The 54022-nt window shown below is 49.9% G+C and carries 52 protein-coding genes and 1 tRNA gene (1 of these 53 only partly in view); 34 read left to right on the top strand and 19 right to left on the bottom strand.

The annotated features are described in order from the left end of the window. Positions 1 to 46: 46 nt before the first annotated feature. Positions 47 to 1570: an aldehyde dehydrogenase family protein gene (locus tag IPG80_RS02545; RefSeq protein ID WP_345102340.1), complete on the top strand. Its 1524-nt coding sequence runs from the start codon at positions 47 to 49 to the stop codon at positions 1568 to 1570. A 56-nt stretch (positions 1571 to 1626) separates the two neighbouring features. Here IPG80_RS02545 and IPG80_RS02540 read toward each other — a convergent pair whose 3' ends face one another. Then, positions 1627 to 2721 (bottom strand): substrate-binding domain-containing protein, encoded by a 1095-nt coding sequence (locus IPG80_RS02540; RefSeq protein ID WP_345102338.1) that lies wholly within the window; start codon positions 2719 to 2721, stop codon positions 1627 to 1629. A 79-nt stretch (positions 2722 to 2800) separates the two neighbouring features. Here IPG80_RS02540 and IPG80_RS02535 point away from each other — a divergent pair, with 79 nt between their 5' ends. The 5 genes from IPG80_RS02535 (at position 2801) to IPG80_RS02515 (ending at position 7323) form a co-directional block, all read left to right on the top strand. Beyond that, complete coding sequence (locus IPG80_RS02535) at positions 2801 to 3349, top strand: PadR family transcriptional regulator (protein ID WP_345102335.1); 549 nt, start codon at positions 2801 to 2803, stop codon at positions 3347 to 3349. A gap of 34 nt (positions 3350 to 3383) precedes the next feature. Beyond that, on the top strand, positions 3384 to 3812 hold the full coding sequence (locus IPG80_RS02530; protein WP_345102333.1) for a TrmO family methyltransferase: 429 nt from the start codon (positions 3384 to 3386) through the stop codon (positions 3810 to 3812). Positions 3813 to 3920: 108 nt separating this feature from the next. Next, on the top strand, positions 3921 to 4775 hold the full coding sequence (gene modA, locus IPG80_RS02525; RefSeq protein WP_345102331.1) for a molybdate ABC transporter substrate-binding protein: 855 nt from the start codon (positions 3921 to 3923) through the stop codon (positions 4773 to 4775). 52 nt (positions 4776 to 4827) lie between these two features. Next, a complete protein-coding gene (locus tag IPG80_RS02520; RefSeq protein ID WP_345102329.1) occupies positions 4828 to 5643 on the top strand; it encodes an ABC transporter permease in 816 nt (271 codons plus the stop codon). 156 nt (positions 5644 to 5799) lie between these two features. Then, positions 5800 to 7323, top strand: a complete 1524-nt coding sequence (locus IPG80_RS02515) for an aldehyde dehydrogenase family protein (RefSeq protein ID WP_345102327.1) — start codon at positions 5800 to 5802, stop codon at positions 7321 to 7323. A gap of 84 nt (positions 7324 to 7407) precedes the next feature. Here the strand turns inward: IPG80_RS02515 and IPG80_RS02510 are convergent, their stop codons facing one another. Continuing rightward, a complete protein-coding gene (locus IPG80_RS02510) occupies positions 7408 to 8847 on the bottom strand; it encodes a gamma-aminobutyraldehyde dehydrogenase (RefSeq protein WP_345102325.1) in 1440 nt (479 codons plus the stop codon). Between the two features lie 29 nt (positions 8848 to 8876). After that, positions 8877 to 10301, bottom strand: a complete 1425-nt coding sequence (locus IPG80_RS02505) for an aldehyde dehydrogenase family protein (protein WP_345102323.1) — start codon at positions 10299 to 10301, stop codon at positions 8877 to 8879. Between the two features lie 77 nt (positions 10302 to 10378). Here IPG80_RS02505 and yqeC point away from each other — a divergent pair, with 77 nt between their 5' ends. Together yqeC and IPG80_RS02495 are read left to right on the top strand one after the other, a co-directional pair. After that, positions 10379 to 11137, top strand: a complete 759-nt coding sequence (yqeC, locus tag IPG80_RS02500) for a selenium cofactor biosynthesis protein YqeC (protein ID WP_345102321.1) — start codon at positions 10379 to 10381, stop codon at positions 11135 to 11137. 83 nt (positions 11138 to 11220) lie between these two features. Then, a complete protein-coding gene (locus IPG80_RS02495; protein ID WP_345102319.1) occupies positions 11221 to 12444 on the top strand; it encodes an FAD-dependent oxidoreductase in 1224 nt (407 codons plus the stop codon). 9 nt (positions 12445 to 12453) lie between these two features. On the opposite strand, the gene IPG80_RS02490 is transcribed toward IPG80_RS02495, so the two are convergent. After that, positions 12454 to 13215 (bottom strand): SDR family oxidoreductase, encoded by a 762-nt coding sequence (locus IPG80_RS02490; RefSeq protein WP_345102316.1) that lies wholly within the window; start codon positions 13213 to 13215, stop codon positions 12454 to 12456. Positions 13216 to 13362: 147 nt separating this feature from the next. Between IPG80_RS02490 and IPG80_RS02485 the strand changes: the two genes are divergently transcribed. The 4 genes from IPG80_RS02485 (at position 13363) to IPG80_RS02470 (ending at position 16356) form a co-directional block, all read left to right on the top strand. Continuing rightward, entirely contained in the window at positions 13363 to 13614 is a 252-nt protein-coding gene (locus IPG80_RS02485) for a glutaredoxin domain-containing protein (RefSeq protein ID WP_345102314.1), read from the top strand. A 117-nt stretch (positions 13615 to 13731) separates the two neighbouring features. Continuing rightward, positions 13732 to 14985, top strand: a complete 1254-nt coding sequence (locus tag IPG80_RS02480) for an MFS transporter (protein WP_345102312.1) — start codon at positions 13732 to 13734, stop codon at positions 14983 to 14985. 30 nt (positions 14986 to 15015) lie between these two features. Further along, positions 15016 to 15477, top strand: coding sequence for an SsrA-binding protein SmpB (smpB, locus tag IPG80_RS02475; RefSeq protein ID WP_345102310.1), 462 nt, complete (start codon positions 15016 to 15018; stop codon positions 15475 to 15477). Positions 15478 to 15573: 96 nt separating this feature from the next. Then, entirely contained in the window at positions 15574 to 16356 is a 783-nt protein-coding gene (locus IPG80_RS02470) for a hypothetical protein (protein ID WP_345102308.1), read from the top strand. A gap of 66 nt (positions 16357 to 16422) precedes the next feature. On the opposite strand, the gene IPG80_RS02465 is transcribed toward IPG80_RS02470, so the two are convergent. Together IPG80_RS02465 and IPG80_RS02460 are read right to left on the bottom strand one after the other, a co-directional pair. Next, the gene (locus IPG80_RS02465; protein WP_345102306.1) at positions 16423 to 17739 is read right to left on the bottom strand and encodes a M20/M25/M40 family metallo-hydrolase; all 1317 of its coding nucleotides are present in this window, start codon (positions 17737 to 17739) and stop codon (positions 16423 to 16425) included. A gap of 125 nt (positions 17740 to 17864) precedes the next feature. After that, a tRNA-Met gene (locus tag IPG80_RS02460) sits at positions 17865 to 17936 on the bottom strand. A gap of 230 nt (positions 17937 to 18166) precedes the next feature. Between IPG80_RS02460 and IPG80_RS02455 the strand changes: the two genes are divergently transcribed. From IPG80_RS02455 to sucD, 3 genes are all read left to right on the top strand, one after another. Further along, positions 18167 to 21751 (top strand): flippase activity-associated protein Agl23, encoded by a 3585-nt coding sequence (locus IPG80_RS02455; protein ID WP_345102304.1) that lies wholly within the window; start codon positions 18167 to 18169, stop codon positions 21749 to 21751. A 136-nt stretch (positions 21752 to 21887) separates the two neighbouring features. Next, positions 21888 to 23021 (top strand): ADP-forming succinate--CoA ligase subunit beta, encoded by a 1134-nt coding sequence (gene sucC, locus IPG80_RS02450; RefSeq protein ID WP_345102302.1) that lies wholly within the window; start codon positions 21888 to 21890, stop codon positions 23019 to 23021. Between the two features lie 4 nt (positions 23022 to 23025). Beyond that, positions 23026 to 23889, top strand: a complete 864-nt coding sequence (gene sucD, locus IPG80_RS02445; protein WP_345102300.1) for a succinate--CoA ligase subunit alpha — start codon at positions 23026 to 23028, stop codon at positions 23887 to 23889. Between the two features lie 148 nt (positions 23890 to 24037). On the opposite strand, the gene acpP is transcribed toward sucD, so the two are convergent. Next, positions 24038 to 24274 (bottom strand): acyl carrier protein, encoded by a 237-nt coding sequence (acpP, locus tag IPG80_RS02440; RefSeq protein WP_345102298.1) that lies wholly within the window; start codon positions 24272 to 24274, stop codon positions 24038 to 24040. 87 nt (positions 24275 to 24361) lie between these two features. On the opposite strand from acpP, the gene fni reads away from it, so the two are divergent. The 15 genes from fni (at position 24362) to IPG80_RS02365 (ending at position 38703) form a co-directional block, all read left to right on the top strand. Further along, on the top strand, positions 24362 to 25390 hold the full coding sequence (gene fni / locus IPG80_RS02435; protein WP_345102296.1) for a type 2 isopentenyl-diphosphate Delta-isomerase: 1029 nt from the start codon (positions 24362 to 24364) through the stop codon (positions 25388 to 25390). 94 nt (positions 25391 to 25484) lie between these two features. Then, positions 25485 to 25778 (top strand): hypothetical protein, encoded by a 294-nt coding sequence (locus tag IPG80_RS02430; protein WP_345102294.1) that lies wholly within the window; start codon positions 25485 to 25487, stop codon positions 25776 to 25778. Positions 25779 to 25782: 4 nt separating this feature from the next. Beyond that, entirely contained in the window at positions 25783 to 26685 is a 903-nt protein-coding gene (locus IPG80_RS02425; RefSeq protein ID WP_345102292.1) for a CoA-transferase, read from the top strand. A gap of 1 nt (position 26686) precedes the next feature. Further along, positions 26687 to 27532: an alpha/beta hydrolase gene (locus IPG80_RS02420; protein WP_345102290.1), complete on the top strand. Its 846-nt coding sequence runs from the start codon at positions 26687 to 26689 to the stop codon at positions 27530 to 27532. Between the two features lie 9 nt (positions 27533 to 27541). Next, complete coding sequence (locus IPG80_RS02415) at positions 27542 to 28318, top strand: CoA-transferase (protein WP_345102288.1); 777 nt, start codon at positions 27542 to 27544, stop codon at positions 28316 to 28318. 28 nt (positions 28319 to 28346) lie between these two features. Then, positions 28347 to 28982 carry a hypothetical protein gene (locus IPG80_RS02410; protein WP_345102286.1) on the top strand — a complete coding sequence of 212 codons (636 nt, stop codon included), beginning with the start codon at positions 28347 to 28349 and terminating at the stop codon, positions 28980 to 28982. Continuing rightward, on the top strand, positions 28979 to 30667 hold the full coding sequence (locus IPG80_RS02405; RefSeq protein ID WP_345102284.1) for a tetratricopeptide repeat protein: 1689 nt from the start codon (positions 28979 to 28981) through the stop codon (positions 30665 to 30667). The genes IPG80_RS02410 and IPG80_RS02405 overlap by 4 nt, the downstream gene beginning before the upstream one ends. Positions 30668 to 30741: 74 nt before the next feature. Beyond that, positions 30742 to 31482, top strand: coding sequence for an HAD family hydrolase (locus IPG80_RS02400; RefSeq protein ID WP_345102282.1), 741 nt, complete (start codon positions 30742 to 30744; stop codon positions 31480 to 31482). A gap of 90 nt (positions 31483 to 31572) precedes the next feature. After that, positions 31573 to 31974, top strand: coding sequence for an STAS domain-containing protein (locus IPG80_RS02395; protein WP_345102280.1), 402 nt, complete (start codon positions 31573 to 31575; stop codon positions 31972 to 31974). 23 nt (positions 31975 to 31997) lie between these two features. Continuing rightward, positions 31998 to 33404: an AAA family ATPase gene (locus IPG80_RS02390; protein WP_345102278.1), complete on the top strand. Its 1407-nt coding sequence runs from the start codon at positions 31998 to 32000 to the stop codon at positions 33402 to 33404. Between the two features lie 26 nt (positions 33405 to 33430). After that, the gene (locus IPG80_RS02385; protein ID WP_345102276.1) at positions 33431 to 35407 is read left to right on the top strand and encodes an acyltransferase family protein; all 1977 of its coding nucleotides are present in this window, start codon (positions 33431 to 33433) and stop codon (positions 35405 to 35407) included. 84 nt (positions 35408 to 35491) lie between these two features. Beyond that, a complete protein-coding gene (locus IPG80_RS02380) occupies positions 35492 to 37474 on the top strand; it encodes an acyltransferase family protein (protein ID WP_345102273.1) in 1983 nt (660 codons plus the stop codon). Positions 37475 to 37499: 25 nt separating this feature from the next. Further along, positions 37500 to 38126: a histidine phosphatase family protein gene (locus tag IPG80_RS02375; protein ID WP_345102271.1), complete on the top strand. Its 627-nt coding sequence runs from the start codon at positions 37500 to 37502 to the stop codon at positions 38124 to 38126. A gap of 1 nt (position 38127) precedes the next feature. Beyond that, complete coding sequence (locus IPG80_RS02370; protein ID WP_345102269.1) at positions 38128 to 38373, top strand: hypothetical protein; 246 nt, start codon at positions 38128 to 38130, stop codon at positions 38371 to 38373. 45 nt (positions 38374 to 38418) lie between these two features. Then, positions 38419 to 38703 carry a peroxidase gene (locus IPG80_RS02365; protein WP_345102267.1) on the top strand — a complete coding sequence of 95 codons (285 nt, stop codon included), beginning with the start codon at positions 38419 to 38421 and terminating at the stop codon, positions 38701 to 38703. Between the two features lie 41 nt (positions 38704 to 38744). Here IPG80_RS02365 and IPG80_RS02360 read toward each other — a convergent pair whose 3' ends face one another. From IPG80_RS02360 to IPG80_RS02310, 11 genes are all read right to left on the bottom strand, one after another. Further along, positions 38745 to 39065, bottom strand: coding sequence for a hypothetical protein (locus tag IPG80_RS02360; RefSeq protein WP_345102265.1), 321 nt, complete (start codon positions 39063 to 39065; stop codon positions 38745 to 38747). Beyond that, positions 39062 to 41539 (bottom strand): M20/M25/M40 family metallo-hydrolase, encoded by a 2478-nt coding sequence (locus tag IPG80_RS02355; protein WP_345102263.1) that lies wholly within the window; start codon positions 41537 to 41539, stop codon positions 39062 to 39064. The genes IPG80_RS02360 and IPG80_RS02355 overlap by 4 nt, the downstream gene beginning before the upstream one ends. 104 nt (positions 41540 to 41643) lie before the next feature. Next, positions 41644 to 42948: an aminotransferase class I/II-fold pyridoxal phosphate-dependent enzyme gene (locus tag IPG80_RS02350; RefSeq protein WP_345102261.1), complete on the bottom strand. Its 1305-nt coding sequence runs from the start codon at positions 42946 to 42948 to the stop codon at positions 41644 to 41646. A gap of 249 nt (positions 42949 to 43197) precedes the next feature. Further along, positions 43198 to 43494: an antibiotic biosynthesis monooxygenase family protein gene (locus IPG80_RS02345; RefSeq protein WP_345102259.1), complete on the bottom strand. Its 297-nt coding sequence runs from the start codon at positions 43492 to 43494 to the stop codon at positions 43198 to 43200. Positions 43495 to 43511: 17 nt separating this feature from the next. Further along, positions 43512 to 43814 (bottom strand): YciI family protein, encoded by a 303-nt coding sequence (locus IPG80_RS02340; RefSeq protein WP_345102257.1) that lies wholly within the window; start codon positions 43812 to 43814, stop codon positions 43512 to 43514. 6 nt (positions 43815 to 43820) lie between these two features. Continuing rightward, a complete protein-coding gene (locus IPG80_RS02335; protein WP_345102255.1) occupies positions 43821 to 44180 on the bottom strand; it encodes a VOC family protein in 360 nt (119 codons plus the stop codon). A gap of 348 nt (positions 44181 to 44528) precedes the next feature. After that, a complete protein-coding gene (locus IPG80_RS02330; RefSeq protein ID WP_345102253.1) occupies positions 44529 to 44801 on the bottom strand; it encodes a hypothetical protein in 273 nt (90 codons plus the stop codon). A 209-nt stretch (positions 44802 to 45010) separates the two neighbouring features. After that, the gene (locus IPG80_RS02325) at positions 45011 to 46624 is read right to left on the bottom strand and encodes an SUMF1/EgtB/PvdO family nonheme iron enzyme (RefSeq protein ID WP_345102251.1); all 1614 of its coding nucleotides are present in this window, start codon (positions 46622 to 46624) and stop codon (positions 45011 to 45013) included. Positions 46625 to 46847: 223 nt separating this feature from the next. Continuing rightward, positions 46848 to 48620 (bottom strand): SUMF1/EgtB/PvdO family nonheme iron enzyme, encoded by a 1773-nt coding sequence (locus IPG80_RS02320; RefSeq protein ID WP_345102249.1) that lies wholly within the window; start codon positions 48618 to 48620, stop codon positions 46848 to 46850. Positions 48621 to 48774: 154 nt separating this feature from the next. After that, positions 48775 to 49143 carry a hypothetical protein gene (locus IPG80_RS02315; RefSeq protein ID WP_345102247.1) on the bottom strand — a complete coding sequence of 123 codons (369 nt, stop codon included), beginning with the start codon at positions 49141 to 49143 and terminating at the stop codon, positions 48775 to 48777. Between the two features lie 129 nt (positions 49144 to 49272). Next, entirely contained in the window at positions 49273 to 51234 is a 1962-nt protein-coding gene (locus tag IPG80_RS02310; protein WP_345102245.1) for an AMP-binding protein, read from the bottom strand. An 82-nt stretch (positions 51235 to 51316) separates the two neighbouring features. Between IPG80_RS02310 and IPG80_RS02305 the strand changes: the two genes are divergently transcribed. Continuing rightward, positions 51317 to 51676, top strand: coding sequence for a hypothetical protein (locus IPG80_RS02305; protein ID WP_345102243.1), 360 nt, complete (start codon positions 51317 to 51319; stop codon positions 51674 to 51676). Here the strand turns inward: IPG80_RS02305 and IPG80_RS02300 are convergent. Further along, the gene (locus IPG80_RS02300; protein ID WP_345102241.1) at positions 51665 to 52087 is read right to left on the bottom strand and encodes a nitroreductase/quinone reductase family protein; all 423 of its coding nucleotides are present in this window, start codon (positions 52085 to 52087) and stop codon (positions 51665 to 51667) included. The genes IPG80_RS02305 and IPG80_RS02300 overlap by 12 nt on opposite strands. 103 nt (positions 52088 to 52190) lie before the next feature. On the opposite strand from IPG80_RS02300, the gene upp reads away from it, so the two are divergent. The 3 genes in view from upp to IPG80_RS02285 are tightly spaced (at most 45 nt apart) and all read left to right on the top strand, a layout consistent with a single transcriptional unit that may run on beyond the window. Beyond that, positions 52191 to 52817 carry a uracil phosphoribosyltransferase gene (upp, locus tag IPG80_RS02295; RefSeq protein WP_345102239.1) on the top strand — a complete coding sequence of 209 codons (627 nt, stop codon included), beginning with the start codon at positions 52191 to 52193 and terminating at the stop codon, positions 52815 to 52817. A gap of 6 nt (positions 52818 to 52823) precedes the next feature. Further along, complete coding sequence (locus tag IPG80_RS02290; protein ID WP_345102237.1) at positions 52824 to 53156, top strand: TfoX/Sxy family protein; 333 nt, start codon at positions 52824 to 52826, stop codon at positions 53154 to 53156. A gap of 45 nt (positions 53157 to 53201) precedes the next feature. Continuing rightward, positions 53202 to 54022, top strand: the start of a protein-coding gene (locus IPG80_RS02285) for an amidase (RefSeq protein WP_345102235.1). Its footprint extends 862 nt past the window's final position; the window shows 821 of its 1683 coding nt (coding positions 1-821); it begins with the start codon at positions 53202 to 53204; the stop codon falls past the right edge of the window.

Raw genomic sequence — 54022 nt, 5'->3', positions numbered from 1 at the left:
TTACAATGTGTTTTACATGTAATAAATCTTAAACGATGGAGCATATATGAAAAAACTGCTGGAAAAACTGAATATTCAACCGGTCAATGCTGGTGCGTGTACCGGCGTGGATGGCTGGTTGATGGACCCCAGGGGCAAGGAATTGGTTTCTTACAACCCAACAACTGGCGAAGCCATTGCCAAGATCATTCAAGCCACACCTGAGTCGTATGAAAAAGTTGCTTCCTATGCTCAAAAAACTTTTTTGAATTGGCGCACCGTGCCCGCGCCCAAACGAGGTGAAGTAGTGCGTGACTTGGGGAATGCCCTGCGCGAATTCAAGGAACCGCTTGGCGATCTTGTGACCGTGGAGATGGGCAAAATCCGCGCCGAGGGACATGGCGAGGTACAGGAAATGATCGACATCTGCGACTTCGCTGTCGGTCAGTCACGCATGTTGTATGGATTGACCATGCACTCCGAACGCCCGTCACACCGCATGTATGAACAATGGCACCCGCTCGGAATTCTCGGTTTGGTGACCGCCTTCAATTTCCCAGTGGCGGTTTGGTCGTGGAACTCTGCCCTGGCAGCAATCTGCGGCGACACCATCATTTGGAAGCCTTCCTCCTACACCCCGCTGACCGCCATCGCTGTAACACATATCGCCAACAAAGTAATGGCAGACCATAGATTGAGTGGTATTTTCAACCTTGCCATTGGATCAGGACGTGAAGTTGGTGAGTTGATGCTCAATGACAAACGCCTCCCGCTTATCTCGTTCACTGGTTCAACTTCGGTGGGCATTCATGTCTCTGAGGCAGTTGCCCGCCGCTTCGGTCACACCATCCTCGAGTTGGGCGGCAATAACGGCATTATCGTCTCTGAAAAAGCGGATATGGATATGGCTACTCGCGCCATTCTGTTCGGCGCAGTTGGCACAGCGGGACAGCGCTGCACCTCCACCCGCCGTATTATTATGCAGAAGTCCATTGCCAAAAACCTGACAACACGCCTGGTTAATGCATACAAACAAGTCCGTATCGGCGATCCGCTTGAAGCTGACACGTTGATGGGTCCACTTGTTGATCGTTCAGTGACCGAAGAAATGATGGATGCTATCAAGAGCGCAGTTGCGGACGGGGGTGAAATTGTCGCTGGTGGACGCATGCTTTCCGATCTGGGACCCGCCTTTGTTGAACCGACCATCATCAAGATGCCAGCTCAGACTGAGATCGTTAAGACCGAAACATTTGCCCCCATCCTTTATCTGCTTGAATACGAAACCATCGAAGATGCTGTTCGTATCCACAATGATGTACCACAGGGACTTTCGAGTGCCATGTTCACCGACTCGCTTCGGGAAGCGGAGGCTTTCCTCTCGGCTGCTGGTTCCGATTGCGGGATCGCCAACATCAACATCGGCACATCCGGCGCAGAGATCGGCGGCGCCTTTGGCGGTGAAAAGGAAACCGGCGGCGGGCGCGAATCCGGTTCGGATGCATGGAAGACGTACATGCGTCGTCAGACAAATACCATCAACTGGTCGAAAGACCTGCCTTTAGCTCAGGGAATCAAGTTCGGGGATTAATCTCGTATCTGTAAATAAAAAGGGGTGTCTGCGGACACCTCTTTTTTGAATCACATCTAAGCGACCCAAGTGACCGCGCCCGTTTGAGACGTGTCATATCCGCCAAGGTTATTGATGGCGGATTTTGTTTGCTTGGCACTTAACCATTTCTTGAGCGCCTGCACGGATTCGTTTTCCCATTTTTCGGAGGGAATGATAAGGTCGTAGCGTTCGGTAGTCAAAGGCTTGAAATCGAGTCCAAAAGACATTGCAGCAGTTTCCACACCGATGCCTGCGTTGGCTTGTCCCTTGCTGATGGCGCGGGCGACTTCGGAGTGAGTCATCTTTTCTTCGTCATAACCAGAGATGCTGGATGGGTTGATTTTCAGGCTGCGTAATTGCGCGTCCAGCCAGACACGCGTGCCAGAACCCTGCTGACGATTTGCAAAATGCACGCCTGATTTGGTCAGGTCTTTCAGGCTTTTGATGCCGAGTGGATTTCCTTCTGGAAGAATTAGTCCCACACGGCGATGAGCGAGGGTGAGCATTGCCACTTTTTGACCAGGCAATAATTTACGGATGAATGGTTCGTTGTAGGTGTCGGTGTTTTCGTCCCAGAGATGACAGCCTGCCAAGTCAGCTTTTTTCTCGGCGAGTGCAATGAGTCCGCCGAGGCTGCCAGTGAACGATAAATGCAATGAGAGTTTCGGATTGTTCTCGTGATACTGCGAAGCAATCAACGCGAGAGATGGGTCATGGCTGCCGACGAAGCGTAGAATGTTCGGCGGTGTCTCTTCGGGCGCGCTGGAGAATGTCCGCCAGCGGTCGAGAGCGACGCGCAGGGACTGCTCCACTTCGTCGGGTGAATAGCCAGCCGTCATGATTTCCAGCAGGAAAGCTTCCATGCGATTGAACAACGCCGCGCGGCGCATGGGATTTTGAGTCTGTTCGGGAATCTGCTCGACAACTTTCGTCCCCTTCCCCACATGGCTGACAACCAATCCCTGATGCGCCAGTTCCTGATAGGCACGCATAATGGTTCCAGTCGTGCAGCCCCACTGCTCGGTCATCTTGCGCATGGGCGGCAATGAAGCACCAGGTTTTATAACACCCGAAAGAATATCATCACGAATGGATGAAACGATTTGCTGGTAGAGGTGGCTTGATTCCATAATATGAGTATAGTGGGATGGGGTACATTTTGCAAGTTGCGATATACTGACCTTATAAAAATATTTGCTTGGTGAGAATATGGCAGACAAAAAACCACATCACATTGGGACGCTCTCTCCAGAAATGGCATTGCTCGGCTTGCTCTACAAAGAAGCGGGGCATGGCTACGACCTGCACCGCACCGTCAACGCGGACTTGGGTCAGGTCTGGCATTTGAGCCAGAGTCAGGCGTACGCTATTTTGAAACGGTTGGAAGCGCAGGGCGATATTTCAGTGGAAAAAATCCCACAGGAAAAACTTCCCAGCCGTCAGTTATTGAAAATGACCGAGCAGGGTCGCCAAAACTTTTTGGACTGGCTGAACACTCCCAGTGGCGGCAGCACCCGCGCCATCCGCATGGAATTCATCACGCGTTTGTATTTTCTCAAAATGTACTTCCCTAAAAAAATCACAAAGGCGTTCGAACAGCAGCGCACCGAAGCGGACACGCACATTCAGCGTCTGGAAGCCACGCTCGCAGAGCTGCCCGCCGAGCAGATATACAATCGCATGAGTCTCGAAATGCGCCTGAAACAATTGAAGTTCGTTCTTGAGTGGCTCGATGAAAGCCAGAAATATTTCAAGTGAGTCTGACAGAAAAATGGCGGATATTATTTTTCAAATGAAGCCAATTGGCGTAATCCACACGCCGTTCAAGGAAAAGTCGGAGACGCCCATTCAGTTTTCGCGTTCCACTGCGTTTGGAGAAATCGAAATCTATTCTGAATTTGAAGAGGGTCTGACAAGTATCGAAGGATTATCGCACCTCATCTTGGTTTACGTTTTTCACGAAGCGCTTGAAAGCAAATCCTTATTGGTTAAACCGTTTCTGGATGAAAACAGCACGGATTTTCGCAACCGCACTACACCCGCCGAATCCCATTGGCTTTTCAGTTGTGCGGCTTGTCAAGCGAATGGATCGCGTTTAAAAATACAATGGGTGGACATGCTGGACGGAACCCCACTATTGGACATCAAACCCTATGTGCCCGAGTTCGATGTTCACAAAGTGGATAAGTTGGGGTGGTACGAAACAAGGTCACATCAGTAGCAAAATCATTGAATAAATTCTCCTGAAAACTACTTGTCGCTACGAAGATTTTTGCGATATACTCACTTAGTGAGTACCCACCAAGACAAATTTCACTAAGGAGAATCCATGAAACGCCTGCTATCTCTAACCCTTTTGCTTTCCATCTTTTTGACAGCCTGCGGCGCCTCAGCCACACCGACACCTGCTCCTGCCACCGAAGCGCCAACCCTTGCGCCGACAGAAGTTCCGTCAACCGCCACACCTGAGCCTGAGCCTCAGACCCTGACAGTATTCGCTGCCGCTTCATTAACCGATGCCTTCACCGAAATTGGCGCCGCCTTTGATGCCGCCAACCCTGGCGTCACCACCACCTTCAACTTTGCAGGCTCCCAAGCCCTGCGGACTCAAATTGAAGAAGGCGCACCTGCGGATGTATTCGCCTCCGCCAGCGGCAAAGAAATGGAAACGCTCGTTACAGGCACTTTCGTTGGCGCAGATGTTTCGCAAGTATTTCTATCCAATAAGCTGGTCGTTATCTTGCCCGCAGATAACCCCGCTGCTCTCGAAAAATTGGAAGACCTCGCCAACCCTGGAATCAAAATTGTTTTAGCAGCGGAAGAAGTTCCCGTTGGGAAATATGCTCGTCAGGCGCTTGACCTGATGGATGCTTCCTTTGGAACAGGGTACAAAGACAAGGTTTTGGCAAACGTCGTTTCCAACGAAGACAATGTCAAACAGGTGGTTGCCAAAGTCCAGCTTGGCGAAGCGGATGCGGGTATCGTCTATGTCTCAGATGTAGTCGCCGCGCCCGAATTGAAGCCCATTGAAATCCCCGCAGACTTGAATGTCATCGCCAAGTACCCCATTGCGCCGCTCGTCAAATCTGAGAATGCCGACCTCGCCGCGAAATTCATTGAATATGTTCTTTCGGCTGAGGGACAGGCAGTACTCGCCAAATGGGGATTCACCCCAGCCAAATAGTTTTTAGTAAAATGAAGGTCGCGGGAAGTTTTCCGCGACCTTTTTATATTGTATGACTAAACTTCGAGAATTTTCCCGTCAGTTTTTCGGAGAAGGAACCTCCAAATGGATATTCCTTCTCCCCAGTTTGATTCTGCTCGCCTTCTTTGCATTGCCGTTGATTGCGTTGATGTATCGTTCCATTGCGCCCGATTTCTTTGCAAACGCGCTTTCAAAGCAGGCGTTTCAGGCGCTTAAACTGAGTCTGGTCACAAGTTCCATCACCACACTGATTACAGTTGTATTGGGGACGCCGCTGGCGTATCTTTTGGCGCGTTGGAAATTTAGATTCAAAGCATGGCTGGAGTTGATCCTTGATTTGCCCATTGTCCTGCCGCCTTCCGTGGCAGGACTCGCGCTATTGATCGCTTTCGGGCGTAGGGGATTGATTGGCGCGTTTTTAAATGAAATCGGATTCAGCATTCCGTTCACAACAACCGCGGTCATCATGGCGCAATTGTTTGTCGCTGCACCTTTGTATATCCGTTCGGCGCGGATCGGATTCGCGCACGTGGATAAGCAACTTGAAGAGTCCGCGTATGTGGAGGGGGCAAATCAGTTACAGCTTTTTTATGAAATCATGATTCCCATTGCCATTCGCGCCCTTGCCAGTGGAGCCATCCTCACATGGACGCGTGCGCTCGGTGAATTTGGCGCAACAATTTTATTCGCGGGAAATCTGGAAGGCATTACCCAAACCATGCCGATCGCCATTTACATCGGCTTCGAGCGTAATCTCGGCGTGGCGATGGCACTGTCTGTTGTTTTGATTTTAGTTTCGGTGATTCTACTGATGATAACCAAGCAATTGGATAAGGAAGAGGAATAAGTATCAGTACATTACTGAGCCTCTTCAAAAAAAGAATCTCAGGTGGGATTTAGCCATCTTTCCATTTTTATAATTTCTCCATACGTATAAATTATAATTATCCATTCACGTAAATACCAAAAAAGCGAAAAGTCGGCGGAACAAAGGAAACGATTTATGACCGAAACTTTGATTTTTACAAATCCAGCTACTGGAGATGTGTTTGGCGAAGTTGAGATGAGCACTCCTGAGACAGTGCAAAAAGCTGTCGATGATATGCGCAAAGCTTTTCCTGACTGGAGTAAAAAATCCGTTAGTGAAAGAAGCCGCATTTTACGGAAATTCCAACAGGTTCTGATCGAAGAGCGTGACGAAATCTCAAGAGTCTTAAATCAGGATTGCGGAAAAAGCCGTCAGGATGGATTGATCGAATTGTTCGTTGCCGTGGACATGCTTGCTCAATATCGTTGGAATGCAGCCAAATGGTTGAAGAGAAAACGCGTTTCCTCGGGTCTTTACCTTTTCAAACGATGCTACGTGGAACATCGTTCGCATGGTGTGGTGGCGATCGTTTCACCGTGGAACTATCCATTGACCCTGTCACTCCCCCCAATGCTCGCGGCATTATTGGCAGGGAATACCGTTGTATTGAAACCCTCCGAGGTGACACCGGCAACCGGTGTTCTGGTTGAAAAATTATTTACAAAAGTCCCTGAGCTTGCCAAATTTGTGCGCGTGGTTCATGGAGATGGAAAGGTTGGCGCGGCTCTGGTTAATGCACGGCCAGATTATATTTTCATGACCGGCTCAACAGCCACAGGAAAAAAGATAATGAAAGCCGCCGCCGAAAACCTGACGCCAGTTGCGCTCGAATTGGGCGGTAAAGACGCCATGATCGTATTGGATGACGCCGACCTGCATGCCGCTGCACGCTGGGGAGCGTGGGGGGCGTTCTTCAACACGGGGCAAACCTGCATGTCGGTAGAGCGCGTCTATGTAGTCGAGTCAAAATATGATGAATTTGTGAAGCTCGCGGTTCAACAAGCCAATGAGTTTAAAAGTGGCTATTCCACCGAGTTGGACAGCCCCTATTTTATGGGGCCTGTGACCGATCCACGCCAGGTGAATGTGATCGAGGGTCATTTGGAGGACGCTCTTGCCAAAGGCGCCCGCGTTTTAACCGGCAAAAAAGAGCAAGGTTTGTTCTACAGCCCAATGGTGGTCGTGGATGTAGATCATTCAATGAAACTGATGCGAGACGAAACATTTGGCCCCATCATGCCCATTATGAAAGTGCGGGATGAAGAGGAAGCCATCCAATTGGCTAACGATAGCGCATACGGACTGGGCGCTTCCATTTGGAGTTCAGACGCCAAACGCGCCTGGCAGGTTGCCGGACGCGTCGAAGCGGCGTCTGTCATCATCAACGACAGCATTGCACAATTTGGCGTGCCGATGCTTCCGTTTGGCGGAACCAAGGATTCCGGGTTTGGACGCACACACGGCGAGGATGGACTGATGCAATTCACACGTCCATATAGCTATGCAACCGGAGGCGCTCCAGTTAAGTGGGATATTGCCACCATTCTGCGTGAGAACGGTCATTACAACCTTGCTACAGCAATCATGGGCGTGGTTTATGGAACTACCCTGCGCCAAAAATGGGAAACGCTTTCACAATTCCTGCAAAAGAAAAACTAGTTGCTAGTTTCCATTGCCAGTATAAGTTTGTACCCATCCAGAAAACAAACACCCGACTTCCGCCGGGTGTTTGTTTTCACTTTTCTACTGCGCGATCATCACATGCTTGGTGACTTGATAATCGCCAATCGCTTCGGCGGACAAGTCCTTGCCGAAACCTGATTGTTTGAAACCACCGTGCGGGGTTTCAGAGGTTAAGGGGAGATGATCGTTGATCCAAACGGTACCAAATTCCAGCGCGGAAGAGAGGCGCATGGCGCGTCCGATATCTTTGGTGAAGACAGAGGCGGCGAGTCCGTATTGGATATCGTTCGCCAAGTGGATCGCAGCGGCTTCTTCATCAAATTCCTGAACGGTAATGACGGGTCCGAAGACTTCGTTCTGCACGATCTCCCAATCCTGCTGGACGTTGGTGATGACGGTAGGCTCAAAGTAGTAGCCACCCGAGAAAGCCTTGGGGATGCCGCCGCCTGTCAGGATCTTTGCGCCCTGTGCCTTGGCACGATCCACAAAGCCCGTCACGCGTTCGCGCTGAATGCCAGAGATCAAGGGTCCCATCTGCACGCCATCTTCAAAGGGCAAGCCGATCTTGATGCCCTTCATCGCTTCGGCGACGGCTTCCTGAATTTCCTTGGTGCGTCCCTTGGCGACATAAAGACGGGTTGCAGCGGTGCAGTCCTGACCTGTGTTCATGGTGGCGGCAATGGATGCCTTCGCCGCGATCAAATCAACATCCGCGTCGTCAAAGACAATGAACGGAGCCTTGCCGCCGAGTTCAAGATGAACACGCTTCAAGGTGTCGGCTGCGGTCTTCATGATCTTCTTGCCTGTGCCTGTGGAACCTGTCAGGCTGATCATGCGGACATCGGGATGCTCGACCAGTGCCTGACCTGTGTCATTGCCGCCAGTGATGATGTTGACTACACCGTCGGGGATGCCAGATTCTTTGATGAGGTCCGCAAGCAGAAGCGTAGTGAGAGGCGTGCCTGGGGCGGGTTTCAGCACAATGGTGCAGCCTGCCGCAAGGGCGGGGCCGATCTTCCAGACTGCCATCATGAATGGATAATTCCACGGGGCGATCTGCCCGACCACGCCGACAGGTTCGCGGCGATACATGGAGGTGTAGCCCGGCATGAATTCGCCCGCATGTGAGCCGCTGGTGTCACGTGCTGCGCCTGCGAAGAAGCGCAAGTTATCCACGGCAAAGGGAATGTCACCGCCGAGGCTGACGAAAGCATACGGCTTGCCTGTGTTTTCAGATTCGAGTTTTGCGATCTCTTCGGATCTGGCTTCGATCAGATCGGCGAGTTTCCACATGAGCTTTGAGCGTTCGCCGGGAGATTTCTTCGACCAGCGTCCATCATAGAATGCGATCTTTGCGGCTCGCACGGCGCGATCGACATCGGCGCGGCTGGCGTCGATCACTTCTGCGATGATCTTTCCAGTCGTGGGATCTTCGATCTTCATCATGCTTCCGCCTTGCGTGTCCTGCCATTGTCCATCGATCCAGAGTTTGTGTTCCATAAACGATCTCTCCTTTGGTGGTTTGAGAATTATGAATTCAATCGAATCGCAACCAACTGAATGTTGGTCATATCTTCCATTGCAAATTTGACGCCTTCGCGACCAAGTCCGCTTTGACGATTGCCGCCGTAGGGCATGTGGTCAGCGCGGAAGTTGGGCGTGTCGTTGACGATCACGCCGCCGAAGTTCAATTTTCGAACCGCTTTGAAAACACGGTTAACATCATTCGTAAAGACGCCAACCTGTAAACCAAACTTTGAGTCATTCGCCTGTTGCAGAGCGGATTCAAAATCATCGCTTGAAATCACGGATGCAACGGGTCCGAAGGTTTCTTCTGCGATCACTTTCATATCGGCGTCCACGTTTGAAAGAATGGTTGGATAGTAAACCGTTCCTTCGCGCCTGCCGCCTGTCAGCACGCTTGCGCCAGACCCTTGCGCCTCTTTGACCCAGCTCTCAATGCGATCCACTTCCTTTGAGTCGATCATCGGTCCAACATCCACGCGCTCGTCGAGCGGATCGCCGACAACCATCGCTTCAGTCGCTTTGACGAATTTTTCTGAGAAGGGCTCAAATACCTGTTTCTGGCTGTAAATGCGTTGCACAGAAATACAAACCTGCCCCGAGTTATAAAATGCGCCCAGCGCACAACGCTTGGCGACAAAGTCCAAGTCCGCGTCTGGGGCAACCACAACAGGAGAATTATTTCCAAGTTCGAGGGTAACTTTCTTGATCCCCGCCACTGCCAAAATATGGCGTCCGATCTCGGGGCTGCCAGTGAAGGTGATCTTGTCCACGCGCTCATCGGTGATGAGCCATTCGCCCACCGTTCCGCCTGAACCGACGACAAGATTGATCGCGCCCGCAGGCAGACCTGCTTCCTGCAAAATCTGGCACAACTTCACAGCCGCCAACGGAGTAGTAGTCGCTGGCTTGAGCACGAGGGTATTTCCCGCAGCGAGGGCAGGTGCCACTTTATGAGCAACCAGGTTGAGAGGAAAATTGAACGGGCTGATCGCGGCGATCACACCCACAGGACGGCGAGTCCAATAACCGAAATATCCATCTCCCGAGGGCACAGCGTCCAACGGAATGGTCTCGCCGTGAATACGCTTGGCTTCTTCAGCGGCAATCGTAAAAACACTGGCGGCGCGTTCCACTTCAGCACGCGCAAATTTGAGCGCCTTGCCAGCTTCCGCCGCGACTGTTTTGGCGAGATCATCCGCTCGTTCACGCATGAGTTCGGCGGTTCGTAACAGAATGCTGGCACGTTTGTGAGCGGGCATATCCGCCATCACATCTTCGGCACGTTCGGCAGCAGCCAGAGCCGTATCCAGATCTTCCTTTCGTGCGGTTGGCAAAACGCCAACAACCTCACCGTTGTACTTGTTCTTTACTTCGAGTTGCGCACCGCCCCCAACCCATTGACCGTCGATCAGAAGTTTGTATTCCATACTGTCATCCTTTTATGTGGCATGGATGTATTATACCAATTGTACTGAAACAAAAGGTACAATATTGAGATAAAATTATGGAAAATTTAAAGGATCTTCTTGCACTTGGTGAAACTCCACGCATCGCCTTTGTCGGCTCTGGCGGAAAAACAACTGCACTATTCAAAATTGCCACTGAATACGACTCTCCTGTCGTTGTAACTGCCACCTCGCACTTGGAATACTACCAAACCAAGCACGCTGATCAGCATTTCTACTGGGACGATTTTCAAGTTGGGTACATACATTTGCCGGAGCCAATTCCAGGTATCACTTTAATCTCAGGACCGAAAAATAGTCGCTCTGTTGAAGGACTTGGAATTGAGCCTCTCCATAAAATAGTATCTCTCACTGATAGGTTTTCCACCCCACTCTTGATCGAATCCGACGGATCTAGACGACACCCTCTAAAAGCTCCCGCAGAACATGAACCGCCCATACCAGATTTTGTAGACACTGTAGTGGTTACCGCCGGGCTATCCGCTTTAGGACAGCCTTGCACATCAAAGTGGGTTCACCGCCCTGAGATTTATTCCAATTTATCCGGCTTGCAATATGGCGACCTGATTTCACTGGAAGCCATAAAAAATGTACTTGGACACCCATATGGTGGATTAAAAAATATCCCCGCCAATGCTCGAAAAATCGCCCTTCTCAATCAGGCAGACACCCCGGAGCTTTTCGAAAAAGCAGAAATTTTGGCAAACGCCCTTTTGCCAAAATTCGACTGTATAGTTGTTGCTTCTCTAAAAAACAAACATGCCTTACATTACCAACATGTACGGCTGACTAAATAGGAAAAATGTCCCCTCACCTGTGACGTAATGAAAGCATTTTACGAAACGCCATAAGCCATAGACTAATTCTTTCCGGAGGACACATGACCGAATCGAAAATCACACTTTATGGCGCGTATTGGTGCCCAGACTGCCGCCGCTCGAAGAAATTCCTGGGAGAGCAATTCGTCCCCTTCAAATGGATTGATATCGAACAAGACAAGGAAGCGGAACAATTTGTTCTCCAAAAGAACAACGGCAAACGCATCATCCCAACCATCGTCTTTGAAGACGGCTCATTCCTGGTCGAGCCGACCAATGCAGAGTTGGCAAAAAAGCTCGGGCTGAAAACCGAAGCAAAAAAGACTTATTACGACCTCATCATCATCGGCGGCGGACCAGCTGGTTTGACTGCCGCCATTTACGGCGCACGTGAAGGCGCGGATGTGCTTCTGATCGAACGTTCAGGTCTGGGCGGGCAGGCTGGCATCACCGTCGGGCTAGACAATTTCCCCGGCTTTCCTGAAGGCATCAGTGGGCAGGAATTTTCCGAGCGGGTAACGCAACAAGCCCGCCGTTTCGGCGTGGAAATTCTACAGGCAGTGGATGTGGAAAAACTACAGCAAGAGGGTGGTTATCACGAAGTCTACACTTCGGACGGAAAACATTATCACTCGCGCGCCATCCTGCTTGCCACGGGCGCTTCGTATCGCCGCCTCGATGTTCCCGGCGAAGAGGATTACATCGGCGCAGGGGTTCATTTTTGCGCAACCTGCGATGGTCCGTTCTATAAAGGCGCAACCGAGATCGTGGTCATTGGCGGCGGCAATGCCGCTGTGGAAGAAGGCTTGCACTTAACCAACTTCGCAGAACAAGTAACTTTGCTCGTTCGCGGCGACAAATTGACCGCCAGCCAGGTCGCGATCGAAAAGGTCAATCAACCAGGATCAAAGGTTCAGGTTCGATACAACACAGCGGTGGATTCTTTCGATGGTCAGGACTCAAAGCTAAAGTCTATTAAGACGCGTGATATCAAGACGGGGAAAATCGAAGATCTGCACCCAGCTGCGGCATTTGTTTTCATAGGTCAACAACCAAATACAGAATTCATCAAAGGTTACTTAAGAACCGATGACAGCGGCTTTATCCTAACCGGACACGACCTGAAGCACATCAATGCTTTGGATGCCCTGCCATTCGAAACGAGTGTGCCCGGAATTTTTGCTGCTGGCGATGCCCGTCATGGAAGCGTCAAACAGGTGGCATCTGCAGTCGGCGAAGGCGCGGCAGCGTCCATCTCGATCCGTGAATTTTTACGAAAGGGATAATCCTCTCTCTCACCATGCCGCTCGCCCGCCATCCACGGATAAAGCAGTGCCCGTAATAAAGGAAGCGTCATCTGATGCAAGAAACACAACGGCATGGGCAACCTCTTCAGGCGTGGCGATGCGGTTCATTGGGTGCCGAGACGCAAATCTTGGCCGCTGAGTCTCGCGTCCGCCCAGGTCATCCATTTCTTTTTCCAACAAAGGTGTATCAACACTACCCGGGCACACGCAATTAACACGGATATTTTGAGGCGCATGGTCGATCGCCATGGCACGCGTCAGGTTAATGACCCCGCCTTTTGCGGCACAATATGCCGCCACCCCGCCGCCGCCATTCAGCCCAAATATAGACGCGTTATTAACAATAGCGCCGCCACGTTTTGCGATATATGGAATTGCATATTTCGACATCAAGAACGTGCCCTTCAAATTCGAATCAACTGTGGCGTCCCACTCCTCCTCAGAAGTATCCACCAGGTTTTTATTTACATAAATGATGCCTGCATTATTAAAAAGAATATCCAACCTTCCAAAAACATCCACGGTCTTTTTTACACAGCGCTGGCAATCCTCCGCAGAGGTCACATCACCTTGAATAAAGATTACCTGCCCACCACCTGATGATAGTATTTCTTCGGCTTCTTTTCCGCGTAACTTGTCGCGCGTTATCAATAGTACCCGCGCGCCTTCCTGCATTAACAACCTCGCAACGGCCAATCCGATCCCTGAAGTACCACCCGTGATTAACGCCACTTTATTTTCAAATCTCATTTTTAACCTCATTGAAACACCAAGAGTTGGTCTACTTTATTTTAACGGCTGAATTGTGTAATTTTGCTCCTCCTTCCAATGTAATTAATGGCACTAACAGAACGACCGTAGAAACTGTACACTCAATAAATTCATCTTGGAGAAAAAATGATACAACCCACACTTACTATCTATGGCGCAGATTGGTGCCCTGATTGCCGCCGCTCAAAACAATTCCTGTTCAACCAGAATATTCCCTTTACCTGGATTGATGTCGATCAGGACGAAAACGCCTCAGATCTCGTCAAACAGATGAATAATGGCAATCGCATCATCCCGACCATCATTTTTGAAGACGGGTCCTTTCTGGCAGAACCTTCAGATCGAGCTTTAGCCGACAAACTCGGCATTCCCGCATAAAAATAACTTGTCTTGATATACAAGCGGGCTTGCTCTTAATGAGCAAGCCCGCTTGTATTAAAGAAACACACCAAATCCAGAAAAACATAGTGCTGCCAGTATGTGTATAATTCTATTATGCGTTTCAACCTGTTTAAACAATCCGACATCCCTGAAAAATATCGTTCCAACTTTACAAACCTCTATTTAGATATCGCCTGGTTCGGAGTCGTCAGCGGTACCGCTGTTAATTTTTTGAATGTGTACGCCACGCGCCTCGGTGCCAGCGGTTTACAGATCGGGCTGCTCACCGCCGCCGCCGCCGTGGTCAATCTCTTCCTCGCCATCCCTGCCGGTCACTGGATCAGCAAACGCCCCACCGGGCAAGCCGTCTTTTGGTCATCCGTGCTCTTTCGCATTGGCTACTTCTTCTGGATTCCCTTACCTTGGTTCTTCAACGAACAAGGACAGATCTGGGCGCTCATCGTTCTGGCTTTTCTAATGGCAATTCCGCTCACCCCCCTGGGAGTTGGTTTCAATGCCCTCTTTGCAGAAGCCGTTCCTGACCGCTACCGTGCACGCGTGGCAGGTACGCGCAATGTTACCTTCGCCATTGCATACATGCTTACCTCACTGATTGCTGGGTATATATTAAAAAATACAGAATTCCCTGGCGGCTATCAGGTCATATTTATCATCGGAGCTTTTGGCGCTGCGATGAGCAGTTATCACATTTACCACGTCAAACCCCTGCGGGATGAAAACCCCGCGTCACCGCCCGCGCCGATACCTGTTGCTGCCTCACAATCCGTTTCTCCCCGCAGCCTTACCGCTGCCCTGCGTCTGGATGTGTGGAATTCCAAATTTAAACACGTTCTGCTGGCAATGTTCATTTTTCACTTCTCACATTATTTATCCTCCCCGCTCTACCCGATCTTTAATGTGCGAGTTTTGAACCTTAACGACAGCCATCTTGGCAACGGAACCGCGCTTTATTACCTCTCAGTCTTGCTTGCCTCCACACAACTCGGGCGCATTGTCAACCGTTTTGGCAACAAACGTATAACCGGGTGGGGTGTTGCGGGCATGGCATCATATCCACTGATGCTGGCATTTGCACAGAACGTCTGGCAATTTTATGCGCTTTCATTCCTTGGCGGCTTTCTGTTTGCATTGGTCAACGGCGCGTATGCCAACTATATGCTCGAAAACATCCCCCCCGATGACCGTCCTTCTCATCTGGCTTGGTACACCATCATGTTCAATTTTGCCATCCTCGCCAGTTCGTTGATCGGTCCTGTCACCGCAGATGCCATCGGTCTCATCAACGCGCTGATCGTCTTCGGTATCGCCCGTATTCTCGCCGGACTCTTCCTGCTTAAATGGGGATAATCCCCGCATCATTCATGTTAAAATCACACCGTGACTGACGATAATAAGATCATTGCCTCCAACCGGAAAGCCGGTTTTGAATACACCCTGCTCGAACGATTCGAGGCAGGTATTGCCCTGCAAGGCTCGGAGATCAAATCCATCCGTGCCGGGCAGATCAGCATTCAAGAAGCCTATGTGGACGTGGAAAACGGCAAGGAAGCCTGGCTGCTTGAGGCACATATTGCCCCCTACGAACAGGCTGGGAAATTCTTCAATCATGAGCCTCGCCGCAAACGCCGCCTGCTCCTGCATAAAAAGGAGATCCGCGAACTGTGGAACAACGTCCGCATAAAAGGCATGACCATCGTGCCGATAAAAGTCTACTTCAAAGACGGACGCGCCAAGCTCGAGATCGCCCTCGCCAAAGGCAAAAAAGCCTACGATAAACGTGCTACGATCGCCAAAAGAGATGAAGCACGAGATAAAGAACGTGCCATGAGAGTGAGATAGTTGCGTAGTTTGATGGTTTTTTTTAGCCTCTTCGTCAACAAATCTGGCTGATGTTGCGACGAAACGACCATTTGACGAAACGACAAGGAGACCAAAGTGCCCCCCTCTACCATAGGTGGAATTAATTTACTGCCCGACCCTGAAAAGCGCGCGATCTACGCGAAATATATTCCTCAAGAACTGCTTGAAAAATATTCCCTTCCCCCGTTGACATCTGCAACTGGATACAACCTTTTACAGTTCCGATATGCAACCGGTTCCACAGATGTGGAGATGCGTCTCTACCACAAGGGGGATTTCCCAGACCCGATCCTGTACGCCCATCTGACCGACACCATGAATGGGCAGATTCATGTCCTGCTTTACATTCTCAACGACCCGGATTCTCCGCGTTACGATGTGGACAAAATGCCGGACGGCTCACCTACCAAGTTCGGGACGCTGCGGCGAAATGTTGAGGCGGAGACAAAGGCTTGTGAGGCAGGGCTGGCACCGGGTCAGGTACGACGCGGACTTAGAATGTTAGGGCAAGCCATTGAAGCATTTGAAGGCTTCGTCACCGCACTTGGCCATGATATGTATTTCGTCGAGCCTTTGTATTATCACAACGCAGTCATCTTTGAAAGATACGGGTTTTCGTATCAAATGGGCAAACGTTTAATGGAAAGTATCCATGCAGGTTTTGCTCCCGGCGGCGACCTTTACACACAACTGGACGGCTCGAATGCCTTCCGTAAACCGGAAGCAGCAGAAAGTATTCGGAAGCGTTCATGGGCAATCCACGACGGGATTTTAGGCGAACCCTTCACTAATGTAACAATGTATAAACGCGTGGGCATTTCTGCAGGAGTTAGCACGACCAAAGATTGCAAGTGGTAAAGCCAAGAGCTAAATAAAAAGAGACGGTTTGACCGTCTCTTTTTATTTTTATACTCATCGATATCATTAACCAAAACGGCTTAATGCTGTGTAAATCGCCCGCGCGCCAAATTCGATCGCAGCTGCTGGCACACGCTCATCTGCCGCATGGATAACGTTTGCAAAATTAAAATCTTCCGGTAGTGTCATGGGCAGGTATCCGTACGTTTGAATGCCGATCTGCGAGAAGAAGCGTCCGTCTGTCACGCCGCTTAACAACAAAGGGATGGGAATCCCTTCAGGATCAGCTTCTTTTAGAATTTCAGCCAGTTTATTAAAGAGTGACATATCTGGTTCAGAGGGTCCCGGCTCGAATTGAAGTAATTCCAATTCCACATCGCTGCCTACAATGGCGCGCAATTCGCGCATCATATCTTCCGGGGTCTGCCCGGGGAGCAAACGCCCATCCAACTCGACTGAGATCTCGCTTGGGATGACATTTACTTTTGTGCTGCCCTGCAAAATGGTGGGGCTGACCGTGTTTCGGAACAGTGGGTAGAACGTCCGCCCGCGATCTCCAAGAGTTTTGAGTACAACATTTGTCAGCGCGGGGTTGGTCAATTGCCTCAGAATCAAGCCTTGAGCGCCGCCCAGAGCCGAAGCCATCGCGTCCACCATCATCTTTGCTGGAGGAGTGACATGAACCGGCAAATCATTTTCATCCAATGCTTTGAGAAAGGCAGCCAGACGTGCGGTTGCGCCGCCTTTCACAGGCATCGAACCATGACCACCTTGCCCGCGCACGGTGGCTTTTATCCAGCATATCTGCTTTTCAGCGATCATGATGGGATAAAAACGCTTCCCACCAATGGCAAGTGTAAATCCGCCGAATTCACCGATGGCATATTTTATATCTTTGAACAGGTCAGGGTGTTCTTCAACCAGAAATTTTGCGCCATAATCTCCACCTGCTTCTTCGTCGCTGACGATAGCCAGCACAATATCCCCAGGCGGACGCAACCCTTCAGCATTCGCTCGCAGGAAAGCAGCCACCATCATGGCAACGCCGCCTTTCATATCCAATGCACCACGCCCCCACACATACCCATCGATCAGTTTCCCTTCGAATGGAGGCTGCTGCCACGGCTGACTTTCAGCTGTAACCACATCCACGTGCCCATATAACAACAAGGGTGGCGCCTTGCCCTCGCCAGGCAGCCTGGCGATCAAATTAGGTCGATCCGGGTCTTTGGCAAGCAAAGTGGATTCTATACCCGCCTCTGTCAATAGATCGCGAACATACATTACACACGCCGCTTCATGCCCAGGCGGATTGGTCGTATTGAATTGGATCAAACGCTGCAAGATCTCAACCGGGTTTTCGTGCATTTGTTTCGCTGTCATTGAATAGCTCCCGACCAAAGGATGTGAAGTTGCTACAAAATATTTTTTTTCAATTATATGTCAAACCTTCACTCAGAGCTTTCCGAATTAAACAAAAAAGACCATGCTTTCGCATGGTCTTTTAGTAGCGGGGGCAGGACTTGAACCTGCGACCTTCGGGTTATGAGCCCGACGAGCTGCCACTGCTCCACCCCGCACCGGTTAATAGAGCCCGCCGATATTACCAAGTAACGAAAGAAAAGTCAAGCGGAATATGCTGGAACAAACTAAAAGTGTTCCAAACCAGAGAAGCGCATATTGCGAATCGCTGGTTTTTCGTGCCAAAACATTCGTCCTGATATAATACCTCTCACATCGTATTAAACTTTAGGGAATATCATTCGCAGGATTTTATTGCGTATATTTCACAAGAAAAGGTGATTTTTCAATGGATTCGAAACGAAATTGGCTCGAGCGTCCCATCCATCCTACACTCCCCGCCATCACGAACGAGGTTCTGGTCTTTGCTTTGGTGATCCTGCTTGCCATTGCCACACGCTTTTATCATCTCGAACCGCGTGTCATGAGCCATGATGAAAGCCTGCATACTTATTTTTCATGGCTGCTTTACCGCGGACAGGGGTACGAACATACTCCGATGATGCATGGTCCATTCCAATTCCACATCGTCGCCCTGTCCTATTTTATTTTTGGCGTAAGCGACTTCACATCCCGCATTCCCGCCGTCCTATTCAGTATTGCCACTATTGGAATGGTCTGGTACTGGCGTAAATACCTGGGCAAGTGGGGTGCCTTAATTGCCGGCTTCCTGCTCGTAATTTCACCTTACATGCTTTATTACGGGCGTTATGTGCGCAATGAATCCTTTGTAGGGTTCTCCGGAATTGTCATGCTATATGCAATTCTCCGTCACCTTGAGTCTGGCGGAAAAAAATACCTCTACATCCTTGCAGCCGTCCTCATGCTGCACTTCACAGCCAAGGAAACTTCATTTATTTACACAGCGCAAGCCCTGATCTACCTTGCGGTCTACTTTATTATTCAAGTATCGCGCACACCATGGCGCGGCGCTTCAGGTGACTATCGCGCCTTTATCATTTCTCTTTGTGTAACGATCTTACTCGCAGGGGCTACTGCCGGATACGCACTTTACAGCCGAGATGCAGCAACACTGACCGGCGCCGAAACCGCCCTGCCTGCCAACCCAGACACTCCGCTTCAGCCTTCAGCGGAACCTGCTTCAGCTTCTTTAACTTTTGCCCTCGCCGCAGCTGCACTTGCCGCCCTGATTGTCACTGGGTATTTTCTTATCCGGGGATACACATGGGAACGCCTGCGCACAAATCGAACCTTTGAATTACTTATGATCACCGGCACGATCGTTCTCCCGCAGCTCTCGCCGTTCTTGATCAAACTGACTGGTATCACCATTCCAACCACTGCCCCGGAGATCAACGCCCTTACAGGAGACATACGCTCCATCCTCATTATTGGAGCCTGTCTGTTGGTTACATTCTTGGCAGCCATTGCCATCGGATTGATCTGGAACCCCGAAAAATGGTGGAAGACTTCCCTTGTGTTTTGGGTGCCGTACACCATTCTCTACACAACCGTCTTTACAAATCCAAATGGTTTCTTTACCGGTACGATCGGTTCACTCGGTTACTGGCTTGTTCAACAAGGCGTGGAACGTGGCAGCCAGCCATGGTATTACTATCTACTCATCCAGATCCCCGTGTACGAATTCCTGCCCGCCATCGGGTTGATTCTCGCCATTATAGTAGGCTTGCGTCGTAAAGTAACCCTGCCGGTTGAGTGGGAAGAAGACATGGTTGATGGCAGCCTCGACGGAGGTTGGGCAACCGTAAACGACGATGATTTAAATATGTCGTTGGATACAGCAAAGCCGAAAATCCCTCCCACACCGGAGTTGCTGGAAAGTTTCACCCGCGAAATTAATTTTGTGAATATGTTCTCGCTGCTCGTTTGGTGGAGTATTTCCAGCTTCTTCGCCTTCACCTATGCCGGTGAAAGGATGCCCTGGCTGACATACCACATCACCATGCCGATGATTCTCATCACGGGTTGGGCACTGGGGCATATTATTGACACCACGAACTGGGAAGGACTAAAAGGGAACAAGATCCCGCTTGGCTTGGCGGCAGTAGCCACCTTTATTGCCAGCCTTGCAAATACACTTTATGCCTGGAATAAAACCCCTCTTCCATTTCAAGGGCAATCCCTGGAACAATTACAAGCGACAAATCTCTTCCTCTTGCCGCTGATTGTTTCCATCATAAGCGCAGTAGCCATAGTCTATCTTCTACGCGAATGGACATTCAAGGATGTGCGTCACATTTTCACCCTTGTAGTATTCGGTCTTCTGGCGGTATTCACCGCCCGGGCGGCATTCCGTGCCTCATACATCACCTACGATCAGGCAACCGAATTCCTTGTTTATGCGCACGGTGCATCGGGAATCAAGGAAGTAACAGAGCAGGCAAAGGAGATCTCTAAACGAACCACAGGCGGTATGGATATTGCCATCGCCTACGATGCTTCTGCGCCAGATACGGGTGTATCCTGGCCCTTTGTATGGTATTTGCGCGATTTTACCAATCAGCGTTCCTTCGACCAGCCCACGCGATCTTTACGAGAATCGGTGGTCATTATTGTCGATGAGAAAAATTTCGACAAGATCGATCCAGCCATTGGTCCCGGCTACTACCGCGTGGACTACGTCCGTATGTGGTGGCCCATGCAGGATTATTTTGGTCTCGTCAGTGACCGCGATCCAAGCATTCCCTTTGATGAGAATTATTCTTGCAAAGGACTATTAAGCTTTCTAAAATTTTCAAAAACGAAGGATTATTCCCGTTTCTGTGAAGGCTTCACAGACCCAAATATTCGTGCGGGCATCTTCCAGATATGGCTTAACCGTGATTACAGCCAATACGCTGCAGCCAAGGGGCGCAGTGACCTAACCCTTGCCACCTGGCAACCCGGTGACCAGATGCGGCTTTATATCCGAAAAGATGTTGCTTCACAAATTTGGAACTATGGCGTTGAAGGAACCAGCACAGAAGTAATAGAAGACCCAACCGAAGGCAAATACATTCAACTATTTGCAGACCGTATTGTGGATAACTCTCAAGCGGAACCCGTTGACCTTAACGGTCCACGCTCACTGTCCTTCGCACCCAACGGGACATTCTATGTGGCTGATTCCCGTAATCACCGCATCTTGCACCTTGACCCAACTGGAAAAATCCTGCATCAGTGGGGTTCCTTCGCTGATGGCGTAAACGTACAGACCGGACCCGGTACATTCAACGAACCTTGGGGCATTGCCGTTGGACCCGATGGTTCTGTGTATGTAACAGATACCTGGAATCACCGCGTCCAAAAGTTCACTCCCGATGGGAAGTACATCACCGAATGGGGTATATTCGGTCAGGGAGGCGAAAGCTCGTTCTATGGACCACGCGGACTGGCGGTTGACGCCGAAGGGCGGGTTTATGTCACAGATACAGGGAACAAGCGCATCGTTGTGTTCGATGCGGATGGAAAGTACATCACAGAATTTGGCGGCACGGGCTTCGATCCAGGCTTATTCGATGAGCCGGTCGGCGTTGCCATTGACCGCAATGGAACAGTATATGTAACCGACACCTGGAACCGCCGCGTACAAACCTTCTCCCGAGTGGAAACGGATGGTGTTCTCACCTTCCTGCCGGATAAACAATGGGATGTGTATGGCTGGTTCAGTACCTCTCTTGAAAACAAACCCTTCATTGCAGTGGATGACAATCTGCATGTCTTCATCACCGATCCGGAAGGGTATCGTGTCATCGAGTTCGACCCGAACGGAGAGATCGTACGGGTTTGGGGCGATTACAGTGATACCGCCGAAGGTTTCGGTCTCACATCCGGTATTACCATAGACTCTGATGGACATGTCTGGGTGACCGACGCGATGTTTAATCGAATATTGAGGTTTACACTGCCGTAAAGAGATGAAAACATACCCTTGAAGCTTCTCCTTCAAGGGTATGTTTTTTTATAGGCGAGTTGTAACCGGCTTGTATTTCGATGGTGGTATAATGCCGATGCTTACAAGCAAAAAAATCATCCCCCGAGGGAGAATAATGAAACTCCACGAATACCAATCCAAGAATATTTTTTCGAAATTCGGCATCCCGATCCCCAAGGGACGCGTTGCGACTACCGCTCAAGAAGCAAAACAGATTGCAGAAGAGCTTGGTGGTCGCGTTGTTGTTAAGTCTCAGGTATTGGTGGGCGGACGCGGAAAAGCCGGCGGCGTAAAGCTCGCCAAAGACCCTGCCGAAGCCGAACAACTCGCCACTCAGATCCTGGGCATGGAGATCAAAGGTCTTCCGGTGCGCAAGGTATTGGTGGATGAAGCCTCCGCCATTGACCAGGAAATCTACTTCGCCATTACCGATGACCGCGCCGCTAAAAAGCCGGTGCTGATCATCTCTGCTGCTGGCGGCGTGGATATTGAAGAAGTTGCCGCCAAAACCCCTGAGAAGATCATCAAGGTCAACATTGACCCGCTGCTTGGCTTGCGTGAATACCAGGCGCGCGACGTTGCAGTTGCCATTGACCTGCCCCGCGATTACTGGCGCGACTTCACCAAGATCGCCATGGGTTTATGGCAAGTCTATCAAAGCACCGACGCTTCTCTGGCTGAGATCAATCCATTGGTCATCACCAAAGATAAGAAAATGCTTGCCCTCGATGGCAAGATGATGATCGATGACAATGCGCTCTTCCGCCAGCCCGAGCTTGCCGAAATGCGCGACACAGACGAAGACGCCCCCGCTGAGATCGAAGCGCGCAAGTATGGTCTGTCCTTCATCAAACTGGATGGCGACATTGGCTGTATGGTCAACGGCGCCGGTCTGGCAATGACCAGCATGGACGTGATCAAACTCTTCGGCGGCGAACCCGCCAACTTCCTGGACATTGGCGGCGGCGCAGGCGCGGAAAAAGTTGCCGCCGCCATGCGCATCATCCTGACCGACCCGAACGTCAAAGCCGTGCTCTTCAACATCTTCGGCGGCATCACCCGCTGTGACGAAGTCGCCAAAGGCATTCTAGTTGCAATGGATGAAGTCAAACCGAAAGTGCCGATGGTCGTCCGTCTTGTTGGAACCAACGCGGAAGAAGGTCGCCGCCTGCTCGAAAACGCGAATATGATCACCGCTGAAACTCTCGCCGACGCCGCCAAGAAAGCCGTTGCTGCGGCAAAGGGATAAACACATGAGTATCTTAGTAGATAAAAACACCCGCCTTCTCGTACAGGGCATCACTGGTAACGAAGGCTTATTTCACACCACTCAAATGGCTGCCTACGGCACGAATATCGTTGGCGGCATCACCCCCGGCAAGGGCGGTGAATGGGTTTTGGACGGAAAGATCCCGGTTTTCGACTCGGTCAAATCTGCCAAGGATGCAACCGACGCCAATGCAACCATCATCTTTGTGCCTGCACGCTTTGCACCCGACGCCATGTTCGAAGCAGCAGATGCCGGCATTCCGCTCATCATCTGCATTACCGAAGGTGTGGTCATTCACGACATGATGCGCGTCCGCAACTATCTCGACCAAAAGAAGGTCCGCCTCATCGGTCCGAACTGCCCCGGTCTGCTTACCCCTGGTGAAGCCAAAGTTGGCATTATTCCCGGCAACATCGCCATCCCCGGCAACGTTGGCGTGGTCTCCCGTTCAGGTACTCTGACCTATGAAGTGCTCTACGCCATGAAAAACCTCGGCATGGGCGCATCTACGTGCGTAGGCATTGGCGGCGACCCGGTCAATGGCACCAACTTTACCGATGTGCTTGAGATGTTCGAACACGACCCCAAAACCGAAAAGGTCATCATGATCGGTGAGATCGGCGGCAACGAAGAAGAAAAAGCTGCCGAATTCATTCGCACCAAAATGACCAAACCCGTCGCATCCTTCATCGCCGGTCAGACGGCCCCTCCCGGAAAACGCATGGGGCACGCCGGTGCCATCATCGAAGGCGGCGCCGGAACGGCAGCCGACAAAGTCAAAGCCCTCGAAGCTGCTGGCGTCAAAGTCGCCAAGCACCCGGAAGAAATTCCGACCCTCTTGCAATAAACCCAACCTCCCCCAAATATGACGGTACTTCTGTCATATTTGGGGGAGGTGTCACGAAGTAACGGAGGGGGCGCAATCAAATCCTATCAAGAATCACGTAGAGCCGCCTGATACAGGCGGCTCTACGGTTATAATCTCAAACGATCAATTACTTCTTGTTGGCTTCGATGTACTTAACGGCTTCGCCGACAGTGGTGATCTTCTGAGCATCTTCGTCGGAGATCTCAGCGCCGAATTTGTCTTCGAACGCCATGATCAATTCGACGAGGTCAAGCGAATCAGCCTCGAGGTCTTCGCGGAAGCGGGCTTCCATCGTGATCTTCTCCTCATCGGAACCAAGCAGGTCCTTGATAATTACTTTCAATTCAGAATATGTGTCTGACATAACATCCTCCAGTTGGAATTTATTGTAAATTGTAATCGCCTGGCTTGCACTGTCAAGCCAGCATATCAAACACAGGAACACCCCCTCATGACAAAAGTTGCGCCAATCGACCAGCGAAAAGCCGATCACATTAAAATTAACTTAGAACAGGATGTCCGCTCTGCATTGACGACTGGGCTCGAGAAGGTTCATTTTATCCATGAAGCCCTGCCCGAGTTGGACCTGGACCGCATCAATACCAGTCTGAGCCTGTTCGGCAAAACCTTGTCCTCACCTACACTGGTAAGCTCCATGACAGGCGGCACAGATGAAGCTGAGGTCATCAACTTGCGCCTCGCTGAAGCCGCGCAGGAATGCGGCATTGCAATGGGCGTTGGAAGTCAACGTGCCGCAATCGAACACCCCGAACAAGCAAAGACCTTTCAAGTGCGTCGTGTAGCACCAGATATTCTATTATTTGCCAACCTGGGAGCCGTGCAATTCAATTATGGCTATGGCGTAGACCAATGCCGCAAAGCTGTCGAAATGATTGAAGCGGATGCGCTGTACCTGCACATCAACCCGCTGCAAGAAGCGGTACAAGACGCAGGCGACACGAACTGGGTCGGCATCACCAGGAAGATCGAAGAAGTCTGCAAGAAACTCGGAGTCCCCGTCATCGCAAAAGAAGTAGGCTGGGGCTTTTCTGAAAAGACCGCCAAAGTTCTTGCCGAATGCGGCGTGCAAGCCATAGACGTGGCAGGTGCAGGCGGCACCAGTTGGTCGCAGGTCGAAATGCATCGCGCACCTGATGAATTTACCCGCCGCCTTGCTGCCACATTTGTTGGGTGGGGAATTCCAACTGCCGAAGCGGTGATGAATGTTAAACGTGCTGTTCCTGAAATGACCGTCTTCGCCAGTGGCGGCATTAAAGATGGACTCGATATCGCCAAATGCATCGCTCTGGGGGCAACCCTTGGTGGGATGGCAGGGGAATTCCTCAAAGCCGCCGCCGTCTCCACTGAACGAGCTGTTGAAATGATGAAGCTCACCAAACGGCAGATCGAGGTCAGCATGTTTTCCTCCGGAGCAGGAACGCTCAAAGAACTTTCCAGCAAATTCATTATCAAAAATTAAAATATGGCGACAATACCGTCGCCATATTTTTTGTAAAACGAACGGGGGATATATCCCATAATTTTCGCTTCGCCCCTTGCGGTAAAATACAAGCATGGAAAACGATGATCCTATCGAAGTCCGTATGGGCACCTTTTTCGTTGTCATGGGCGGAGGAGTATTCCTCCTCTTCATCATGTCTGATGTTGCCGACAAGGTGGATTTTGATTATTTCTTCGTTGCCATGATCCTGTTCGCCATTGGGTATTATTTCCGCAGAAAAAAAGCCCCCCCTCCTCCATCTGGGCGTTTTACCTGGTTCAAAGGCTACTGGCAAAAAATGAGAGCCGGTAAAAAAGGCGGTGGTGGTGGCGGCGGCGAAGGAAAAGATAAAAAGGATAAGAAGTAACTCTATGTCAAAACTGATTCCCCTCAAACAAGCAATATCTGAACTCGTAAGCGACGGTGATGTTGTCTACGCCGCAGGTTTCACTCATCTCATCCCTTTTGCTGCCGGGCATGAGATCATCCGTCAAGGCAAGAAAGACCTAACCCTCGCGCGCGCTACACCTGACCTGATCTACGACCAAATGGTTGCGGCAGGCTGCGCAAAGAAGGTCATCTTTTCCTACATGGGCAACCCGGGTGTGGGTTCGTTGCGCATCGTCCGTGGTGCCATCGAACGCGGTGAATTGGAATGGGAGGAATATTCCCACTTTGGAATGATCACACGGTTACAGGCGGGCGCCTCTGGTCTTCCGTTTCTACCAATGAATCAAACCGGTGCAGAAGACCTGGAAAAGGTCAACCCACAGATCAAGCGCATTCCTGATCCGTATGGTGGCAAGGATGTTATCGTCGTCCCGGCGCTTAATCCGGACGTTGCCATCGTCCATGTACAACGCGCCGACAAAAACGGCAATGCCCATCTTTGGGGCATCATCGGCGAACAAAAAGAAGCCGCCTTTGCTGCTAAAAAAGTCATCCTCACCGCCGAAGAAATCGTGGACGAATCCGTCATCCGCTCCGACCCGAACCGCACCATGATCCCCGGCATCGTTGTCAGCGCCGTCTGTCATGTTCCGTTCGCAAGCCATCCTTCCTACTCACAGGGCTATTATGACCGCGATAACGAGTTCTACCTCGCTTGGGATAAGATCAGCGAGTCGAAAGAACTGACTCAAAAATATCTTGACGAATGGGTTTATGGTGTGAAAGACCGCAATGCCTATTGGAAAAAACTCGGCGAAAAGGCGCATAAACGCTTGAAGGTCAAAGCACAGTACAGCGAGAAAATTAATTACGGCAAGTATTAAAGTGAACAACATTCCTCATTTCGATCTTGGCGGCAACGGCGACCCGCTTCACTTCCTTCACGCCAACGGGTATCCGCCTGAATGTTACGCTCCATTGCTGGAGCACTTAAAACCCATCTCTCACGTATTTGGGATGAAGCTCCGTCCATTATGGGAAGGAGCAAATAAAAAGGATTTGCAGGACTGGCACCCTTACTCTGAGGATCTGCTGCGCTTCCTCTCGGACCGTGGAACGGATCCCGTTATCGGAGTTGGTCATTCCATCGGAGGCATTGTCACCCTGCGCGCGGCAATGCGCGACCCGCAGAAATTTCGTGCTGTTATTCTGCTTGACCCGGTCTTTTTTGTTCCGCCGATGCTGGTGGCGTGGAATATCTCCCGCGCCCTTGGGTTGGGAGAAAAAACGCACCCCCTCATCGCGGCTGCAAAAAAACGCAGACGCGAATTCAAAGACCTGGAAACAGTCTACCGCAGCTATCGTACGAAACCCGTCTTTCGTTATATGAGCGAGGAAAGTTTAAAAGGATATATTGCAGGGATCACCAAACCTAAATCAGATGGAAGCGGTTTTGAGCTTGTTTACACACCTGAATGGGAAACGCACATTTACCTGACCGGGCTACGCGATTTTGACCTCTGGAATGGCATTGGCAGTTTCGATGTGCCTACACTCATCATTCGTGGCGCAGAGACCGACACTTTTTTGCCAAATGCCGAAAGACTGGTCAAAAAGAAGAATCCAAAGATACAGATCCACACCATGGAAAAAGCCACTCACATTCTGCCTCTTGAATATCCAAAAGAAGTAGCAGAGCTCATCAAGAACTTTTTGACGACGATCCAATAAGGAGAAACCATGCCTGAATTGAAATACTCTTCCGCCGAGCTAATGATCATCAATGCCGCCCGCCTCTTACGCGATGGTGACGTGGTCTTTGTCGGCGTCGGTCAGCCCAACCTCGCCTGCAACCTTGCCAAACGTACGCACGCGCCCAATCTTGTGATGATCTATGAAGCGGGCGTGATCGGCGCCGAACCGGAACGCCTGCCCCTCTCCATTGGTGACCCAACCCTCGTGAGCGGCGCGCTTTCTGTAGTGAGCATGTATGATATCTTTGCAAACTACCTTCAGCGCGGGAATGTTGATGTAGGTTTCATGGGTGGCGCACAGATCGATAAGTATGGGAATATCAATGCTACGACGATTGGTGACTATGCGCAACCAAAAGTCCGCTTACCTGGGTCGGGCGGTTCGCAGGAAATTGCAGCCTGGGCAAACCGATGTTACATCATGACCCCCCACCAGAAACGCCGTTTTCCCGAAAAAGTAGAGTTCATGACCTCGGCAGGATTTATAGATGGCAAAGGTGCACGCCAGGCACGCGGTATGCGCGGCGGCGGAATGCTGGCAGTCGTTACAGATATCGGGATCCTCGAACCGGATGAAACGGGAGAAATGATGCTTACGGCGCTGCACACAGGTCGAACGGCGGAAGAGGCGAAATCCAACACGGGCTGGGACCTCAAAGTTGCAGATGCGCTGAAGACCACAGACGAGGTCACAAAGAAGGAATTAAAAATCCTGCGCGAAGAATTAGACCCAACAGGTATATATTTAAAAGGGGCCGCATAATTATCATTTCAGCCAAAGGAGATGAGTTATGAAGCAAGAAAGTTTCAAATCGTTGATCGCAGTCCTGACTGCAATTGTCACTGTTCTAGGTGCAACAGCGGCATGCCTGGCATCTGTGGCGGTTTCCAATGCAGGAGACGCAGATTTCGCCGGTTTAAATGCATCCATTCGCGCCCAAAAAGCCGAGATCGTTAACTACGTGTATGGGTATGAGCATTACAGAGCTTTTACCAGCTACATGCGTTATAACGAGTTTGGAAACCTGATGTATGACCCGGCAGCAGATCCAGAAACCGATGCACGCAATGGTGCCATCCAACGCGAAGTTTGGGGGCTTGCCAGCGGTATCAGTTCGGTGTTTTTCAGCCCGCGCTACATCAACCCCGATGGACAATACGACCTGGAACGCGAATTGCAGGAAGCATTTGCACAGGATGCCCAGGGTGCAGACCTGGATGCTGCTCCATATTTTGAGGAGTCAGACAAGCTACGGCGGCAATCATCCTTTCTGACCTCTACAATGATCGCGTTTGCATTTTCCTTCTGGTTCCTCACATTGGCACAAGCCACTGAAAAGAATATTAAATTTCTCTGGGCTATCCTTGGTTCGTTGATCGGTCTCGGAGGAATTGCCGGGATCATTATCGGAAGGTTCCTTTTATGAAAACCGAAAATCCAGCCGAACAACGCTTCGAGAATATGGCAACGGTCATGATCGCCACAGTGGCGATCTGGGTTGCCATCACAGCTTATTTTCAAAATTACGCAGCGAACATTTCAGATCAGGCTCGCCGCCGAGCACAACAGTATTCCATCGAAGCAACTAAACGTGAAGTAACCGGCTCGATCCAATTCAGCTACGACTGGCAGGGTGCCTTCCAGACCTGGGAGGAATTAAGTTGGCAGATCACTGCCGCCCAACAAAATGGAGATACAGCCGCCGAAGAACGCTACCGGCAATTGCAGGAAAAAATCATTCCGCTTAGCAAAATGCTGGGGGATGAATATTTCAACCCGAATGTGGGTTGGCCTGATTCATATAAATACGAATCAGATGCCTATCTAGTGGAAGCAACCCGCCTCTCGGAAACATATCTCGCTGAATCAGATCTGGGAAATTTTACTGATAATGTTGCCGACTCACTCATCGTGCAGATCACGCTGTTAACCGTGTCCTTGTCACTATACGGTCTCTCAATGGCGCTCAAAGGTCGAGTTCGCTGGCTTTTCATTATGGTGGGCTCCGGTATTGTCGCTCTGTGTGTAGTATGGTTGGGCTGGTCATTGGTGGAATTGCTCATTCGTCCCGAGGTGAATGCGGAAGCCATTCAGGCATATGCAGATGGCACGGGATTGGTCTATCAGGCAAAGCACAAAGAGGCAATTGAAAAATTCAGTCTCGCCATTCAAGAGAACCCGGAATACGCAAAAGCCTATTACGAACGTGGGCTCGCCTACTACGAACTTGGCGATATGACTACCGCCATTTCCGAAATCGAAGCTGCACGAAATGCAGGGCTGGATGATATCAGCCTAAATTGGAATCTCGGCTGGATCTACTATCTAACAGGTCAATACGATCTGGGAATACAGACAAATGAGCGCATCCTAAATGAACACCCAGAGGTGTTGGGCATGCGCATGAATCAGGCGATCAGCTATCTTGCCAAGGGAGATTTTGAAAACTCACAAATACAATATGACCTTCTAATTCAGGAAGCCCAACAGCAGGTGGATGAAGCCCATAAGAATAATACCGAACCATCCGCTTCACTTTGGTTTTACATGGATGCAGGCGCACTTGACCTTCAAAACCTGATCGACCAGTTGGACAACAATCCCAAGGGTTGGACCCAAGCACCAGATGCCGGCTTGATCCTGGGCGAACACAATGCAGTTCGCGAATTTGCCCTTAAACAGATGAAGCGAATAAAAGAATCTACAGTATCTTTGGAATATACTGGCACCCTGCCGGCAAAAGAAGCATCGATGCAGGTGACCTCCTTTGTGATCGGGCAGGTCGCCGGTACCGATGCCGATGGCTTTATCACAAGCTTCGAACCCGCTCCAAATAACATCATCCCCTACGGAGAAGATACCTTCAGTATAGAATTCAACTACGCTGGCGCTGCACCCAGCGTTATGATATGGAAGGTTTACCGTAACGGGTACGAAGATCAATCCTTGCGTATTTACACCGAGGAAGATCTTAGCGCAGGCAACACCTGGTATAAAACATTTGGATACAGCTTTACCAATCTGTTTATCCTAACTGAAGGTGAATATACCGTGGAGCTTTATGCAGATAACACTCTTGTGCAGAGAGGAACTTTTTACGTCAAGCAGTAATTCACCCATTTTGAGCATATACACGGGGCAGTCATCCATGATAAACCCTTCTGGATGACTGCCCGAATCAAACCATGACCATGCCGATCCGATATTTGATCTTTGACCTTGGCGGAACGCTGATGCACTCCGCCGCAGACTGGGCGCCCATACTGGAGAAAGCAGACGAGGCACTGGTACAGTCTCTGCGCCGCCACAACATCGAACTTGACTCGAAAGTGTTCAGGGCACATTTGCATGAATATTACGAACGGCGGGATAAGGATTTCTACGAAACGACCTATCACCTCGTCTTGCGCGAATTGCTTGAAGAGTTGGGACAAGTCGATGTTGCCGAATCTGTTCTCAGGTCTGCTTTGGATGCTTTGTATACTGTTACGCAAGCCAACTGGTTGTTAGAGTCAGATACTCTCAGCACCCTTGAAGCGCTCAAATCTCAAAATTACAAGCTGGGGATTTTTTCCAATGCAGGCGATGATAAAGATGTACAAGACATGGTGGCGGCATTTGGTATTCGTCGTTATTTCGATTTCGTACTTTCCTCCGCCGCCTGTTTTTATCGCAAGCCGCACCCACGCGCATTTGAGATCTGCCTTGCACATTGGAATGCCACTCCTGACGAAGCCGCAATGATCGGCGACAGCCTTGAAGCAGATATCCTCGGAGCAAATCAACTGGGCATTACATCGATCTGGCTCACCCGTCGCGCTCAATTCAAAAATGAGGACATGCACCGCATCAAACCGGACTTTAGCCTGCGTAAACTCAGCGAGCTGCCCCCCACTCTTGACCGTATCTCCATCTCCCGCCGCTGACAATCGGGTACAATATTGCGCCGCGCTAAAAATACACACAAGACTATCTCTGAAAACCGCCTCACTTCAATACGAAAAGGATAATTCCCCATGCTAAATTTTACAACCAGGGTCCAGAACGCACGTGTCCCCGTCACCGTTTTGTCTATTTCTGGTGATATCGATTCGTCGAATTTTCAGGTATTTCAGAGCTGTGTGGATGAACAGTTAGCACAAGGCGCAACCCATGTGCTCTTGAATTTCAGCGAAGTCAAACGCATCAGCAGTGCAGGGCTGCGCGTCATCCATAATCTTTTCAACAAATTAAGAGACATCCATAAGGATGTCAACGATGAGGAGCTGCGAAAAAAAATGAGCAGCGGTGCATACAAATCGCCCTATATCAAAATAAGCAACCTGGCACCGAACCTGGCAGAAATATTCAGCCTCGGCGGCTTTGATATTTACATCGAAATCCTTGATGACGAAGCCAAAGCAGTCGCCTCGTTTTAACTGCTCAGGCTATAATCTCAAGCATGACCGACCTCTTTGACCACGCCATGCAGGAACGCATGAAATCAGAAGCGCCGCTCGCCGCGCGTATGCGTCCGCGCATCTTGGAAGAATATATCGGTCAGGAGCACATCATTGGCGAAGGCAAATTATTACGGCGCGCCATTGAAGCGGATAGACTTTTCTCCTCCATCATCCTTTGGGGACCTCCAGGTACTGGCAAAACAACCCTCGCACAGGTGATCGCCAATTCCACAAAAAGCCACTTTGTCACCATCTCCGCCATCCTTGCAGGCAAAGCTGATCTACGCGTTGCAATTGATGATGCTCTTGAACGAAGGCGATTGAACAACGAAAAGACCATTCTCTTTGTAGATGAAGTCCATCGCTGGAACAAAGCACAGCAAGATGCCCTTCTGCCGCATGTTGAGAATGGCACCTTCACGCTCATTGGGGCAACGACCGAAAATCCTTATTTCGAAGTTATTAAAGCGTTGATCTCGCGTTCGCGAGTGTTTCAATTACGGAACTTAAATCAAAACGAAACCGGCATTCTTTTGGATCGCGCTCTTGCTGATAAGGAACGCGGCTACGGGAACAAAAAGATCACATTTGACCCGGATGCCCGTTCTCATTTGATCGAGGTTGCATCTGGTGATGCCCGCAATGCTCTAAACGCACTGGAGTTGGCTGTTGAATCTACAGCACCAGACGGGAATGGAATTGTGCATATCACATTGGATGTGGCACAAGAGTCGATTCAGCGTCGTGCTGTTCTGTATGATAAAGATGGCGATGCTCATTACGATACCATCTCTGCCTTCATCAAGTCTGTACGCGGCTCAGACCCAGACGCAGCTTTGTACTGGCTCGCAAAAATGATCTACGCCGGGGAAGACCCCAAGTTCATCATCCGCAGGCTGATCATCCTCGCCGGAGAAGATATTGGTATTGCAGACCCCATGGGGCTTGTAGTGGCATCTTCCGCTGCACAAGCATTTGAATTCATCGGGCTGCCGGAAGGCATCTATCCGATCGTGGAAGCAACGCTTTATCTTGCAACTGCGCCAAAATCCAACAGTGCTGGCGCTTACTTCAAGGCTATGAAAAAGATCGAAGACGAAGGGCAAGTCTCTGTGCCACGCCACTTAATGGACAGTAACCGTGATGCCGCTGCCATGGGTCATGGCAAAGACTATGTGTATCCGCACGAAATGGAAGGTCACTTTACGCCGCAACAATACCTGCCAAAGCGACTCTTGGGAACATACTTCTACGCACCCTCACAAGAAGGATACGAAGCCCAGGTTACCTCGCGGTTGGAAATGTGGCGCGAAGCACAGCGAAAGGCGCTGGGAATCACAAAAGTGGAAACCATCCCTGCCATGAGCGAAGAACAGATCCAGGAAATGAAAAGAAAGATCAAATAGTTCTAAAAGGAACTCCCCAAATTTCAATGAAACATACTTATCGAGATGACATCGACGGGTTGCGCGCCATTGCCGTACTTGCCGTCATTTTCTATCATGCGGGGGTTCCTTTCTTTTCCGGCGGTTACGTTGGTGTCGATGTTTTCTTTGTCATCTCTGGGTTTTTGATCACGGGCATCATTTTTCGGGAGATTCAAAGCGGCACGTTCAGTCTTACCAGATTTTATGAACGCCGCATTCGGCGCATTTACCCGGCAGTCTTTGCCTTGATCGGGTTTGTCCTGATCGCCGGTGCTTTTCTTTACGGCGCTCCTGATTTCGAAAAGATCAGCAGAAGCGCAGCAGCCAACACGGTCTTTTTATCCAATATGCTCTTCTGGCGGGAATCGGGGTATTTTGAAGATCCCTCCACGCTCAAACCCTTGTTGCATACCTGGTCGCTTTCAGTGGAAGAACAATTTTATATATTCTTCCCGATCATGATGGTGTTGATCGCCCGGTTCTTCAAGTCTAATTTTTCAAAAATCATTCTTTTGCTTATGCTAGGTTCCTTTGCTGCCAGCGTTTATGCCACCTATCAATATACATCAGCAGCATTTTATTTCATGCCATTGCGTGCATGGGAATTATTTCTAGGCAGTTTACTTGCGTTATCCGGTGACTCGTTCCGTGCAGGAATTAAGGCTCGCAACTTCTTATCCACAGTTGGACTTGGTCTAATCGCAGGAAGCGTGACACTCCTTACAGAAGAAACAGCCTTCCCTGGCTGGGCGGCATCATTACCCGTGTTGGGTGCAGGTTTGGTTCTCTTCGGCGGAATGGAAGAAAATACGTTCATACGGAAAATCCTTGGATTTCCTCCACTTGTATTCATTGGGAAGATCTCCTATTCGCTTTATTTATGGCATTGGTCGCTTCTGGTCATGGGAAAGTATTACCTCATCCGAGAAATAACAATTACGGATACCCTTATTTGGCTGGCTTTGACATTCACGCTTTCAACCCTCTCATGGATGTTCATAGAAACGCCCTTCCGTTCTGGAGTCTTTTGGACACGCCAGCGTACATTTGTACTTGGAGCTGGGCTAATGACTGTCACATTTGCCATTAGTCTTTTCATTTATCTCAATCAGGGTTTTCCACAACGCTTTCCACAAATCGCTTCAGGAGATGATGATGCCGAAAAGGTGCGTTGGGGCGGCTGTATTACAGAACACAGAAAAGAGCCGCCTGCAGAAGTCTCTCTTTGCACAATTGGCATGGATGGCGGAGAGCCCGAATTCCTTCTTTGGGGCGACTCGCACTCCCGGGCAGTGGCACCCGCAGTGGATGAATCAGCTGTCGCTTCAGGCGTGACCGGGTACATATCCGCCATGCCTGGCTGTCCACCACTCCTCGGCATCGACCGCCAGGATCAATTCCTTGGCAGTTGCAGCACCTACAACGATATGGTGCTCAATTATCTTGTACAACATCCGGAATTAAGAACGGTCATTTTGATGGGTCGGTGGAGTATTTCAGCAGATGGAAGAAAATTCAAAGGTGAAGAAGGAGCAACCAAACGGCAGTTGGATGTTTGGAATAACAAGGAAGGCGCAAATGCAGAACTGTTCGATCTAGGATTAAACCGAACAGTTACCCAACTCACAGCCATGGGACGGCGCGTGGTCATTATTGCCGGGATCCCAGAGATAGGATACGATGTTCCATCATCATATGCAATCGCCTCTAGAACCGGGAGGGATGTCAACTCCATCATCGCCCCCACATATCAGGAATATTTGGTACGCAACCTGGATGCCCGCAACTCCATTGACGCGATCGCAGCAAGTTACAATCTTCTGGTTGTAGACCCTTCCACCGTGCTTTGCGATTCAGAAAGATGCCTCGCAGTGGCAGACAACCAGCCGCTTTACCGTGACGATGATCACCTTTCTACATACGGCGCTCATTATATATCTAACATCTTCGACCCATTGTTTGTCAGCCTTAGTGGCAAATAATGGATTAATACGCTAAAGAGTAACAAAAACTATTTAGTACACAAAGGCTCTCTTGCTGTTTTTTAAGTAGGCTATTACAACTTAATGAAATTAAATTACCGAAAAGACATTGATGGTTTACGCGCAATTGCAGTATTGGCAGTTTTACTGAATCACGCCAACATACCCGGGTTTTCCGGAGGGTATGTTGGCGTTGATGTTTTCTTTGTGATATCAGGCTTCTTGATCACTGCCATCATCGCCCGCGAGATCGAGGGTGGCGAATTCACTTTCAGTAAATTTTACGAGCGACGAATTCGGCGGATCCTCCCGGCGCTTAGTGTTGTGACTCTATTTGTTCTTTTGGCAAGTTTTGTCTTATTTGATGCGGAAAAATTACACTCCGTCGGGAAAAGCCTGATCGCAACAACATTGTTTTATTCAAATATAAACTTCTGGATGGAGGCTGGTTATTTCGATGCCCCGTCACAATTAAAGCCACTACTTCACACATGGTCGTTGGCAGTGGAAGAGCAATTCTATATCATCTTCCCAGTCTTCATGATCATCCTGTATCTTTATGCCAAACAATTTAAGAATCTGGTATTGATATTTGTTTTCGGACTCTCACTTGGATTTGCAATATACCAGTCCAAACAAGATACTTCTGCAGCGTTCTATCTCGTTCAATATCGGATGTGGGAGCTTCTAACCGGGGCATTGTTATCCTTAAATATTATCCCTGCCTTTAATGCCAAAAAGTTCAATAATATTCTAGGGCTTGGGGGGTTGGCATTACTCAGCGCTCCTATTTTTCTGTACTCTGAAAACACATTATTCCCCGGCCTCAATGCAATTCCGCCGGTACTTGGTACAGCATTGGTGATTTACAGCAACTCGACAAGCGAAAGTGCATCTGGTAAGTTATTAGGTTTCCCCGCACTTGTTTTTATTGGAAAGATTTCCTATTCGCTTTACCTATGGCATTGGCCCATTCTCGTATTCTTTAGGTATTATTTAATTCTCCCCGAAACGGTTACCGAGCAATGGCTGATCATTTTCGGCATTTTACTCGTTTCCACCGCTTCCTGGCGGTTCATCGAAACACCGTTTCGATCTCAAAAAACATTCAATACTCAAAAGATCTATATTCTAGCAGCAGGGGCTATGTCTTTTGTATTATTTCTCTCAGGAATGATTTACTATTTCGATGGACTTCTCACCAGAGCCGGACTTACAAAACTGCCATATTCAAGAGAAGAGGGAGGACAGTGGTTTTTAGAAGAATGTAATATCAATTATGTAGACAATCCTAAGGAGATACTGACTTGTAAAGTGGGAGATAAAACTAAAGTTTCAACCTTCATGATATGGGGCGACTCGCACACGCCTGCTCTTGGAAAAGCTGCAAATGACGCATCTAAAATTTACGAGCTATCCGGTGTTATTACATACGCTCAGGGATGTCCGCCTTATATGGGTATGACACCGACTCCTTCGTATGGTGATCTTTCATGTGACAGGTACAACAAAATGGTTATCGATTACCTCGAAGCTCATCCAGAGATAAGAACCGTAGTGCTTGTTAGCCGAATGACACTCTATTTGGAAGGAACCCCGTACAAACAGGAAGATGACATAAATCATATCCTCACAGACACTCATCACGAAGCGCCCAAAGGTGCAAATTCAGAAATATTGATAAGACTTGGTCTAGAGAGAACTGTTCAATCGCTAAAAAGCATGAACAGGAATATATACATCGTTGTGCCTATACCAGAAGTTGGATATGATGTACCTTCTGCCAACTTTATAGCCAGCCGTACCGGACGAGACATTAACAACCTCATTGCACCGACACTGGATGAATACCTGGCTAGAAGCGAACGAACCAGGCTTCTATTGGATGAATTCAAGAACTCGTATGGAGTAGAGTTGATTGAGCCCTGGAAAACACTCTGCCAGGAATCCATTTGCAGGGTCTCGATAGACGGAATTCCGCTATATTTTGACGATGATCATCTTTCTGTATTTGGGTCTGAAGTTTTGACACCGGTCTTTGAACCAATATTTGCAGGCATAAAATAAAACCATTCTATGGGAGCACAAGGTTATGACTTTATTATTACTGATCCGACATGGTGAAAATGAATACGTTAAGACCGGCAAAATGGCTGGACGAATTCCCGGCGTACATTTAAATGAAAAAGGACAGAAACAGGCCCAGTCATTGGGAGAAGCGCTGCGTGACGTTCCGATCAAAGCCATTTATGCGAGTCCGCTTGAAAGGGCAATGGAAACAGCAGCGCCGATCGCAGAAACTCATAAATTAGGCATTCAACAAGAACCTGATTTGATGGATACCGACATTGGGAAGTGGCAGGGAAAATCATGGAAGCTGCTGGCGCTAAAAAAGGAATGGAAGATCGTACAAAACGCGCCATCACGTTTTCGCTTTCCTGAAGGCGAGTCATTTCCTGAGTGCCAATTGCGGATCGCCAATGTGTTGGAACGAGTGATCAAAAAACACAATAAGCCACAAGATATTGTGGCAGTGGTATTTCACGCGGATCCGGTCAAGCTGGCAGTAGCCCATTTCCTTGGAATGCCACTCGATCATTTTCAACGACTGGGATGTGACACCGGTTCATTGACCGCCATCCATGCAGGGGAAGCGGGTGCGCACCTGGTGAAAATGAATTACCGCCCACCATTCGATTTTTTACCAAGGAAAAAATAATATGCCGTGGATCAAGCAGATCTCGATCGAAGAAGCCACGGGCTTATTGAAGACGCAATTTGACACGGCATTAAAGCGCGCCGGGCGGGTATGGCATATTGTTCATATCATGTCACTTAACCCGCGCGCCTTGCGAGACAGCATTGGATTTTATTCCACACTCATGATGGGCGAATCGCCGCTTTCACGCGTGCAACGAGAAATGCTGGCTGTGGTTGTTTCCACTGTAAATGAATGTCATTACTGAACACAGGCACACGCACACGACCTCCGTGTTGAGGTTGGAAAATTAATGAACGCAGCCGAGGCTGATGCTTTTGTGCATGCAGTGGCAAAAGATTGGATTAGTGCGCCGCTTTCTGAGGCAGATAAATCCCTCTGTCGTTACGCCGAAAAATTGACCCTCTCGCCCAGCACAATGACACCCGACGACCTCAATGAGTTGCGCGATGTCGGCTTTGACGATACCGCCATTCATGACGCCACACAGGTCATCGGTTATTTTAATTACATCAATCGTGTAGCAGATGCGCTCGGTGTGGACCCGGAAGTTTTTATTCCTCCATGGGGCAAGTGACCTTCAAAATAAAAAGATGGGCGACTTGGTCGCCCATCTTTTTATTTCCATAATTTCGCCAATTCATTCAGCGACTTGTAATATGGTTCGATACTCGGAATGAAGTGTGCCTCATTCTTCGCATGCGGACCCACCCCCGACTGCCCCCAAACAACTGCCTGACCACCGGGAGCAAAGCGTGCGCTGGTGCCGGGCAATTTTTTACCAATACGCGGCTCTTCCCCACCCGCTGCCTGCCGAACCGCTTCGATAAGCGCTTTCAACGCTGGATTATTAGGGTCACATGCTACACCGTTTTCCATGACCGAAAAACTGGATTCCAGTCCGTTCTCAGCACAGTACGCCTCGACCTTGGATTTCAATCCTTCAACATCATCCTGGGAATGGGACGGATCTCCACACCCAAGATACCTTCCGCTGCAGTGACGTTATACACCCCTGGAGTGCCCACGTTTATGAACGGGAATTTCGCTTGCGACTGCCAGCCATCGGCTGCCTTAAGGGTGAGATGCTTGGCAAACATTTCGCTTAAAGCAGAGCGGGCAGCGATCAGTTTCTCGCTCAAGTCGCCGGTTCCTGCCACACCGCTATGTCCCTTTGCTCCTCGTGCGATCACATCAAAACGCATTACGCCACGATTCTCGATGCATATTTCACCAAAGAGCTCGGTGCCTTTTTCGCCGGTACGTTCGCCCGCGATAAATAATGATGGGACGAGGTTTAGTTCTTTCAAAACGTGTGGGGTACCCCAAGCTTCGGCTTCACCATTCTCTTCGTTACCAACCAAAAGCAATTGAACATTCGGGTACGGCTCCCCGGTCTTCATCTGGTCTTTCATCCAGACCAAATAAGTTGCGACAACAGTTTTCATATCCGCCGCGCCGCGTCCGTGCAGGTAATCCCCTTCTATGCGCGGATTGAACTGAGAGTCATCGGGCTCAGGTTCGACTACGTCGAAGTGACCCGTGAGCAGGATCGGGTCGGATTTCAAAGCACCGGGGAAAGTGGCATACACAGCGGGATACTTCCCATCAAAATACTTCACTTCCAAACCAGCATTGCGCAAATACTCATCGATGAGAGAGCCTGCGCGGTGTACTTCATCAAGGCGTTCATCGGGGCAGGCAGTGACGGATGGAATACGGATCAATTGCTGGGCAAGATCAAGGATCTCAGCGGTTTTGTTGGGATAGGACAGATCAAGTACTGCACGTATGCGCGGGCGGAATTGAACCGGCATATTGGGAGCTTGCCGTGCTGCATCCCGGCTGCGCTGAATATATTCGGCGATCTTAGGTGCATCGGCTCCAAGAGCAGAGTAATCAGAGCAAACACGTTCCACATCAGCTTTCACGCGTGCCTCATGCTCATAGAAGAATTCCTTCAAAAGTGACATGGGGACTTCGTCGCTTTCGCCGATCTCCATTTTTAGACGAGCACGGATCTTCTCTGCAGTGTTACGTCCGCCTTCAGCCATTTCTACAAGCGGCTGAAGGTCAGTCCACTGGTTAAGGGATTGTGCAAGCGGTTTGAGTTCGTTGAGGGTCCATTTGAGGAATTCGCGAACGGTTATGGGCTTTCCAGTAATCGGGTTTTCGATCTCGGCACGCAAACCATACTTGGACGCAAGCTCTTCATTGGCGCGGGCGCGGGTGATATCTTCGTGATCGTAACGGAAGCTGCGCGCGAACTTTGGGTCGGAGTAGATCTTCAGCATCAGCAAATGGCGGAAGGTCAGGTTGGCAACATCAAGGTCAAGATTATGACCGCCCTCATCCACACGGATCTCTACACGCCCCATGGGCAGATTGATGCGAGCCATCAGATTTTGGCGCTCCACCTGACGCGCCATTTCTTCGGGCGGAGTGGATTGACCTGCAGCAAATAAGCCCCGTGCATAAAGCGCCTCAAGCTGTTCGCTTGTTGTGGAAATAATTCGTTCAACAGGTTCTGAAAAACTGCGAGCACGGACGGGTGTCCAATTATTGTTGCCAAAACGTACGCCACGTCGGACGAGGTCATAGGAGATCTGTAAATAATCGTTATACGAACGATATAGATCTGGCAGATCCGTTTCGCGCGGGTTTGGGAAGGTCAGGTTACGGATCGAGTCGTATTCAGTGAGGATGACGGCAGCCCGTCCATCTCTAACCTGTGCCTGCATCGGCGTGGAGGCGCTGGTTGCGATAAATAAAGAAGCGAATGCCCGCAGAAGGCGCGTGGCAGTAATATAAAACTCGGATTTAAATTCATCGAGATGTTTATCGCCGCGCTCACTGGCAGAGAGGTGCATAAAATCCCAGGCAAAAAGCGGGTCTGGCAGGGATATATTGGTGTGAATGCCCGTGGTAGCAAGAGTATCACCATACATATCCACGCACTTTTCGAGGTAACGGCGTTTAGCCAGTGACCAATTTCCAGGGATGGACTGATACCCTATATCCGTTAGAAAAAGTAGGTTTCCATGCCAGTAATGCAGACGTTCGCCAAAATTAGTACCTGCATGATGCAGAGCATTCATGAGCGTGGCTTCCATCAGGCGGGCTTCATACATGGCACCGCGCGGAGTGTAATATGGACGTGTGGCCCATTCGATCATCCAGTGGAAGACCTCAAGCTGACTGAATTGCTTCTGCCAGGAAGGAAGGCATTCAGCACGAAGGTAATCGACAAAGGAGTGCTTGTTGGGTCCCGTCCCCACGGTTAATAACGGACGCAGGTCTTCATCGAGCAGATTCCATTCCTGTTCAAAACCGGCGAGTCCGCCTTGGGGTTTTTCTTTTATTGATTCTTCAAGCGCAAGTAGATATTTATCGGCAAATTTTTGTGAGGGCATGATTTTTTAACCACGGTGGAAATGAATTCAAATAAGAATAAAGGAATATCCCGTCAGGTTCACAATGGGCATGAACCTCTAATATCCTGACGGGATCGGCAATTTCAGCCCTTGAGTGAGTTAAGACCTTCCATCAATCGCTTGAAGGCACCTTCGGTTCGCTCGGCCGGGGTGGCGTAAGAGAAACGGATCCAGTCACCACCGAAAGGCGAGAAGAAAGCGCCAGGGACAATGGCGATACCGTGATTTTCAGCGAGATACTGCCCTAGCTGTTCCGTGTCAGCCCAACCTTTGGCTTTGATGTATTCTCCGACATTCATAAAAGCATAATAACCCTTGCCAATAATATGCTGGAGTCCGCTATCTGCGAGCAGTTTTTTCAGTACAACGCGGCTGGCATTGGTTGGTTCAATGATGGGCTTGGCGGCTTCCTGAAAGCCCATTTCATACGCTGCCATGGCAACTGCAAGCGAGAAGAAGGAAGGGATGACACCATGAGAAGCACGAGCCGTGATAAATTTGATGACTGCTTCATCAGCAACGAGATGACAATTGCGGATATTAGAGCCGCCCAGCGATTTGGTAATGCCGTCGAGGAACATGATGCGTTTGCGCTCTTCGGGAGTGAAATTTTTAAGGAAGGAGTTCAGGTCCATCGGCGATTCATCTGTAACATAGTGATACATCCAATCGAAAAGCACGAAAGCGACGCCTGCTTCGAGTGCGGCTTTGGCAAGCGAGACTTGCTTTTCCACAGCAATGGTCAAGCCAGTGGGGTTATCAGGATTGGTGATGATAATACCCGCGATCTTGCGCCCTTTAGATTCTGCGAATTTCACACTTTCACGAATTGCTTCTTCTGAATACGCCCAACCTTGTGCCGGGTCACCGGGTGCCCATAGAACATTCGCACCAACCCCATAGGGACCCCAGTTATAAGAAATCCATGGGACGCGGGAAACCATAATGAGATCGCCCTGGCGTCCATGCCCGAGGGCGAGCATGGCTTGATAGGCTTTGTTCAAGGCGTCACGTCCGCCCGCGGTGCCAAGGACGTTGGCAGGACCCCAACCTGAAGCGGCATCCAGCTTCCAGTATTGTTCAATGACCGCCTTGCGATAGGCTTCAGTGCCGAATGGCATATCGTAGGCGGTACCATGCTCGATCTGGAGTTGAAGCGCGCGCTCCAAAAGAGGCTTGGGAGTTCCAGGCAGAGAAGCGCCGCCGTCGCCCTGAGAGGCATCAAAGATCTTTGCCCCAGCGTTCTTTTCTAAATAGACCTTCAATGACTTATTGATGAGGAACATGCGGGATGGCGGGATATCCATCATCTGCTTAAGATGGTCGCTTACAGGGATCAGGTGTTTCTCCTCAACAGCGAGGACGGGGGTGGTATTTGAAATGGACATGGTATTTCTCCTGTGAATTTAAGAAAAATGCCCCGATATCTTCGGGGCATTTGGTGTACCTAGTGAGTATGAACTTGTTGCTGTTCACCTGACAACCACCAATGCCCCGGGCACCGACGAGTGGTGCGGGTGGTATTAGCATTGGTATTCAGGTCAACAACATATTGTTCAGGCATTGGGCGCAAGGATACCACTGCGATACCTATGCGTCAAGCAGAGTCTACTCATTGTTGTGCAAGCCAATATCCCCTATCCGCGAAGACCATGCCCTCCTAATACTCGGAAGTTAGAACCGTTCGGTGCGCCGCTCAACAACGGCATGGCTTCGGCGATAAGCGCCCTTACTCCAGCATCCTGCAAGGAAGCATCGTGGGTTTCCTTATCGTCCCAAATTTCAAACACCCATATCGCAGAGTCGTCCTTCACATCTTCAAGGATGATATACGCGTGGCAGCCCGGCATGGTGGAAACCAATCTCGAAGCGCGCAATAAAATTTCGGCAAGTTGATTTCGCTTATCCGGCTGAGTAGATAATTTTCCGGTCATGGCATACATTGATATTTTCACTTTCGCATCAAAGCGATCTTATATGGATAAAGCGCCGCCGTCATCACGCCGCCTTGTACCGCCGGGTCATTTTCCATGATGTTCTGGGCTGCACTTTCGTTATCCGCTTCGAAGATCACAATACCTAGTGTCGATTCATCGTTGTTCTGTGTCCTGCCGACAAGAATCACCACACCTTTATTCGTCAGGTCGGTTAGATAAGCAAAATGCCGCGAAACCGTTTCTGCTTCTGAGGAGGTCGGTCCCTCAGTGACCATGCCCAGACGGGTTGGTCGAAGTAGATATATAAATTGGCCCATAGCTATTTAGGGATTCAAACTTGTGTAAAGCGCAAGCACATTCCCAGTTGGGTCTTGAAAGACTCCATACCAACCCATACCGGGAATTTCAGTTTTCTCACGAATTACCTTGCCGCCAAGCTGTACAACTTTTTCGAGATCTTTAACAATATCAATACTATCAATATAAACAAGCACCTGCCCAGCCGGGTTTTCAGCAGAAACCAACGGGAAGCCCCCACCCGAGCCGCTGCCATCTTCGTACATGGTGTAATTCATTTCGGGCACTGGTTGAACCTTCCACCCAAACAAGGCTTGATAAAAACCAGCTGTCGCATCAACGTTTTGGGCAGGTATTTCCACATGAACGATATTTCGTTTGGACATGATAGTTCTCCTTTTAAAAAATTAGTAATTAGGATGAATTTTAGAACACTTATTCTAAAAACACAACCCCTCCAGAGAACTAGATTCGCGTCCTTCTCTCTCGGACGTCGCTCCAACCAAGGATGGACTCTACCGAAAAAAACACCCGCAAAACCAAGAGGTCACGGGTGTATCATTACACTTCATTCACTATTAAGTCGCCATCCCCTTTCTGAAAACATTAGAAACCACATTGAGCGTAATATGCATCTTCGGTCACAGCGCCAAAGCACCCACTAGGGCTCTCGTCTCTGAAATCATAATCACGATTTCCACCCCAAGGGTCAGGAAAATCAGGCAAAGTATCCCCTACATTCGGCGAGCGCCCCCCCCCCCTTGCAATAGCCCTTCCGCCGGGCAATTCAACTTCAACGAACTATCTTCAAAATAGACCCTGCCATCTTTAAAGCTTGATCTTGTGAAATCATTGGGACTAAAGCGGAAGATAAAAATCACACCGCCTCCTCTATCATTACGGGCTTCGATCAACTCTAACGTACCTTGCTGTGCAGCAAAAACCGCTTGCACCGACATGGATAAAAGAATACCAAGCACCACTAAAATAGACGCGACCTTTTTCATCTTATTTATCTCCTTTATGTATATGTCGCCAAACTAGTCAAAATCGGGTTGTGAGAATTAGCGGCAATCAATAAATACACTTTTAATACAGTGTGTCTGCACGTAAATCAAAGTATTAATTCAGGTAACGATTATCAAAAAGTACTTTAGCTCTTACTTAAGCAAAAGATGGACCCTCTTTCGAGAAGTCCATCTTAAAATACTTATGTTTATTTACAAAAACAAGGTGCTGTTCGCGGGCAAACTAAAACCTGAGGAGGTGGGCAAGGTCCGCCTCCTGGTTCGCCTCCGCCTGGATCCCCGGGGTCGTCGCCTGGTTCATCAGTAGGATCAATACATGATGGAATAATCGTAATCGGTGCGCTGGCAGTATCTACAAAAGCGGTTGGGTTGGGCACACAAACACCACCCAATTCATAAAAGCCAACCGGGCACAAACCAAAGTCAACACCGGTGCCGGGCGTGGCAGTACAGCATTGTGTTAGTGGATCATAGGTAGCGCCAGGCAGACATGCAGTACCCTCAGTGCCACTACCATCCCATACGCATTTGTCACCATCCTTGGTGTAATGCATCGGGCAGGTGGCGGCGCAACCTGCCACATCTGTGCAGGAACCGGTCGTAGTTGCTGTTCCGCCAGATCCGGGAGGCTCACATAGGAATTTATCCTTGGTCGGAGTCTGCTCACCAGAGATGGGATTACACCCCGGCGCATCATATGCCCAATCCATTGGAGGGTTGTTACTCATCTCAAACGTAACAATAGTAAAAGTGTTTTGGGTTTGCGGATCGCAGAATGGTTCCACATTAACATTCACATCGTTACATTGCACAGTCGGGGTGCATTCCGCAGGCGACCCATCAGGTCCAATTCCTGCATAACCAACCAATTCACACCAGGGTGCAAAATAAGTTGGCTCAGTTACCACACAGCGGAAGCCTACATCTTCAGCGTTTGCAGCCGGGTCAAGTGAGAAGCGATGAGCCGCTATGGTGATATTGGCACTGTCTGCATAGCTGCTTCCGCGCACCGAGCGTTTCTCACCGAGCTCTGGTCCGAGTGGATCTTGAACAGGGCTCTCTACGTTATAGACTGGGCTGTACCAATCGGCAACCCATTCACGTACATTCCCAGCCATATCCCAGGCTTCATAGAAACTCTTACCATCGGGATAGTCATTCACGGAATTCGTCTGCCCTTTACAAAGACCGTAATTCGTCAGGCTGCAGGTAGGCGCACCATTTCCCCATGGAAAAATATTCCCATCGGGTCCACGAGCGGCTTTTTCCCACTGCGCTTCGGTAGGCAGGCTGCCATGCACAAAACCGCAGTATTCTGCTGCCTGGGTATGTGTGACACCGGTAACAGGAAAATTGGTAAATTTAGTATCTGAAAAACTTGGAGCATTAGTTGGATCAGGGGGTGTACATTTACCTGCCTGGACACATAAAGCATATTGACGGTTGGTCACCTTGGTGCTGTACATCCAGAAATCACCAACTGTGATCTCGCGTTCGGGGTTGTCAGCAAAGTTATACCCCATGGTGAAGGGTCCGCCTGGCACTGCAATCAGAACAGTTCCGTCCACGTACAGAAATTTAGACCCCACTTCCATGGGCGGTCCAGCCAGGTCCACTGTCTGAAGTCCGGCGTTCCCAACAGCGGCGTCTGCGGGAGGCGCTTCTGTCGGTGCCTCTTCCAGCCCAGCAGCACCCGACTGTCCCGGGTCTGCCGAGTCTGTGTTGGCTGCTGGAGCACCACAGGCTGCCAACACCAAAGACAGCACAGCTAACATTGAAACAAGATAAAAAACTTTTTTCATGATCGGCTCTCTCCTTATAAAGTTGAACTAAACATCAGTTTTAGTATATGCTGATGGTAAAGATAGGGATAGCATCCGACATCACCCATTGGTCTTAGTTCCAGACCCGCATATTGGTACTAGCGCAACTCAGATTAATTGCGTTATAAATACTCCCTTTAAATTAAAACCGCCCGCAAGTCAATGCTCACAGGCGGTTTTGATCAATTCAGTAAAACCATGTTTATGGTTTCACGCGCGGGTCACAAGCATCCGCTTTTTCATTCCATTTACATTGAAGGTTTGCCACACAACGATTTTCTTCCTTGATTGGCGCACAAACCTTATCTTCAAGCTGAACACACTTTACTGTGTTAATTCGAACAGCAATACACCCAGTACCGCCCAGCGCTTCTTCCTGCACAGGCACACAAGCAGCAATACTATCGTCAAAAATGAAGCCCGGAGCACAACTCGGGGGAACGGCTCCCACGGCAGCTTGACAACATTGGAAATTCTCGTTGTAAGCATAGCCGTTCACACACCCAGCATAGGTCTGCCCGGCAAGCACAGAATCATCAATGCCGAAGGGCGCGTTGGTTTCGCCATTAGGAGATACACACATGCCCGCCAGATCATCAAAGTACAAGCCGATCGGGCAAGAATTATCTGGTGCAGGTCCAGCGGCACAAACCTGCACACCACCGCGTTGAATGGTCACATACCCAAGCGGACACCCCCCAGCTCCCGGCTGGGCAAGGATCGGGGTATAGGTGCATTTTCCAGTACCAGGATCAAGCGTATATCCTGCATCACAAAATGCGTTCAGGCTGCTGACATCCGGTTGATTGGTACAAGCCGGGTTACAGACAATCACCTCATTCGTCGATTCAATGCCGCGCGGACCCTTGCATGTCAACGAACGGATGCCGCCATCAATATTTTCCTCACATTGAATACGGGTTCCACTTTCCTCCCAGGTTGACCCAAAGGAGATTTGCGCCACGCCGTATCCATCTCCATTCTGACAATACTGATTAACAACCACGCCTTCCGGCATTTCGCAGGAAGTTGCAGATTCGACCTGGTTTACAGGTATATGCGCAGTCAACTGACAATAAGGTGCGAATGGCTGCGGGTTTTGCACTACACAACGGAAACCTGTCGCACGCCCGGCATCGGTCGGCTCGTTATAACGGCGTATCGCAGGAAGGACCTGAATATCTTCGGTCTCAAATGAACTTCCACGCACTCCTCTGTACTTTCCAGTCAATGGACCGGTTGGGTTTGCAGTGGGCGAAGTGGTGTAATATGCTTCATCATACCAATCAAAAACCCATTCAAACACATTACCAGTCATGTCGTAAAGACCAAAGGGGCTTTTTCCATCCTCATAGGTATTTACGTTTGTGGTGCGTCCATAACAATTGCCAAAGTTGAGCAAACCACAGGTTGGTTCCGCTTCACCCCAGGGATACGTATTGCCATTTGCACCACGCGCAGCCTTTTCCCATTGCGCCTCCGTTGGCAACCCGCCCTGCATCCATGAGCAGTATGCCTGCGCCTGATCCCAAGTGACTCCCACTACAGGATTACTTGCAAAACTGGGATTGGTGAACACAGGTCCGCCAAGTTCCTGGGTCGGCGAAGTACATCCACCCGCCCTGACGCACTGATCATACATCCGGTTGGTAACTTTGGTCTGCTGGATCCAGTACGCGTCCAATGAGATGCTATGGATGGGGGCATCACCGCCATACCCCATCGTAAAGGAACCCGTCGGGATGTACACCAATACACTTCCGTCGATCCATTTGATGGTTTCACCGCCTTGAGGTCCGCCGAGATTGATCGGCGCAAGCGGAACCGTCGGCTGAGCGACGGGCGCTTCAGTCGCCGGTGAATTCGTAGCCGTCACTACAACAGTCACAACCTCGGGTGTCGGCGTTCCACAGGAAGACAGGATGAACATCAGTGAAAGGGTCAACCCCAGGATCATATTTCGAACTCTTTTCATTCAATCTCCTTTACTACCAATAAATGGCAGTCGGTTTATTATAAAAGAAAATAGTCCAATCGTTTTTTTTCGAACAGCAGCCGCACCCTTAAAAGCGCTGGGCTGGCATTCGTGCCAGCCCAGCGACTACGACTTGATCGAACTGTATTTTCGATTAGGTGATATGGGTCAATACAGGAGCAGGCGGAGCCGGATGCCGTTCGACCGGTGTTGAAGCCCAAAACCTCGAGCCGCCAAAATACACCATCACATCCGAACCTACCACGGCCGAAGAAGCACTGCAAACTACTGTGGTTTCATCGGACTGGCTGCAATGCAACTTGTATTCATCCCCGTTCGAAACAAGCACATAACCATCTCTCAGCTCACTCTGCGAGAAATAACCGTTTACTGTAAAGATGAAGGTCGGCTTTCCATCATCATTCCTCATGAACATGGAAATTGCCGTAGCGGCATAAGCGTTCTGCGTCGTCAGTGCAAGCAGGGTGAACAAAATCAATGCGACAAAGCTGAACCGTTTCATAGTTTTCTCCTTTTCTATGGTTGCAACAAAATTGCAATGAAAACCTGTCTCTACTTTATCGCTTCAAGATAATAATAATAAGTAGTAGAAACCCTACTTAATCCTTACAGCCGACTATCACGAATTTTTTTACACTCCAATTTTGCGGATCTCCTCCACTGCCGCCGGATTTACCAACGAAGATGTATCGCCCAAATCCAGACCTAAATACGCCGCGCGGATCATGCGCCGCATCACCTTGGCATTACGCGTCTTGGGCAAGTCCGCGACGAACAGGATGGCTTTGGGAGCCAGCGGTTTGCCCATCTCTGCCACCACCATCTCATGCAATTCTTGACGAAGAGCAGCGCTTCGCTCTACCCCGGGCTTGGTCACTGCAAAAATGACCAGCTCACTCCCTTTGACCTCATGCGGCACCCCGATCGCAGCTGCCTCGACAATGGTCTCATGCCGCACAAGAATCGATTCCACCTCAGCCGGACCCAAACGCTTGCCCGCGATCTTGATCGTATCATCCGAACGCCCCAGGATGTACCACAAGCCGTCATCATCGATTGCAGCAAAATCACCATGTACCCATACATTTTCCCAACGCGACCAATAAGTATCCAGATAACGCTGCTTATCATTCCAAAAACCGCGCGTCATCCCGATCCATGGTGCCTTGATGACCAACTCACCCACGGCATTCCGAACCGACTTGCCATTCTCATCAACCACATCCGCATCCATGCCAGGGCAGGGCGCAGAAAAAGCACATGGCTTGAGCGGCATGAGCATATTGCCCATCACAATCCCGCCGGAGATCTCCGTACCGCCAGAATAATTAATAATGGGGACTCTCCTGCCGCCAACTCTCTCGAACAGCCACATCCAGGGATCCGGGTTCCATGGTTCGCCAGTTGACGCAAAACAACGCAATGACGTCAGATCGTGCTTTTCAAAATGCAAATCGCCATGCGGGATGAGCGACCGGATCAATGTTGGCGAAACCCCCATTTGATTGATCTTGTGCCGCTCCGCCAACTCCCATAACCGATCTGGCGCAGGGTGATCCGGCGCGCCATCATAAAGAAACATTGTCGCGCCGAGGATCAAACTCCCAAATACCAACCACGGACCCATCATCCAGCCCATATCCGTCATCCAATAAATGACATCGCCGCGATGTACATCCGTGCCGAACGCCATATCCTGCGCTGCCTTAATCGGGAATCCGCAATGTGTGTGCAGCGCTCCTTTGGGTTTGCCGGTTGTGCCAGAAGTGTAAATGACCATAAGCGGATCTTCGGCACTCATAACTTCAGTTTCAGCTATACCGCCTTGAGATTGCATAAGATCATGCCACCAAACATCTCGATTTGCCTTCATATTTATTGCCTGCCCGGTGCGCTGCAGAACGATCATATGCTTCAAACCAGGGATCTGCTCCGCCGCTTCATCAGCAATTGACTTCATTTCGACTGCCTTGCCGCGCCGAAACGCGCCATCAGCTGCAAAGAGCGCCTTGGCTTCCGCATCCACCATCCGCGAGACGATAGCGCCAGACCCATAACCTGAAAACAGCGGCAGGATTATGCCGCCGATCTTGGCGATTGCCAGCAACGCGATCACGATCTCCGGGGTCATAGGCATAAAAATGCCGATTGCATCGCCTTTTCCAAGCCCTAAAAAGCGCAAAGCATTGGCGGCTTTATTCACTTCATTGTTCAGATCTTCGTATGATAAAGTTCGTGTAATTCCCTCTTCGCCTTCAAATACAATGGCTGGCAGGGAGCCTCCAGCTTCATCGCTTGCCCACTTTTCGACACAGGTATGTACGATATTCATACGCCCGTCCACGCACCACTTTGGAAATTGCATCCCCATATCTAATTCCATCACTCGAGAATAAGGTTTGACAAAGCGGATATCCAAAAACTTCAAGACTGCATCGGTAAACCATTCCACATCCTGTGTCGATCTTTTCATCAAGGCATCAAAGTCTTTGATGCCCCATTCCTTCATAAAAGAAGTTAGGTTCGCCCCTTCCACCTGTGCAGGGGTTGGTCGCCAAACTATCTCACCGCCAAACTTAAACTGTTCGGTCATGGATGTCTCCTCATCAAATTGGTCTTTCTGATTCTAACCCCAAGCCAGACAACGGACAATAAACAACAAGTACAATAACTGCATGTCTGAAACCTTTCCCTGCAATGCCTGCGGCGGACCCAATAAGCCCGCCGCAGGTGTTATCCGTATGGCATGTACATATTGTGGCGCAAACCTGACCATCCCTGAAAATTTGCGCAGAAAACAACAACCTGCAGCACAGGTTAAGCCTAAAGCAACCGGTTCAACCTCGAGCTTTATAAAAGAAGCGCCAGACCTCTTGAATAAAGTCCAGCCTTTCGCCATCAAAGCTTGGAAAACATACGCAGCATGGACATGGATCCGTTGGCTGCTGCCGGCCTGTCTATCCATGCTTGCAATAGGATTTTTTATTTGCATCCTAATTGGCGCAGTGCCAATCGTTTTGAGGCTATTGCGCTAATTTGATCTTCACGAAGAGACGGTCTTTGGCAGTGTTGGCGATATCCTGAGGATCAGGCTTTCCATTCTCAACACGGACTTTCATTGGTTTTGCCGCTTGCGGAACATGACGGAGATATTCATACATTCTCGCTTCGACCGCCTTCTCATCCAATTCAACGTCGGCGGCACCTCGCACAGGTTTGCGCTTCAGCAACAGGTCAACTGTCGCGCCACCCTGTAGATTACGCCACCACTTTCTTTCGCGGCTGGTGATGACCCACAGGTACTCCCCTTCTACATAATATCCAACCGGGGTCGTATAAGCCTTACCCGTCTTTCGCCCAGTGATGGTAATGAGCATCATGCCATTACTCAAAATGCTATGAAACGGTGAACGCAAGATCCACGCCATAAAATCATTTCCATTCATATGAACTCCTTCCCTTTCAGTGTAGTCAATATGCCCGTATTCGTCAGCGGACAAATATCACCTTCGCAGATATAATTAATCAACTCATTTTGGAGAATAGCCCATGTCAAACGTTTATGCCTCGAAACACCCGCTGGTCGCCCATAAATTATCCCGTCTGCGTGATAAGAACACCGAGCCCAAGAAGTTCCGGGAACTTGTTCAAGAGATCGCGGGACTTTTGGCGTATGAAGCCACTGCCGACCTTGCCACCACACCTGTGGAGATCGAAACGCCGCTTCAAAAAATGACCGCACAACAGCTTCAGGAAAAGATCGGTCTGGTGCCGATCCTACGTGCCGGGCTGGGAATGGTAGAAGGGATCTGGGAACTGATGCCCTCTGCCGAAGTCTGGCATATCGGTTTGTATCGCGATGAAAAGACCCTCAAGCCGGTGGAGTATTACAACAAATTACCCATCCAGCCGCGCGTAGCTGTCTGCCTGATCCTCGACCCCATGCTTGCCACAGGCGGATCCGCCACAGCTACAGCGGATGTGCTCAAACGCTGGGGCGTGACCAAGATCAAGTTCGTCGGGCTGATCGCCGCGCCGGAAGGTATCAAAGCCATGCAAACGGCACATCCCGATATTGATATCTACGTCGCCGCCATTGACGATCATCTCAACGAACGCGCTTACATCGTGCCGGGTTTGGGTGATGCTGGCGACCGACAATTCGGCACGGGATAACCTGGCATGGCGTACGACTTAAAACTAGCCGAGCGAATCCGCGCTGAGGTTCAAGGCTTGCCAATCATCGAAAAAAAGATGTTCGGCGGTGTCGGCTATATGCTTCATGGGAATATGGCGGTCGGTATTCTTGGTGATGATTTGATCGTGCGTGTGGGCGTGGACGACTACGAATCCATGTTGAAGCGCACACACGTCAAGATATTCACCATGAAAGGCAGCCCCAAACCCATGAAAGGCTGGCTGATGGTAGAACCCAGCGGAACTAAATCCGCCAAGGGACTCGCGCAATGGGTGAAGCTCGGCGTTGAATTTGCCGCAACACTCTCACCAAAATAAATATCGCAACCGTGATGTAAAAAATATATCTCGCAAAAGAGGCATATGATGGCAAACCAATATGATCTGAAGTCGGTAAAACTCCCATATCTGGCGGGCGGAGTCTTGAAACTCTTTGCCTCTCTGGTAGAAGGCGCCTTGAAAGGCGCATTAATTCCCACACTCTTTGAAAGTGCGGGCGTTACCTGGTTACGCAAGCAACACTTTGACGAAGCGCCAACATATGCACCGATTCACTACACAGGTCAATTGCAAAAAGAAGCCGCCACTGTGCCCGAGGCGGAATTTCCCACATCCCCTTCACAAGGCAAAGGCTTCGTCTTCACATCCATTCACGAATATGCTAACGCCTATCGCGCAAGGACGCTCACGCCAGAAGATGTAGCGAAGCGCGTTCTGGAAGCGATCGAACAAAGCGAAGCATCCAGCCAACCGCTGCGAGCCTTCATCGCTGTGAACCGCGAAGATGTGCTGCGCCAAGCAAAAGAATCTACACAGAGATTCAAAGATGGCAAACCGCTCAGTATATTCGACGGGGTTCCGGTGGCAGTCAAAGATGAAATCGACATGACGCCCTACCCCACCACGGTCGGCACTTCCTTTCTCGGGAAGACTCCAGCTCGAGAAGATGCGACCGTTGTCGCCCGGTTGCGAAGCGCAGGCGCATTGTTGATCGGCAAGACCAACATGCACGAGATCGGCATCAACGTGACGGGACTCAATCCACATCATGGCACCACGCGCAACCCCTACAACCCCGCTCACTTTACGGGAGGAAGTTCAAGCGGCTCTGCCACCGCCGTAGCTGCGGGCTTCGTCCCCGTAGCCATCGGTGCGGACGGCGGCGGGTCGATCCGCATTCCGGC

Source organism: Candidatus Villigracilis vicinus (genome assembly GCF_016702885.1).
In the GTDB taxonomy this organism is placed as follows: Bacteria; Chloroflexota; Anaerolineae; order Anaerolineales; family Villigracilaceae; genus Villigracilis; species Villigracilis vicinus.
This window is presented reverse-complemented; position numbering and strand designations above follow the sequence as displayed.

Excerpts from the sequence above, each read along its gene's own strand:
- IPG80_RS02400 (WP_345102282.1), top strand. The coding sequence starts at position 30,742 with ATGACCATGCCGATCCGATATTTGATCTTTGACCTTGGCGGAACGCTG.
- IPG80_RS02330 (WP_345102253.1), bottom strand. The coding sequence starts at position 44,801 with ATGAAAAAGGTCGCGTCTATTTTAGTGGTGCTTGGTATTCTTTTATCC.
- IPG80_RS02355 (WP_345102263.1), bottom strand. The coding sequence starts at position 41,539 with ATGCCCTCACAAAAATTTGCCGATAAATATCTACTTGCGCTTGAAGAA.
- IPG80_RS02485 (WP_345102314.1), top strand. The coding sequence starts at position 13,363 with ATGATACAACCCACACTTACTATCTATGGCGCAGATTGGTGCCCTGAT.
- IPG80_RS02415 (WP_345102288.1), top strand. The coding sequence starts at position 27,542 with ATGCCTGAATTGAAATACTCTTCCGCCGAGCTAATGATCATCAATGCC.
- IPG80_RS02425 (WP_345102292.1), top strand. The coding sequence starts at position 25,783 with ATGTCAAAACTGATTCCCCTCAAACAAGCAATATCTGAACTCGTAAGC.
- IPG80_RS02305 (WP_345102243.1), top strand. The coding sequence starts at position 51,317 with ATGTCTGAAACCTTTCCCTGCAATGCCTGCGGCGGACCCAATAAGCCC.
- acpP (WP_345102298.1), bottom strand. The coding sequence starts at position 24,274 with ATGTCAGACACATATTCTGAATTGAAAGTAATTATCAAGGACCTGCTT.
- IPG80_RS02370 (WP_345102269.1), top strand. The coding sequence starts at position 38,128 with ATGCCGTGGATCAAGCAGATCTCGATCGAAGAAGCCACGGGCTTATTG.
- IPG80_RS02345 (WP_345102259.1), bottom strand. The coding sequence starts at position 43,494 with ATGACCGGAAAATTATCTACTCAGCCGGATAAGCGAAATCAACTTGCC.
- sucD (WP_345102300.1), top strand. The coding sequence starts at position 23,026 with ATGAGTATCTTAGTAGATAAAAACACCCGCCTTCTCGTACAGGGCATC.
- IPG80_RS02300 (WP_345102241.1), bottom strand. The coding sequence starts at position 52,087 with ATGAATGGAAATGATTTTATGGCGTGGATCTTGCGTTCACCGTTTCAT.
- IPG80_RS02405 (WP_345102284.1), top strand. The coding sequence starts at position 28,979 with ATGAAAACCGAAAATCCAGCCGAACAACGCTTCGAGAATATGGCAACG.
- upp (WP_345102239.1), top strand. The coding sequence starts at position 52,191 with ATGTCAAACGTTTATGCCTCGAAACACCCGCTGGTCGCCCATAAATTA.
- IPG80_RS02430 (WP_345102294.1), top strand. The coding sequence starts at position 25,485 with ATGGAAAACGATGATCCTATCGAAGTCCGTATGGGCACCTTTTTCGTT.
- IPG80_RS02495 (WP_345102319.1), top strand. The coding sequence starts at position 11,221 with ATGACCGAATCGAAAATCACACTTTATGGCGCGTATTGGTGCCCAGAC.
- IPG80_RS02385 (WP_345102276.1), top strand. The coding sequence starts at position 33,431 with ATGAAACATACTTATCGAGATGACATCGACGGGTTGCGCGCCATTGCC.
- IPG80_RS02325 (WP_345102251.1), bottom strand. The coding sequence starts at position 46,624 with ATGAAAAAAGTTTTTTATCTTGTTTCAATGTTAGCTGTGCTGTCTTTG.
- sucC (WP_345102302.1), top strand. The coding sequence starts at position 21,888 with ATGAAACTCCACGAATACCAATCCAAGAATATTTTTTCGAAATTCGGC.
- yqeC (WP_345102321.1), top strand. The coding sequence starts at position 10,379 with ATGGAAAATTTAAAGGATCTTCTTGCACTTGGTGAAACTCCACGCATC.
- IPG80_RS02320 (WP_345102249.1), bottom strand. The coding sequence starts at position 48,620 with ATGAAAAGAGTTCGAAATATGATCCTGGGGTTGACCCTTTCACTGATG.
- IPG80_RS02490 (WP_345102316.1), bottom strand. The coding sequence starts at position 13,215 with ATGAGATTTGAAAATAAAGTGGCGTTAATCACGGGTGGTACTTCAGGG.
- IPG80_RS02530 (WP_345102333.1), top strand. The coding sequence starts at position 3,384 with ATGAAGCCAATTGGCGTAATCCACACGCCGTTCAAGGAAAAGTCGGAG.
- IPG80_RS02505 (WP_345102323.1), bottom strand. The coding sequence starts at position 10,301 with ATGGAATACAAACTTCTGATCGACGGTCAATGGGTTGGGGGCGGTGCG.
- IPG80_RS02390 (WP_345102278.1), top strand. The coding sequence starts at position 31,998 with ATGACCGACCTCTTTGACCACGCCATGCAGGAACGCATGAAATCAGAA.
- IPG80_RS02340 (WP_345102257.1), bottom strand. The coding sequence starts at position 43,814 with ATGGGCCAATTTATATATCTACTTCGACCAACCCGTCTGGGCATGGTC.
- IPG80_RS02410 (WP_345102286.1), top strand. The coding sequence starts at position 28,347 with ATGAAGCAAGAAAGTTTCAAATCGTTGATCGCAGTCCTGACTGCAATT.
- IPG80_RS02540 (WP_345102338.1), bottom strand. The coding sequence starts at position 2,721 with ATGGAATCAAGCCACCTCTACCAGCAAATCGTTTCATCCATTCGTGAT.
- IPG80_RS02455 (WP_345102304.1), top strand. The coding sequence starts at position 18,167 with ATGGATTCGAAACGAAATTGGCTCGAGCGTCCCATCCATCCTACACTC.
- fni (WP_345102296.1), top strand. The coding sequence starts at position 24,362 with ATGACAAAAGTTGCGCCAATCGACCAGCGAAAAGCCGATCACATTAAA.
- IPG80_RS02335 (WP_345102255.1), bottom strand. The coding sequence starts at position 44,180 with ATGTCCAAACGAAATATCGTTCATGTGGAAATACCTGCCCAAAACGTT.
- IPG80_RS02310 (WP_345102245.1), bottom strand. The coding sequence starts at position 51,234 with ATGACCGAACAGTTTAAGTTTGGCGGTGAGATAGTTTGGCGACCAACC.
- IPG80_RS02535 (WP_345102335.1), top strand. The coding sequence starts at position 2,801 with ATGGCAGACAAAAAACCACATCACATTGGGACGCTCTCTCCAGAAATG.
- IPG80_RS02365 (WP_345102267.1), top strand. The coding sequence starts at position 38,419 with ATGAACGCAGCCGAGGCTGATGCTTTTGTGCATGCAGTGGCAAAAGAT.
- IPG80_RS02515 (WP_345102327.1), top strand. The coding sequence starts at position 5,800 with ATGACCGAAACTTTGATTTTTACAAATCCAGCTACTGGAGATGTGTTT.
- IPG80_RS02465 (WP_345102306.1), bottom strand. The coding sequence starts at position 17,739 with ATGACAGCGAAACAAATGCACGAAAACCCGGTTGAGATCTTGCAGCGT.
- IPG80_RS02375 (WP_345102271.1), top strand. The coding sequence starts at position 37,500 with ATGACTTTATTATTACTGATCCGACATGGTGAAAATGAATACGTTAAG.
- IPG80_RS02380 (WP_345102273.1), top strand. The coding sequence starts at position 35,492 with ATGAAATTAAATTACCGAAAAGACATTGATGGTTTACGCGCAATTGCA.
- IPG80_RS02290 (WP_345102237.1), top strand. The coding sequence starts at position 52,824 with ATGGCGTACGACTTAAAACTAGCCGAGCGAATCCGCGCTGAGGTTCAA.
- IPG80_RS02315 (WP_345102247.1), bottom strand. The coding sequence starts at position 49,143 with ATGAAACGGTTCAGCTTTGTCGCATTGATTTTGTTCACCCTGCTTGCA.
- IPG80_RS02520 (WP_345102329.1), top strand. The coding sequence starts at position 4,828 with ATGACTAAACTTCGAGAATTTTCCCGTCAGTTTTTCGGAGAAGGAACC.
- IPG80_RS02350 (WP_345102261.1), bottom strand. The coding sequence starts at position 42,948 with ATGTCCATTTCAAATACCACCCCCGTCCTCGCTGTTGAGGAGAAACAC.
- IPG80_RS02395 (WP_345102280.1), top strand. The coding sequence starts at position 31,573 with ATGCTAAATTTTACAACCAGGGTCCAGAACGCACGTGTCCCCGTCACC.
- IPG80_RS02510 (WP_345102325.1), bottom strand. The coding sequence starts at position 8,847 with ATGGAACACAAACTCTGGATCGATGGACAATGGCAGGACACGCAAGGC.
- modA (WP_345102331.1), top strand. The coding sequence starts at position 3,921 with ATGAAACGCCTGCTATCTCTAACCCTTTTGCTTTCCATCTTTTTGACA.
- IPG80_RS02545 (WP_345102340.1), top strand. The coding sequence starts at position 47 with ATGAAAAAACTGCTGGAAAAACTGAATATTCAACCGGTCAATGCTGGT.
- IPG80_RS02480 (WP_345102312.1), top strand. The coding sequence starts at position 13,732 with ATGCGTTTCAACCTGTTTAAACAATCCGACATCCCTGAAAAATATCGT.